This is a genomic window from Streptacidiphilus sp. ASG 303, assembly GCF_020991365.1.
Taxonomy (GTDB): domain Bacteria; phylum Actinomycetota; class Actinomycetes; order Streptomycetales; family Streptomycetaceae; genus Peterkaempfera.
The window spans coordinates 170,371-226,671 of the sequence record NZ_JAJLRA010000006.1 but is presented as its reverse complement, the minus strand read 5'-3'; the positions used below and the strand labels follow the sequence as shown (position 1 = coordinate 226,671).

Genomic DNA, 56,301 nt, shown 5'->3' with positions numbered 1-56,301 from the left:
GCGGCCGAGGAGGAGCTGGTCTCCCGCGGCCTGCAGCCGCTCAACCCGGGCCGCAAGCCGCGCACCCAGGGCGGCTCCATCGCCCGCGCCGCGTGCGAGCTGGGCGACTTCCTCTCCGCGGAGGCGCTGGTGGCGTTCACCAAGTCCGGCGACACCGCGCGCCGGCTCTCGCGCTACCGCTCGCCGATCCCGGTGATCGCCTTCACCCCGGACGCCCACACCCGCAACCAGCTGGCCCTCAGCTGGGGCGTGGAGACCTTCGTCTCCCCGCAGGTGGAGACCACCGACGCGATGGTCGACCAGGTCGACGACGCGCTGCTGGAGCTGGGCCGGCTCCAGCGCGGCGACACCGTGATCGTCACCGCCGGCTCCCCGCCCGGCGTCCCCGGCACCACCAACATGGTCCGGGTGCACCACCTGGGCGAGCACTCGCACGCCTGACGGCTGCTCAGCGACGCGGCGCGGGCCGCCTCCCGGTGGGGAGGCGGCCCGCGCCGTCGTACGGGGTGCCCGGGGCGGCCGGTTCAGCCGCCGTAGGGCTCGTCGTCCGTGTAGAGGTGCATGCCCGGGATCTTCAGGGTGCCGCCGAACTGCCCGGCCTGGACGGCCTTGACGTCCGTCAGCTCCAGGTCCAGCGGGATCGGCACCGCGCCGATGAGGTCGTAGAGGAACTTCGGCAGGGTGTCGGGGGTCAGGGTGACGGCGCCGAGGTCGGGCAGCGGGATGCCGACGACCTTGGAGAGGTGGCCGGTCAGCTTCTCGGTGTACATCACGATCGGGCCCTCGCGCAGCGTGGAGGTGGAGCCGGTGCGCCCCTTCACGTGCGTGGTCTTCCCGTTGTCCTCGATCGTCGACATGTCGAGGTCCCCGATGTCGATGCTGCTGACGGTGAACTTCAGCACCCGCTTGGTGGCGCCCGACCGCGTCTTCACCTCGACCACGCCGCCGAAGACCGCGCCGTGCAGGGCCAGCCTGCTGGACCTCAGCGTCCAGGACTGGTCCGGGATGACGCCGGCCGCGGTGGACTCGGCCCTCGCCCGGAGGCCCGAGGCGTCGGTGGCGCACAGCGCGTCGGCGCCGGTGCTTGCGGAGGGTGAGGGCGAGGGGGTCGCGGTGGCGTCGGCGGCAGCCCTGGCGGCGGCCCTGGCGGCGGCGGCCGACGCCGTCCCGGCGGCCCTGCGGACCGGGGCGGTGGCGAGAGGAGCGGGCCGGGTGGTCCGGACCGTGCCGCCCGCCGAGGGCGCCGCCGGGACGTGCGCCGGGACGTGCGACGGGCTCGGGGCGGGCGCCGAGGACGAGGGTGCGGGCTTCGGCGCGTCGGAGGACGGCGTCGCCGACGGCGAGGGGGAGGTGGTGCCTCCCCCGGTCGTGGTGCCGGTCAGCACGTCGTGGACCCCGCCCAGGAGGCCGCCGAGCACGCCCTGGTGCTGGGAGGCGGTGGGTGCGGGCGCCGTGGTGGACGGGGCCGGGGCCACCGTCCGCCCGGCGGCGCTGCGGGCCGCCGTCGGCGCGGCGGCCGGGGCGGCGGCGTCCGACGCGGTCGGCGCCGGGGTGGCGGTGGCCGTGGCGGGATCGCTCTGCGCCGGGGCGGGCGACGACTGCTCCGGGGCGGGCCGGCCCGTGGGACCGGACGTCGGGGAAGTGTCGGGAGCGGGGGTGCCGCTGCCCGCGGCGGACGGGGTGGCGTCCGGGACCGGGGTGTCCGCGGCGGTGGCGCAGGGCTTGGCCGTGTCCTTGGCCGCGGCGTCGTCGGCCATCGCCAGGGTCGGCGTGTAGCCCGCGCCCATCAGCAGGGCCGTGGGCACGGCGGCCATGGCCAGCACCTTGCCGGCGGGCACCTGGATGCGCGAGCGCAGCTGGCGGCGCGGCGCGGCGTGGCGCGGGCCGCTCGGCACGGCGGTCCGGCTCTCGGTCCCGTCGCCGCCCGTCACCGGGCCTCCCCGGCGGCTCCCGGTCCGCCGGGCTCCGCGTCGGCGTCCGTGTCGGCCGCCTCGGCGCGCTGGGCGGGCAGCTGCGCGGTCGCGGGCTCCCCCGCGGGTTCCGCGACGGGGGCGGGTGCGACCGGTTCGGCCACGGGCGCCGCGGGCGCCTTGGGCGCCACGGCGGTCTGCTCCCTGAGGGGCGCCCAGGCGACCATCAGGCCGCCGCCGATGAGGCCGGGCAGCAGGCCGAACCCGAAGCCGCCGAGGTTCGAGACCGGGATGGAGACCAGGGAGAGCAGGATGGTCGCCACGCCGGCGAAGACCCGGGACATCGGCTGCAGCCACGCGCTGATCCCGAGCACGATCATCAGGATGCCGATGATCAGGGCCCCGGCGCCGCCGGTGGTCGCCATGGCGAAGGTGAGGCCGCCGAGGCTCAGGTGGGCGTACGGGAAGTACAGGATGGGCAGTCCAGCGATGATCGCCAGCAGTCCGCCCCAGAAGGGTCGGCGGTGGCGCCAGTCCCGGAACCTGCGGCGGTTCCGGTCGAAGGCGCTGGTGTCGTCGGGCCGCGCGGGGGCGGTCGCGCTGGTCACGTTGCAGCTCCCTGTGGAGTAGCAGCTGGTGGTGCAGGGCGGGGAGGAGCCGGGAGGGGCCCCTCCCCGCCAGGAGCCGTCAGGCCCGGAAGGTTTCGGACCCGGGGCCTTCGGGGGGTGGTGCGTGGTGCCGGTCCGCGCGGAGGCGGATCAGAAGCACTCGGAGACGCCCTTCTTCACGGCCAGGTGCAGGCCGCTCAGCTTGAAGGTGCCGGCCGAGGTCGCCCACGCGGTCTGCTGGACACCGTCGAGGACGGCCTTGTCGGCCTCCTGCGCGAAGGAGTTCTCGAACTTGTCGCCGAAGCCCAGCTTCTGCGCGGCGGCCCGGTCGGCCGCGTTGACGTCGCCCTTGGTGATGGAGCCGGTGGCGACGCCGATGTTGATGTTGCTGAACGTCGCGTCGGCGTTCAGGTCGTCGAGGTCGATGAAGAGGTTCTTCGCCTCGACGGGGTTCTTCGGGTCGCCGCCCGCGTTGATGTTGAGCGACACCTTGCCGATGAGCGGCGCGTCCAGCACGACCGACTGGCAGAGGTTGTTGATGGTCGCGCTGCGGAACGACGAGACCGCGACGGGGTGCGGGACGCCCGCCTTCTCGACGTCCAGCGAGCCGTACTGGGCGAAGCCGTTGCCCTCGAGGTGGCCCGCACCGACCTTGAACTGCTGGCCGGAGACGTTGAACGACGCGGCGAGCGCGCCCTGGGCCAGGCTCACGCCGATCGCGGCGGTGGCCGCGATGCTCGGCACCATCACGACGGCGAACCGCTTCCAGCGGGTCTTGCCGTAAGTCTGGGACATGCATGTCCTCCTTCTCGGACGTACATCTCCGGCCGGGCCCCGCGGGGTCACGGCCTCAGATGGGGAGAAGAGCTACGTCCTCGGGAAGGAGAGCGCCGTCGACTCCGTCGGCACGGCGTCCGACCGACGTCATCGGCGATCACCCCCGAGCGACAACCAGCGGCCGCGCAGGGTACGCGGCCGGTGAGGACAGGCTCCGCCGGGTAGGACGGAGACCCCCCTGTCCTCGAGGTGCCGGCCGGGGCCGGAACCTGCCCGGTGGGGACCCCCTGCGCCTCCCGTCCGGCAGGCGGCCGGGCTGGGGAGCAAGGGACCGAGCGTGGCCGATCGTGGTCCAAACCACGGCTGAACACAAGGCCTCCATTACTGACGAGTAATCCAACAGCCGCGTGACATGATCACAGCACGCAACCACCGGACACCCTGCGTAGCGATCCGTGGACGCACAGGAGGCGGAAGAGCCGCGAAACAAGGACGAAACACCCCGGGACGGTCACGTGCCGCAACCGTCCCGGGGTGTTATCAAGATTTGGTAAAGGTGGCCGAATGTCGCCAAATCACCGTGGCACCGGCGGCTGCACTGCGTGCCTCAGAAGAGCACCCTGGCCAGCGCCGTCCGGGCCCTGCCGACCCGCGGGTCGTCGGACCCGATCACCTCGAAGAGCCCCAGCAGGTGCACCCGGACCCGGTCCCGGTCCTCGCCCGCCGTGCGGCCCACGGTGTCCACGAGCCGGCCGAAGGCGTCCTCCACATGGCCGCCCACCAGGTCCAGGTCGGCCGCGTCGAGCTGCGCCCCGACGTCCTTCGGGTCCTCGGCGGCGGCCTTGCGCACCGCCTGCGGGTCCAGGTCCTGGACCCGCTGCAGCAGCTCCGCCTGGGCCAGGCCCAGCTTCGCCTCCTCGTTGCCCGGGCGGTCGGAGAGGACGTTGCGGTACGCCTGGATCGCCCCGCCCAGGTCGCCGCGGTCGAGCGCGTCGTGCGCCGCCGCGAGCGTCGGGTCCTCCGGCACGGCCGGTGCGGCCGCCCCGCCGGGCTCGCCGGCGCCGGACGCCCCGGCCAGGCCGGTGATGCCGAACCGCTGCTCGGCGACCAGGACGAGCTGGTCGAGGTACTGGCGGGCCTGGGCCTCGTTCACCGCGCCCTGGAAGAGCGGCACGAGCTGCCCCGCCACCACCGCCATCACCGAGGGGATGGACTGGATGCCGAACTGGGCGGCCAGCATCTGGTTGGCGTCGACGTCGATCTTGGCGAGGACGAACCGGCCCGCGTACTCCTCGGCCAGCCGCTCCAGGATGGGGCTCAGCTGCTTGCAGGGCCCGCACCACTCGGCCCAGAAGTCGACCACGACCGGGGCCTCGGCCGAGCGCTGGACGACCTCCGCCTCGAAGGTCTCCTCGGTGACGTCGACGACGAGCGACCCCTGGACGGCCGGCGGGGCCTCCCCGGCGTCGGCGCGGCGGGCGCGCTCGGCCCGGGCCTGCTCCGCCTTCTGGGCGGCTTCTCCGGCCGCCTTCACCGCGGCGAGGTCGACCACGCCGCGCATGGACATGTTCCGTGGCTGCATGGCTCTATCCTCCCCCGTCCGCAGGGGTGCCGACGCCATCTCCTCCGACGTCCGCCGCACCCGTGTGTCGCGGCCGCCCGGAAGCCGGGCCGCCGCCCCCTGATGCACCGCATGCGGCGCGGGTCCCCACCCGCGCCCTGGTTGCCGCTCTTTACGCTACGAGCCGTAGCGTATATGCCCGGCGCCCCCGGTGGACACAGCGCGGGGGCAACCGGCGGCGTGAGACGGCTCACTCCCCGCGCCCTCCCGGTACCGCGGCACCGCCTGCCTGCGGATACGCTCACCCGGCGGCTCCGACCCGGCCGCGCCCGCCGGATCCCCGCCCCGGGGCACCGCCCCGGGGCACCGCCCCGCACGCCGCTCCCCGCACGTCCCCCTCCCCACACGTCCCCCTCCCCACCCAGGAGACCGCACGTGGCCGCCGCACCCACCGGACCCCCCTCCCCGGCCAAGGGCCGGCCGCGCAGCGCCGCGGCCGACCGCGCCATCCTCGACGCCACCCGCGCGGCCCTCGCCGAACTCGGCTGGGGCGGCCTGACCATGGGCCACGTCGCGGAGCGCGCGGGCGTGGCCAAGACCACCCTCTACCGGCGCTGGCCCTCCCGGAACGAGCTGGTGGTCGACGCCGTCGCCGACCTCTTCGAGGACCTGGAGATCGTCGACCTCGGCAGCCTGCAGGCCGACATCGAGGCCGTGGTGCAGCGGTTCGCCGCGCTGCTCTCGCGCCCCGAGACCCAGGCCGCGCTGCTGGCGCTGTTCGCCGAGGGCACCCGCGACCCGCTGCTGCGGCGCCGCATCCGGGAGGCCATCGTGGACCCGCAGAAGGAGCTGGTGCGCTGCGGGCGGGCCCGCGCCCAGGAGCGCGGCGAGCTGCCGCCGGACGCGGACGAGGCCGCCGCGCGCGAGGAGGTGGACCTCATCTTCGACACGATCGCGGGCACCGTGGAGCACCGCATCCTGGTCAGCGGCGAGTCCGTCGGCGAGGCGTGGATCCACCGCTTCACCACGCTGCTGCTCGCCCCGCTCTCCGGCCTCTCCGCGGGGCGCCCGGCGCAGCGGCCCTGACGGGGCCGGGCCCCGGACGGGGGCCGGGGACGCGGGGCGCGGGAGGCGCCGGGCATCGGGGGCGCGGGGGCGCGGCACGCCGCAGGGGCGCCGCGGGACAGGCTCCGCGGCGCCCCTGCGGGCTCGTGGGGGTCGCACCCGGACCCCGGGGGCCCGGGGTCAGGGGGCCGGAGGGCCCGGGACCGGCGGCTCAGAAGCCGGGCGGCTCGGTGTAGACGCCCCACTCCTCGCGCAGCGCGTCGCAGATCTCGCCCAGCGTGGCCTCCGCCCGCACCGCCTCCAGCATGGGCGGCACCATGTTGGCCCCGGACCGGGCGGCGTCCAGCATCGCGGCGATCCCCGCGCGCACGGCCGCCTCGTCGCGCCCCGCCCGCCGCTCGGCGAGCAGCTTCACCTGCTCCGTCTCGACCTCGTGGCTGACCCGGAGGATCTCCAGGTCGGAGGTGACGGTGGAGGTGTGGCAGTTGACGCCGACGACCCGCTTCTCGCCCTTCTCAACGGCCTGCTGGTACCGGAAGGCCGACTCGGCGGTCTCGCCGGTGAACCAGCCGTCCTCGATGCCACGCAGGATGCCCGCCGTCATCGGCCCGACCGGGTGCTCGGCGCCGCCGTCGCGCTCGCCCATGCGGCGGATCCGCTCGAAGATCTTCTCCGCCTCGGCCTCGATGCGGTCGGTCAGCGCCTCCACGTACCAGGAGCCGCCCAGCGGGTCGGCGACGTTGGCGACGCCGGTCTCCTCCATCAGCACCTGCTGGGTGCGCAGGGCGATCTCGGCGGCCTGGGCGGAGGGCAGGGCGAGGGTCTCGTCCAGGGCGTTGGTGTGCAGGGAGTTGGTGCCGCCGAGGATCGCGGAGAGCGCCTCGACGGCGGTGCGGACCACGTTGTTGTACGGCTGCTGGGCGGTGAGGGAGACGCCGGCCGTCTGGGTGTGGAACCGCAGCCACTGCGCCTTGTCGGTCCTCGCCCCGTACACGTCGCGCATCCAGCGGGCCCAGATGCGGCGGGCGGCGCGGAACTTGGCGATCTCCTCGAAGAAGTCGAGGTGCGCGTCGAAGAAGAAGGAGAGGCCGGGGGCGAAGGCGTCGACGTCCAGGCCCCGGGAGAGGCCGAGCTCGACGTAGCCGAAGCCGTCGGCGAGCGTGAAGGCCAGCTCCTGCGCGGCCGTGGCCCCGGCCTCGCGGATGTGGTAGCCGGAGACCGAGAGCGGCTTGTAGGCGGGGATGCCGGCCGCGCAGTACTCCATGAGGTCGCCGATCAGGCGCAGGTGCGGCTCGGGCGCGAAGAGCCACTCCTTCTGGGCGATGTACTCCTTGAAGATGTCGGTCTGCAGGGTCCCGTTGAGGGTGCCCGGGTCGACGCCCTGGCGCTCGGCGGCCACCAGGTACATGCAGAAGACCGGGACGGCCGGGCCGGAGATGGTCATCGAGGTGGTGACCTCGCCGAGCGGGATGCCCTCGAAGAGGACGTCCATGTCGGCGGCGGAGTCGATGGCGACGCCGCAGTGGCCGACCTCGCCGAGCGAGCGCGGGTCGTCGGAGTCGCGGCCCATCAGGGTCGGCATGTCGAAGGCGACGGAGAGGCCGCCGCCGCCCGCGTCGAGGATCATCCGGTAGCGCTCGTTGGTCTGCCGGGCGTTGCCGAAGCCGGCGAACTGCCGGATGGTCCAGGAGCGGCCCCGGTACCCGGTGGGGTGCAGCCCGCGGGTGAAGGGGTACTCGCCGGGCCAGCCGATCCGCTCGAAGCCCTCGACGGGCTGCCCGGGCGGCGGCCCGTACACGGGCTCGACCGGGTCCCCGGACAGCGTGGTGAAGTCGGCGTCGCGCTTGCGCGCCGCGTCGTACCGCTGCTGCCAGCGGCTCCGGCCGGCCTCGATCTCCTCGGCATCCATGCCGTGAACCCCGCTCCCGTGCGACTGCCAGTACGTCCCCACAATTTACTCGGACGTCCTAGTAATTGTCGACGGGCGCATTCCGGCCCAAACGCGCCGCGGGCGGTCCCTCCCCCGGAGGGAGGAACCGCCCGCGGCAGGCGGAGGGGTCAGGCGCGGACCGGCTGCGGCTCCCGCTCCTGCGGCGCGGCGTCCCGCACGACCCGGCGCTCGGCGAAGAACGAGGCCAGCGGGACGGTGCCGGCGACCAGGACCAGCACCAGCTTGCCGAGCGGCCACTTGAGCTTCATGCCCAGCAGGAAGGCCACCACGAAGTAGGCCATGTACAGGTAGCCGTGCAGCTGCGCCACGTAGAGGGTGGCGTCCCTGCCCGCGCCGAAGCCGTACTTGGCGACCATGAAGCCGCACAGCAGCAGCAGCGCGCAGCCGGTGGCGTAGGCCAGCACCCGGTACCAGGTCAGCAGGGGGTTCGACTTCACCGCGTTCGCCTCACATGCCAGGGGTTCGGGGCGGTGTGTCCGGACTCGGCACCGCCTCCCCGAGGGTAACCCCGGCCCCTGCGGACCCTGCGCACGCCCCCGGGGCGGGACCCTTCGCAGAGCGGCTTCGCCGACAGCCGGACACGGGAGCCGGCCCTCTCCCCGCACCGGTCCCGCGGAGCCGGCCGGGCGGCCTCCCCCGGACCGGGCGGACAGCAGTCGATCGCACCGTCCGCACTCCTCTGCGGTCCTCGGCCCGGAGCGCGCATGCCGAGAGCGCCCGGCAGGCGGCCGCCGGGGAGGGGCGCGCCCTGCCGGTACGGCCGGGCCGGCCGGGCCGGCCGCCGGCCCCTGCACCCGTGCGTGCGGCGGGCGTCCGCGGGGGGCGGTCAGCCGCTGCTCGCCGCCGCGGCGGCCTTCCCGGACGCGGGCTCGGGCTCGGGTTCCGGTTCCGGTTCCGGCTCCGGCTCCGGCTCGGTGAAGTCGCCGGCGGCGACGCGGAGCGGCCGCAGCAGGTCGAAGATCTCGCGGCACCGGTCGGCGTCGTACTCGTCCAGGCCGAAGTCCATGGCCATGAGGTCGCGGGTGGCGTCCTCCACCACCGCGCGCCCGCGGTCGGTGATGGCGGCGAGGACGCCGCGGCCGTCGAGGGGGTTGGGGCGGCGGGAGACCAGGCCGGCGCGCTCCAGGCGGTCGACGGTGTTGGTGACGCTCGTGGGGTGCACCATGAGCCGCTCGCCGATCTTGGAGAGGGAGAGCTCGCCGGTGCGGCTGAAGGTGAGCAGCACCAGGGCCTCGTAGCGGGCGAAGGTCAGCCCGTACGGCTTGACGACCGCGTCGACCCGGCCGAGCAGGATCTGGTGGGCGCGCATGACCGACGTGATCGCGGCCATGGAGGGCACGGCCCCCCAGCGCCGGGTCCACAGGTCGTCGGCGCGGGCGATCGGGTCGAAGTCGAGGCTGAGCTGCTTGGGCACGTCCCCACCGTACCGGCGGTCCGGCGGACGGCCGAGGCCCTGTCCACAGGGCGGGCGGTGGCGGGGCGCCGCCGCGGGCGGGACTGGTCCGGACCAGCATGATCGACGATCACGCGGGGCCGCCGCGTGTCAACGGCAGGCCGCACTCCGCGGGGGATTGGCCGGTTGCAGCCCCTCGATCGCAGGCGGAACCGGCCGTCCGCACCCGCTTCGTCCGGTTCGGAGCCCCGGCGGGCGACCGGAGGACGAACGGCGGGCGACGGGGTTGTGGCGAAAGTCCGCCAACCACTGAGCGGACCCTGTCATTTCACTTATTCAATTGTCATGCTTCCGGTCAGCCCCGTACGGCGCCCGCGTCCACCCACCGCGAGCGCCGTGAAACCGCACGGAGCTGCACGTCCGCGCCCGCTCCGCCCTCGAAGGCGCACACCCGACGCCCCCGGAGCGACGCGCGACCGCGCACACGCGGTGGTACCGAAAGGGAACACAGTGAAGCGAAAGCTGACCGCCGGAGCCCTCCTCTCCGCCTCCACCATGCTCGTCGTGGGCATCCAGGCGGGCACCGGAACGGCCAACGCCGCCGTCGGCGCGTCCGCCGCGCCGGCCGCCTCCGCCCAGCGCGCCGCGGCGGTGGAGCTGGCCCGCACCCAGGCTCCCGCCCTGGCCCGGACGCTGGCCCTCGGCAGCCAGGAGAAGCTGGTCGTCAAGGACGTCGTGGTGGACGCCGACGGCACCCGCCACGTGCGCTACGACCGCACCTACGGCGGCCTGCCGGTGCTCGGCGGCGACCTGGTCGTCCACCAGGTCGCCGGCGGCGCCGTGAAGTCGGTCGACCGCGCCGTCTCGAAGCGGATCGCACTAAAGAGCCTCACCCCGGCCCTCGCCCCGGCCAAGGCCGCGGGCGAGGCGTCGAGCGCGGTGAGGTCGCTGGTGGGCGACACCTCCGACAAGGACGCGTCCCCGCTGAGGTCGGTCGGCGCCGCGGCCGCCCCGAAGCTGGTCGTCTGGGCCGCCTCCGGCACCCCGCGCCTGGCCTACGAGACCGTCGTCACCGGCACCCGCGCCGACGGCACCCCCAGCGAGCAGCACGTCGTCACCGACGCCGCCTCGGGCGCCGTCCTCTCCCGGCACGAGGCGGTCCAGACCGTCGCCGGCACCGGCAAGGGCGTCTTCGTGGGCTCGGTGCCGCTGAACACGACCCTCTCGGGCTCCACGTACCAGCTCAAGGACGCCACCCGCGGCAACCAGTACACGACGAACCTGTCCAACAAGACCTCCGGCGCCGGCACCCTCTACACCGACGCGGACAACGCGTGGGGCGACGGCACCGTCTCCAACGGCCAGTCCGCCGCCGTGGACGCCCAGTTCGGCGCGGCCGCCACCTGGGACTACTACAAGAACACCTTCGGCCGGAACGGCATAGCCAACGACGGCAAGGGCGCCTACAGCCGCGTCCACTACGGCCGCAACTACGTCAACGCCTTCTGGAGCGACTCCTGCTTCTGCATGACGTACGGCGACGGGTCGAGCAACACCCACCCGCTGACCGAGCTGGACGTCTCGGGCCACGAGATGAGCCACGGCGTCACCAGCCGCACCGCCAACCTCGCCTACTCCGGTGAGTCGGGCGGCCTCAACGAGGCCACCTCCGACATCTTCGGCACCATGGTGGAGTTCTCCGCGAACCTCACCACCGACAAGCCGGACTACCTGATCGGCGAGCTGATCGACCTCAACGGCAACGGCACGCCGCTGCGCTACATGGACAAGCCCTCGAGGGACGGCGCGTCGGCGGACTACTGGTCCTCCGGCGTCGGCAGCCTGGACGTCCACTACTCCTCGGGCGTCGCCAACCACTTCTTCTACCTGCTGTCCGAGGGCAGCGGCGCCAAGACCGTCAACGGCGTCAGCTACAACAGCCCGACCTACAACGGCGCCACCCTGGCGGGCATCGGCCGCGACAAGGCCGCCGCGATCTGGTACCGGGCGCTGACGGTCTACATGACCTCGACCACCAACTACAAGGCGGCCCGCACCGCCACGCTGAGCGCCGCCGCGGACCTCTACGGCAGCGGCAGCGCGGAGTACAACGCGGTCGCCGCGACCTGGACGGCCGTGAACGTCAACTGACACGACGCCAGGAGGAACGTTTCTCCATGAGGGCCGGCCGGCTCCCGCGACCACGGGAGCCGGCCGGCCCTCCGGCGTGCGGGGGGGGCAGGCCCCTGCACGGCCGCGCCGTGGCAGCACGCCCTCGGGCCCCGCCCTCAGGACCCGCCATCGGGGCCTGCCGCCGGGACCCGTCCTCACGACTCCGCGAGATGCCGCTCGACGGTGTCGACCTTGGCGGTGAGGCCGTCGACGACCCCCGGGCGGACGTCCGCCTTGAGCACCACGCTGACCCGGGGCGCGCGGGCGGCGACGGCGTCCACGGCCTGCTTGACCACGGCCATCACCTCGTCCCACTCCCCCTCGACGGAGGTGAACATCGCGTCGGTGCGGTTGGGCAGGCCGGACTCGCGGACGACCCGGACCGCCTCGGCGACGTACGCGCCGACGTCCTCCCCCACACCCAGCGGGGTGACCGAGAAGGCGACGATCATCAGGCCGCCGCCCTCTCCGCGGCGCCCCCGGCCGCACCCGCCGGGGCGAGGCCCTCGCGCTCCTCGCGGGCCAGCATCCGCTCGGCGAAGAAGCCGCCGGTCGGCAGCACCGAGAGCACGAACATCACGGCGGCGCGGCGCAGGCCCCACCCCTGCTTCTTCCAGGCGTCGAGGAGGAAGAGCACGTAGAGGACGAAGAGCAGGCCGTGGACGCCGCCCATCACCGGGACCGCGTTGAACTCGGTGGTGCGCTTGAGCACCGAGCAGACCAGCAGGACGAGGAAGGAGACCGCCTCGGGGGCGGAGACGAGGCGCAGGCGGTGGACGGCGCTGCTCCCGGCGGGTGCGGGGGCGCCGTCCGCGGTGGCGGGGGCGTTCCGGTCGGGGGCGTTCTGGGCGGCAGCGGGGGTGGGCACGGCGGCTGACCTCACAGGGTGGACGGCACTGCTTGTGAACGGGCGCACAAACTCCCGCCCATTATCACCGCGTCCGGCCCGCCCGCCCCGCCCGGGGCGTCCGCTGCGAGCGACGTCACAGCCGCGTCACAGCCGCGCCGCAGAACCCCCCGCCCGGGGGAAGCGCCTGGTCCGGCGTCCGCGACGGCGCCTATCCTCGGCCGTGCGGCGCGGGCCGACCCCCCGGCCCGCAGCGGAACGGGGAGCGGACGACGATGGCACTGGACTGGGACCGGCGGACCTGCGCACGCCGCGGCCACATCACCTACGCGCCGGTCGAGCAGGAACTGCGCGAGCGGCTGCACGCGGTGACCGCCGTCGGCGACGCCTGGCGCTGCCTGCGCTGCGGCGACTTCGCGCTGGGCGAGCCGCACGGCTCGGGCCCGGCCGGGGAGGCGCCGCTGGTGCCGCGCGGCAAGGCGCTGCGGGACCTGTTCATCCTGCGGTTCCTGGCCGTGGAGCGGGCGGTGCGCGGCGTCTTCATCGTGCTGGCCGCCTGGGCGGTGTGGCGGTTCTCCAACAGCCGGGACGCGGTGCACCGGCTCTTCGACGAGGACCTCACCGTCCTGCGCCCGGTGGCGGACCACTTCCACTACGACATCGACCACTCCCCCGTCGTGGACACCATCCGGAAGACCTTCGAGTACAGGCACTCCACCCTGCTGGTCGTGGCGGGGGCGCTGCTCGTCTACGCCCTGGTCGAGATCGTCGAGGGCGTCGGCCTGTGGATGGCGAGGCGCTGGGCGGAGTACCTGACGGTGGTGGCCACCGCGGCCTTCCTGCCGCTGGAGGTCTACGAGCTCACCGAGCGGGTCAGCTGGCTGAAGATCGCCACCCTCGTCGTCAACGTGCTGGCGGTGCTGTGGATCGCGCTCTCCAAGCGGCTGTTCGGGCTGCGCGGCGGCCGGGCGGCGTTCGAGGCCGAGCGGCACTCGGCGTCGCTGCTGGAGGTCGAGGAGGCCGCCGGGACGCACCCCGCCGGCGTGTCGGGGGGCCCGGCGGCCGGCTGACCGCCGGCCGCGCGCCGTGCCCGGGCGGTCCGGGACATGTCCCGGATCGGTACCGGTGCGGCGCGCGCCCCTCGCCCGATCGGCCGGATGCGGGCTACCTTGTCGCCCGTGGCACAGTTTCGACTGCAGGGGTCCAAGGTGCTCGCCGTCGACATGACGGGCGACGCCGTGAAGGCCCGGAACGGGTCCATGGTCGCGTACACCGGCCAGATGAACTTCAAGAAGCTCTCCGGCGGCGGTGAGGGACTGCGCGGCATGGTCGCGCGCCGCCTGACCGGCGAGCAGATGGTGGTGATGGAGGTCAAGGGGCAGGGGACCTGCTACTTCGCGGAGCGCGCCACCGAGGTGAACCTGGTGCGGCTGAACGGGGAGGCGCTCTTCGTCGAGGCCGACAACCTGCTCTGCACCGAGGCGACGCTGCACACCGGCACGTCGTTCACCGGACTGCACGGCGCGGCCTCCGGCAACGGGCTGTTCACCACCAAGGTGGAGGGCCACGGCTGGGCGGCGGTGATGTCGGACGGTCCGGCGATCATCCTGCGGGTCTCGCAGGGGATGCCGCTGCGGGTCGACCCGGGGGCGTACATCGCGCACACCGGCAACCTCAACCGGAACTTCAGGTCGGGTGCGGGCTTCAGCACCTTCTTCGGCGAGGGGGGCGGCGAGGCGATGCAGATCGAGTTCGTCGGCGACGGACTGGTGTACGTGCAGCCGTCGGAGCGCGTGACGGTCGGCGGTGACGTCTGATGCCGTTCACGAAGATCAACGGCAAGATGGTCGAGGCGCAGGTCCTCCCCGGCCAGAAGGTGTTCAGCCAGCGCGGCGCGATGCTCGCCTACAGCGGCCAGGTCACCTTCACGCCCAACATGGCGGGCGGCCAGGGCGGCCTGATGTCGATGATCGGCCGCCGGGTGGCCAACGAGGACACCCCGCTCATGACGGTCGAGGGGCAGGGCCGGGTGATGTTCGGGCACGGGGGCCACAACGTCCACGTGATCGACCTGGCCGGCGACACCCTCTACGTGGAGGCCGACCGGCTGCTCGCCTTCGACGGCACGCTGCAGCAGTCGACGATGTTCATGGGCTCGCAGGGCGGCGTGATGGGCATGGTGCGCGGCCAGGTGACCGGGCAGGGCCTGTTCACCACCCAGCTGAGCGGCCAGGGCTCGGTGGCGGTGATGGCCCACGGCGGCGTCATCGAGCTGCCGATCACGCCCCAGCAGCCGGTCCACGTCGACCCGCAGGCGTACGTGGCGCACCGGGGCCAGGTGCAGAACAAGCTGTCCACGGCGCTGGGCTGGCGCGACATGGTGGGGCGCGGCTCGGGCGAGGCGTTCCAGCTGGAGCTGTCCGGCCACGGAGCGGTGTACGTGCAGGCCAGTGAGGAGAAGCTCTGATGTCCTACCCGCCGCAGCCGCCGCCGTACGGGCAGCCGGGCTACCCGCCGCAGCAGGGCTACCCCCCGCAGCAGGGCTATCCGCCCCAGCAGGGGTATCCGCCGCAGCAGGGGTATCCGCCGCCCCAGGGGGGCTACCCGCCCCCGCAGCCGCAGCAGTACGGCGGCCCGCAGGCGCCCCTGCCGCAGACGGCGGTCGGCGGCCCGGTGGTGCACGACGCGCACACCCTGCCGGCGAACGACAACGTCAACCCGTACGCCTTCTCCGTGGACCTCAACGGCCAGTACTTCCTGCAGAAGGGGAAGATGGTCGCGTACTACGGGAACATCCAGTTCCACGGCATCGGGCACGGCCCGCTGGACCAGCTGGTGGGGCGGAGCTTCCACTCGCCGCTGCACGCCGCGGACTGGGTGGTGGCCGAGGGCCAGGGGAGGATGATCCTGGCCGACCGGGCGTTCGACCTGAACTCCTACGACCTGGAGGACGGCAACCTCACCGTCCGCTCGGGCAACCTGCTGGCGTTCGACCCGAGCCTGTCGCTGAAGCAGTCGATCATCCCGGGGTTCCTCACCCTGATCGGCACGGGCAAGTTCGTGGCGGCGTCCAACGGGCCGGTGCACTTCGTGGAGCCGCCGGTCCGGGTGGACCCGCAGGCCCTGGTGGGCTGGGCGGACTGTCCGTCGCCGTGCCACCACTACGACCACAGCTACATGCGGGGCGTGCTGGGCGGCATCCGGCAGCTGACCGGGCTCGGCGGGGTCTCCGGCGAGGAGCACCAGTTCGAGTTCATCGGCGCGGGCCAGGTGCTGCTGCAGTCGTCGGAGAAGCTGATGGCGGAGATCAACACCGGGCACGTGCCGAACGAGGCGGGCATCCCGGGCGCGGGCGCGCCCTCCCACACCCCGCAGCAGTACGGCGGGCAGCAGCTGCCCAACGTGAACATCCCGGGACTGGGCAACCTGGGGGACCTGGGGCGCCGCTTCGGCCTGTGACACGGCCGGCCTGCGACACGGCCGGGAGTGGGGTCCGTCACAGGCGGGCCCCACTCTTCGTACAAAGTTAAACAACCTTGGGTATCATGTCCCCATGGACGCCGACACCGCCTCCCAGGACCCCGCCGCCCCCGACGCCGACGCCGAGGGCAGGGCCCCCTGGCTCTCCGTGCGGGAGCAGCAGCTGTGGCGCGCCCACCTCGACGTGAGCAGGCTGCTGGAGCACCAGCTGGGCCGGGAGCTCCAGCCGCACGGCCTGGCGATGAACGACTACGAGATCCTCGTGGTGCTCTCGGAGGAGCCCAAGCGGCGGATGCGGATGACCGACCTGGCCACCGCCACCCTGCAGTCCAAGAGCCGCCTCTCCCACCAGGTCACCCGGATGGAGAAGGCCGGCCTGGTCGTCCGGGAGGGGTGCCCGGGCGACCGCCGCGGCCTGTACGCGGTGCTGACCGACAAGGGCTGGGAGACGCTGCAGAAGGTGGCCCCGGACCACGTCCGCAGCGTCCGCCACCACTTCATCGACCGGTTCGACGAGGACCAGGTCGCCGCCCTCTACGAGGCGCTGGCCCCCGTCGCCGAGCACCTGAGGTCGCTGCGCGGCCGCGGCTGAGCCGCCCGCCGCACCGCACCACGCAGGCGCCCGCACCGCACCCCGCAGGCGCCCGCGCCGCACTCCGCCGGCCCGCAGGAGCCCGCGCCGCCGCCGGGCCGCGCCGCACGCGGGCGCCCGGGCGGGTCAGGCCCCGGTGAGGCCGTCGACCAGGCCGTCGGCGGCCGCGTACGGGTCCAGCGTGCCCGCCGCGACCCGCTCGGCCAGCGCGTCCAGCCGCCGGTCGCCGTGCAGGTCGCCCATCCGGCTGCGCAGCGCCGCCACCGCGATCGCCTCGACCTCGTCGGCCGCCCGGCGCCGGCGGCGGGCCGCCAGCTCGCCGTGCTCCTCCATCCAGGCGCGGTGCTTCTCCAGCGCCTCGACGACCTCGTCCACGCCCTCGCCGCGCGCCGCGACCGTCTTGACGATCGGCGGCCGCCAGTCGCCGGGCGCGCGGGACTCCCCCAGGCCCAGCATGTGGTTCAGCTCGCGGGCGGTCGCGTCGGCGCCGTCCCGGTCCGCCTTGTTGACCACGAAGACGTCGCCGATCTCCAGGATGCCCGCCTTCGCGGCCTGGATGCCGTCGCCCATGCCGGGCGCCAGCAGCACCACGGTGGTGTCGGCCTGGGCGGCGACCTCCACCTCGGACTGGCCGACGCCGACCGTCTCCACCAGGACCACGTCGCAGCCGGCCGCGTCCAGCACCCGCAGCGCCTGCGGGGCGGCCCAGGACAGGCCGCCGAGGTGGCCGCGGGTGGCCATGGAGCGGATGTAGACCTCGGGGTCGGTGGCGTGCTCCTGCATGCGCACCCGGTCGCCGAGCAGCGCCCCGCCGGAGAACGGCGAGGACGGGTCCACCGCCAGCACGCCGACCCGCTTGCCGCGCCGGCGGTAGGCGGCGACCAGCGCGGAGGTGGAGGTGGACTTGCCCACGCCCGGGGAGCCGGTCAGCCCCACCGTGTACGCGCGGCCGGTGTGCGGCGCGAGCGCCGCCATCGCCTCCCGCAGCTGCGGCGCGGCGTTCTCCACCAGGGAGATCAGCCGGGCCACCGCCCGCGGGCGGCCCTGCCGCGCCTGCTCCACCAGCGTCGGCACATCGATCATGAAGGTCATCTCTCTTGGCAGTCGGCGGCGAGGGGGCGCATGCGGGACCGTACCCGCGTGCACCCCCGACCGTACGTCGGACCGTGGACCGGCCCCTGGGGCGGGCGGCGCCCCGGGACCGGCGGTCCCGGGGCGCCGCCCGCGCGGTCAGGCCCTCGGCACCCGGATGACCAGGGCGTCGCCCTGGCCGCCGCCGCCGCACAGGGCGGCCGCGCCGACGCCGCCGCCGCGGCGCTGCAGCTCCAGCGCCAGGTGCAGCACGATGCGGGCGCCGGACATGCCGATCGGGTGGCCGAGCGCGATGGCGCCGCCGTTGACGTTGACCTTCTCGGGGGTGACGCCCAGGTCCTTCATGGACTGCACGGCGACCGCGGCGAAGGCCTCGTTGATCTCGATCAGGTCGAGGTCGGCGACGGTCAGGCCCTCCTTGGCGAGCGCGTGGGCGATCGCGTTGGACGGCTGCGACTGGAGGGAGTTGTCGGGGCCGGCGACGTTGCCGTGCGCGCCGATCTCGGCGATCCAGGACAGGCCCAGCTCCTCGGCCTTCGCCCTGCTCATCACGACCACCGCGGCGGCGCCGTCGGAGATCTGCGAGGAGGTGCCGGCGGTGATGGTGCCGTCCTTGCTGAAGGCGGGGCGCAGCCGGCCCAGCGACTCCGCGGTGGTCTCGGGGCGGATGCCCTCGTCCTGGGAGAAGAGCACCGGGTCGCCCTTGCGCTGCGGGATCTCCACGGGGGCGATCTCGGCGTCGAAGAGGCCGTTCTTCTGGGCGGCGGCGGCGCGCTGGTGGGAGAGGGCGGCGATCTCGTCCTGCTCGGCGCGGCCGATGCCCAGCCGGGTGTTGTGCTTCTCGGTGGACTCGCCCATGGCGATGTTCTCGAAGGCGTCGGTGAGGCCGTCGTGCGCCATCGCGTCGAGCATCTGCACGGCGCCGTACTTGTAGCCCTCGCGGGACTTCGGCAGCAGGTGCGGGGCGTTGGTCATCGACTCCTGGCCGCCGGCCACGACGACGTCGAACTCGCCGGCCCGGATCAGCTGGTCGGCCAGGGCGATGGCGTCCAGACCGGAGAGGCAGACCTTGTTGACGGTCAGGGCGGGCACGTTCATCGGGATGCCGGCCTTGACGGCGGCCTGGCGCGCGGGGATCTGGCCGGCGCCGGCCTGGAGCACCTGGCCCATGATCACGTACTGGACCTGCTCGCCGGTGATGCCGGCCCGCTCCAGGGCCGCCTTGATGGCGAAGCCGCCGAGGTCCGCACCGGAGAAGGACTTGAGGGAGCCGAGCAGACGGCCCATCGGGGTGCGCGCACCTGCGACGATGACAGAGGTGGTGCCTGCGGATCCGGTCATGGAACGAGCCCCTTCGCACGTCATGGCCACGGGCCCCGGCGCGGCGGGCACCGGCCGTCCCGGCGGGCCGGGCGGCCGCGGCGGCCGGGCGGGCGGGGCCCGGGTGAGGGTTTTCGCCCAATGTACTGAGCCGTATCCCCGCCGTCACCGCAGCCGGGGTGTGATCACGGGCACGTCGCGGGCCGGTTTCGCCCGCCCGGCCGACCGGGTCCCGGCGCGGCGGCGCGTCCGCTATGGGGGCACCCGGGGTGATCCGTCCCGCACGGGGTGTGAGCAGACTCGCAGGGCGCCCTACTGGCCGCCCCGCCGCCGGATGCGCTGGACTGGTGACCGTGCGGTCCCGGCCCGCCGGTCCGCACCCGCCCCGGCCGGCCCGCTTCCCGGGCCCCGGCCCCACCCTCAGGAGGCCGCCTTGCTCACCCGCATCGACCACATCGGCATCGCCTGCTTCGACCTCGACCGGACGGTGGAGTTCTACCGCTCCACCTACGGCTTCGAGGTCTTCCACAGCGAGGTCAACGAGGAGCAGGGGGTGCGCGAGGCGATGCTGCGCATCAACGGCACCGACGACGGCGGCGCCTCCTACCTCCAGCTGCTGGAGCCCACCCGCGAGGACTCCACCGTCGCCAAGTGGCTGGCGAAGAACGGCGAGGGGGTCCACCACATCGCCTTCGGCACCGCGGACGTGGACGCCGACGCCGCGGACGTCCGCGCCAAGGGCGTGCGGGTGCTGTACGACGAGCCGCGCACGGGCTCCATGGGGTCCCGCATCACCTTCCTGCACCCCAAGGACTGCGGCGGCGTCCTCACCGAGCTGGTGACCTCGGCGAAGGCCCAGGGGGAGACCGGCGGCCACTGAGCGCCGGACCCCACGAATCCTTCGCCGGACCTCCACGGGAGGCCCCCACCCGCCGGGCCGGACACCGCAGAAGGTGCGGAACCCGCCGGTAACCAGGGAAAAAGCCGGAGGTGGCCGGTGGGGGCCCCCGTGACACGACTACAATGCCCGGGTGCGCCCAAGCCCGTGGAGGACGGGCCGCTGGGACGCAGGCCGGCAGGCACGCGGACGAAGGGGACGAGCAGGGCAGCAGCGTGCGGGCGGCGGACGGTGCCCGGCGGCGGAGCCGCCGGGACGGCCGGACCGGAGGGGCGGCGGCAGCGGGCCGGTGAAGGTCGCGCCGGAATCTGTCACCATGCTCCGGTAAGGCAACAGTTTCGCCGAGGAGTTCACCCGGACGGCGGAGCGGCGCAGGACGGCCGCCCACCGGCCGGACGGCTCCGTCCGTGGCGGAGGGCCCTCGTCCCCGGGGTGCCGTCCACCGGCCGCGGGTGCAAGGGTCCGTCGGGACCGATCCCAGTCAGGGCAGGGGATCCGGTTGTCCCGCGCGGGTCGAGGACGCGACCAGGAGATGGATGGGACCGCGGAGTGCGGGGCTACGACCGCTACGAGGTTGACGATCACCTCTCCAAGTTCGAGGCCGAGATGGACCGGCTTCGGACGGAGCGGGACAAGGCCGTCGAGCATGCCGAGGACCTCGGCTACCAGGTGGAGGTCCTCAGGGCCAAGCTGCACGAGTCCCGTCGGCAGCTCGCCCAGCCGCGCGCCTTCGACTCCGTCACCGGGCAGGCCGAGCAGCTGCTGCGCACCGCGGAGATGCAGGCCCAGCAGCTGCGGGCGGACGCCGAGCGGCAGCTGCGCGAGTCCCAGGCGGCCACCCAGCGCCTGATGGCCGAGGCCGCCGAGCGCAGCGCCCGGCTGGACGCCGAGATGCAGGCCGAGGCCCGTGCCCGCCGGCAGCGCCTGGAGGAGGAGCTGGCGGAGCTGCGGCGCAACGCCGAACGGCACGTCAGCGAGAACGTCAACTGGGCCGAGCAGGCCCGCGCCGGCACGGAGCAGGAGTCCCAGCGGCTCCTCCAGGAGTCCCGGCTGGAGGCGGAGCGGCTGCTGGCCGCCGCCCGTGCCGAGGCGGCCGCCATCGCCGACCAGGCCCGCGCCCAGACCGCCGCCGACGTCGAGTCGACCCGCGCCGAGGCGGAGCGCGCCCTGCAGCGCGCCCAGGAGCAGGCCGAGCGGCTGCTGAAGGCCGCCGCCGAGCAGGCCCAGGAGGCCGCCTCGCAGGCCGAGCGGCTGCGCGGCAGCGCCGCCAGCGAGGCGGAGGGCCGCCTGGCCGCCGCCCAGGACGAGATCGCGCGGCTCAAGCGCGAGGCCGCCGAGGCGGAGGCCGCCGCCGAGCAGGCCCTGGCCCGGTCCCGGGCCGAGGTGGAGCGGCTGCGGGCGGAGGCCGCCGCCGAGGCGGAGCGGGCCCGCCGCGAGGCCGCCGAGCTGCGCGCCGAGGCCGAGCGGTCCGCCGAGCAGCTGCAGGCGGACGCCGAGGCCGCCGCCGAGCGCCGGGTGGCCGACACCGAGGCCGCCAGCGAGCAGCGGACCGCGACCGCGAAGGCGGAGATCGCCCGCATGGTGGCCAACGCCACCAGGGAGGCGGACCGCATCAAGGCCGAGGCCGCCGAGGCCAGGGCCGCCGCGGAGGCGGAGGCGGAGCGGCTCCGCGCCGAGGCCGAGGCCACCGCGGAGGCGCTGCGGGCCGAGGCCCTGGAGCAGGGCCGCAGCGAGGGCGCCAAGGACGCCACGGTGCACCTGGCCAAGGCCGCCCGCACCGCCGAGGACGTGGTGGCCCGTGCCACCGCCGCGGCCGAGGAGACCCGGGCGGAGGCCGCCGCCGAGGCGGAGCGGATCCGGGCCGAGGCCAAGGCGGAGGTGGAGCGGCTCCGCGCCGAGGCGGAGGCCGCCGCCGAGCAGGCGCAGAGCGCCGTCCTGGGCGAGACCGCGGACATCCGCGCCCGCATCCAGGACATGCAGGACGAGGCGGCCCGGTTCCGCGCCGAGGCCGAGCAGCTGCGGGCCGAGGCCGCCGCGGAGGCCGAGCGGGCCCGCAGCGAGGCCCGGCGCCAGGCCGTGGTGCAGATCGAGGAGTCCGCCCGCAGCGCCGAGGAGCTGCTGACCCGGGCCAAGGCCGACGCCGACGACCTGCGGGCCGGCGCCGCCGGCGAGGTGGAGCGGCTGCGCGAGCAGGCCAAGGAGCGGGCGGCGGAGGTCCAGGGCCGCGCCGAGCAGGTGCTGGCGCGGGCCCGCGACGAGGCCGAGAAGATCACCGCCGAGGCCGAGCGGCTGCGCGACCAGGAGCGGGAGGCCGCCGGGCAGGAGGCCGAGCGGCTGGCGCGGCAGGCCGCGGAGCACGCGGAGGCGGTGCGCCGGGAGGCCGAGGAGTTCTCCGCCCGGGTCCGCGCCGAGGCGGACGCGGAGGCGCGGGCGCTGCGGGCCGAGACGGACTCCGTGGTGCGGACGCAGCGCGAGGAGGCCGAGGCCTACGCCGCGGCCCTGCGCGAGGAGGCCGCCCGGGAGCGGGAGGCCGCCTCGGAGGGGCTGCAGCGCGAGCAGGCCGAGACCGCGGCGCTGCTGGCGGCCGCCGAGCAGGCCGCCCGCGAGGCGGAGCAGGCGGCGGCGGAGCTGGCGGAGCGGACGGCCCGGGAGGCCGAGGAGGTCCGGGCGGCGGCCGCCGCCGAGGCGGAGGAGCTGCGGGGCCGGGTCGCCGCCGAGGTGGCCGCCTCGCGGGCCGACGCCGAGGGCGAGGCGGTCCGGCTGCGGGCCGACGCGCAGGCCGAGGCCGAGGAGCTGCGGGCCGGTGCCCGGGAGGAGTCCGAGCGGCTGCGGGCGGACGCCGAGGTGGAGACCGCCCGGCTGCGCGAGGAGGCCCGCCAGGCGCAGGAGACCGCGGAGCAGCTGGGCGCCGAGCTGATGGCGGAGGCCGAGGCGCGCGCCGCCGCGCTGGCCGCCGAGGCGGAGCAGGAGCGCATCGCGGCCCGCGAGGAGGCGGCGCGGCTCTCCGCCGAGGCCGCCGAGCGGCTGGAGGGGGCCCGGAGCGAGGCCGCCCGCGCCCTCGGCGAGGCCGAGCGGCGCGCCGCCGAGCTGGTGGCCGCCGCCGAGGACGAGGCCGCCCAGGTGCGCCAGTCGGTGGCGGGCCTGTACGAGGCGGCGGAGCGGCAGACGGCCCAGCTGCGGGCGGACGCCGAGCGGGAGTCCGCCGAGGTGCGGACCGCGGCCGGGCGGGAGACCGCGGAGCTGCGGGAGACCGCCGCCCGGGAGGTCGCCGAGCTGCGGTCGCGGGCCGGCGCCGAGGCGGAGCGGGTCCGCGAGGAGGCCGCGGAGGCCGCCTCCCGGCTGCACGCCGAGGCCGACGGCTACGCCGCCCGGGTGCGGGCGGAGGCCGACGCGGACCGGCGGTCCGCCGAGGCGTACGGCCGCGACCAGCGGGCCGCGGCCGACGCGGACGCCACGCGGCTGCTGGCCGAGGCCGAGGAGCTGGCGGCCGCCGCGCGGTCCGAGGCCGACGAGTACGCCGTCGCCACCCGGGCCGCGGCGGCCCGGACCCTCGCCGAGGCGGAGGAGCGGGCGGCGTCCCTGGTCGCACAGGCGCGGGCGGAGGCCGAGGCGCTGACCGGGGAGGCCCAGACGGCCGCGCTGGCGACCACCGCCGCCGCCGAGGAGCAGGCGGACGCCATGGTGGCGGCCGCCCGCAAGGAGGCCGACCGGCTGGTCGCCGAGGGCGCCGCCGAGGGCCGCACCGCGGTGGAGCGCGCCAGGGCGGACGCCGACGCGCTGCTCGCGGAGGTCCGCCGGGACTCCACGGCGATCCGGGAGCGGGCCGAGGAGCTGCGCGACCGGACGCACGCGGAGGTCGAGGAGCTGCACGAGCGGGCCCGCAAGGAGGCCGCGGAGGCGCTGCGGTCGGCCGGCGAGCGGGTCGACAAGCTGGTGACGGCGGCTCAGGAGCAGCTCACCGAGGCCGAGGAGCAGGCGGTGGAGACCGTGGCGGAGGCCGAGGAGCGGGCCGCCGCGCTGGTCGCCGCCGCGGAGGAGCGGGCGTCGGAGCTGAACTCCGAGGCGTCCGCGGAGGCCAGCAAGGTCCGCATCGCCGCCGTGCGCAAGGCGGAGGCCCTGCTGAAGGAGGCCGAGCAGAAGCTCGCCGACTCCGAGGCGGAGGCCGAGCGGCGCCGCACCGAGGCCGACGAGCGGCTCTCCGCCGCCCAGGAGGAGGCGGAGGAGCGGCTGGAGAAGGCGGCGGCCGAGGTCGAGGAGCGGCTGCGGGAGGCCGGGGAGAAGGCCGAGGAGGAGCTGCGCCTCGCGCGCGAGGAGGCGGAGCGGATCGTGGCGGAGGCCCGCGGGGAGGCCGACCGCACCACGCAGGCGGGGAAGCGCGAGCTGGACGAGCTGGTGCGGCGCCGCAAGGACATCAACACCGAGATCGCGCGCGTCCAGGACGTGCTGTCGGCGCTGGAGGCCTTCGAGGCCCCGCCAGCTGCCGGTCAGCGCAGCGGGGGGACCAACGGGGGAAGCGGTACGGGCAGGACGGGCGGCGGTCCCGGAGGCCGCGACGGGGGCGCCAGGGCAGGGGCCGGGGTCGGCTCCGCACGGTCGGGTGGAAAGCGGGCCGACGGCCCACCACCCGATTGAGCGGACATTGTGCACCAACCCCCGGCTTCCGCTCGATGACACTCCGGATTCGTGCCAGGATTCCCCCTATCACCTCACCGGTCTTACGACAGGAACCCCATCCCCATGAGCGACACTCACTCTCCGCACGGCTTCGACGTCGTGCGCCGCGGGTACGAGCGCGCCCAGGTCGACGAGCGCATCACCAAGCTGGTCAGCGACCGGGACAGTGCCCTCTCGCGCATCACGGCCCTGGAGAAGCGCATCGAGGAGCTGCACCTCGAGACGCAGAACGCGCAGGCGGCCGTCACCGACGCCGAGCCCTCGTACGCCGGCCTCGGCGCGCGCGTGGAGAAGATCCTGCGGCTGGCCGAGGAGGAGGCCAAGGACCTGCGGGACGAGGCGCACCGGGCCGCCGAGCAGCACCGCGAGCTGGCCGAGGCCGCGGCGCAGCAGGTCCGCTCGGAGGCCGAGGCCTACGCGAAGGACCGCAAGGCGAAGGCCGAGGAGGAGGGCCGGCGCATCGTCGACAAGGCCGACTCCGACGCCGCCCAGCTGCGGGCCGAGGCCACCAAGGACGCGCAGAACAAGCGCGAGGAGGCGGACGCCCTCTTCGAGGAGACCCGCGCCAAGGCCGCCCAGGCCGCGGCCGACTTCGAGACCAACCTGGCGAAGCGGCGCGAGCAGTCCGAGCGCGACCTGGCGGCCCGCCAGGCCAAGGCGGAGAAGCGGCTGGCGGAGATCGAGCACCGCGCCGAGCAGCTCCGCCTGGAGGCGGAGAAGCTGCGGACCGACGCCGAGCGCCGGGCCCGCCAGACGGTGGAGACCGCGCAGCGGCAGTCCGAGGACATCGTGGCGGACGCCAACGCCAAGGCCGACCGCATCCGCAGCGAGTCCGAGCGTGAGCTGGCGGCGCTGACCAACCGCCGCGACTCCATCAACGCCCAGCTCACCAACGTCCGCGAGATGCTGGCGACGCTGACCGGTGCGGCGGTGGCCGCGGCCGGCAGCAGCGACGACGACCTGGGCCGCAGCGTCCCGGCGCAGCAGAGCCGCTGACCCGGGGTCGGTTCCTGAGGTGATCCCCGGCCGCCACGCGGCCGGGGATCACCTGCGTCCGGGGAGGATGCGGGGCGGAGCGGGGGCGGGAGCGGTCCGGACGGGCGGCGCCTCCGCGGGCGGGGCCTGAAGGGGGCTGCCGGGGGCGCGGGGGGCCGCAGGCCGGGTCCGCGGGCGCGGTCCACGGGCGCGGTCCACGGGCGCGGTCCACGGGCCGCGGCCTGCGGAGGGCTACGGGGGTCTGCGGGGTCTACGGGCGGTCCGCCGCGGTGACGCGGGCCAGCAGCGCGCGCACGGCGTCGTCGAAGGCGTCGGGGGCCTCCAGCGGGGTGAGGTGCCCCGCCCCGGGGACGATCCGCAGCTCCGCGTCGGGCAGGGCCCCGGCCATCGCCCGGGCGTCGCCCACGGGCGTGATGGCGTCCTCCTCGCCGACCACCACCAGCGCCGGCACGGAGACCGCGGGCAGCACGTCGCGGCTGCCGGGTCGGGCGGCCATCGCCCGCTGCGCCCAGGCGACCGCCGCGGGCGCGGCCTCGGACATCAGCGCGCGGACCCGGTCCACGACCTCCGGCCGCTCCCGGACGGTGGTGGCGGAGAGCTGGGGCTGCGGGAGCTGCTCGTCCACCAGCAGCCGGACGCTGTCGCGGGCCAGGACGGCGCGGGCGATCCGCTCCCGGTTGGCCCGGGCCTCCCCGGTGTCGGGGTCGGCCTTGGTGTCGGCGAGCAGCAGCCCGGCGAGCCGGTCGCCGTGGCGGCGGGCGAAGGCCAGGGCGACGTACCCGCCCATGGACAGGCCGCCGACCACCGCCCGTCCGACGCCGGACCGGTCCAGCAGCCGGGCGACGTCGTCGGCGAGCACGTCCAGCGAGGGCTCCTCGCCGCCCTGCGGGGCGGCGCCGAAGCCGCGCAGGTCGGGGGCGAGGACCCGAGCCGCCGTGCCGTCCGGGCCGGGCAGTACGGCGAGCTGGCGCTCCCACATCCGGGACGACAGGGGGAAGGCGTGCAGCAGCACGAGCGGGGTGCCGGTGCCGGACTCGCGGACGTGCTGCGGTTCGCTCATCCCCCCACCGTAGCGGCGTAGTCTGACAGCGCGTGGGGTGCCACGGCCGCCGACGCCCGTCAGGGAGCGAGCACCGATGATCGAGCTGCACGAGCTGACCAAGCGCTACGGGGACAAGCTGGCGGTGGACCGGCTGAGCTTCGCCATCCCGCCCGGCGTGGTGACGGGCTTCCTCGGCCCCAACGGCGCGGGCAAGTCCACGACGATGCGCATGATCCTCGACCTGGACCGGCCGACCTCAGGCCGGGTCCTCATCGACGGCAGGCACTACGCGCAGCTGCGCGAGCCGGTGAAGTACATCGGGGCGCTGCTGGAGGCGAAGGCGCTCCACCCCGGGCGCAGCGCCCGCAACCACCTGCTGTGGCTGGCGCAGAGCAACCGCGTCCCCGTCCGCCGGGTCGACGAGGTGCTGGCGCTGGTGGGCCTGTCGGAGGTGGCGGACAAGCGGTCGGGCGGGTTCTCGCTGGGCATGGGGCAGCGTCTCGGCATCGCCGCCGCCCTGCTGGGCGACCCGCGGATCCTCATGTTCGACGAGCCGGTCAACGGGCTGGACCCGGAGGGGATCCTCTGGGTCCGCAACCTGATGAAGCGGCTGGCCGCCGAGGGCCGCACCGTCTTCGTCTCCTCCCACCTGATGAGCGAGATGGCGCTCACCGCCGACCACCTGGTCGTCATCGGGCGGGGCCGGCTGCTGGCCGACCTGCCGATGACGGAGTTCATCGACCGCAACTCGCGCTCCGCCGTGCGGATCCGCACGCCGCAGCCCGAGGCGCTGCTGGACGCCCTCGCCGGTGCGGCGGTCACGGCGGAGCCGGTGGGGGACGGCGCGTACGAGGTGGCGGGCGGCGACGCGGCGAAGATCGGCGAGCTGGCGGCGGCGGCGGGCGTCGTGCTGCACGAGCTGAGCCCGCAGCGGGCGTCGCTGGAGGAGGCGTTCATGCGGATGACCGCCGAGTCGGTGGAGTACCAGGCGGGCGGCGGGTCCGGGACCGCGGCGGCCGGGCCGCCGGCGCCCGGCGGGTCCACGGCCGAGGGGTCCGCGGCCGGCGGGTCCGCGGGCTGGGGCGCGGACTGGGGGCAGCGGTCCGGCGGCGGGCGGCGCGGCCGGCGGAAGACGGAGGAGTCCTGACATGGCGGCACCCGGACCGGTCCTGCTCTCCGAGTGGACCAAGATCCGCACCGTGCGGTCCACCACCGTGACGCTGGCCGCCGCCTTCGTGGTGACGGTCGGCCTCTCCGCGGTCGTCTGCGCCCTGACCAACGCCAACTTCACCGAGGCCACCCGCAACGGCCGGAACGCCGTCTTCGACCCGACGTCGACCAGCTTCGCGGGGGTGTTCCTGGGCCAGCTGGCGGTGATCGTCTTCGGCGTGCTGGCGGTCGGCAACGAGTACAGCAGCGGCATGATCCGGGTGTCGCTGGCGGCCGTGCCGCGGCGGGGGGCGCTGCTGGCGGGGAAGACCGCCGTCGTGCTGGCCCTGGTGCTGGCGGTGGCGGCGCTGACGAGCTTCAGCTCGTTCCTGCTCGGCCAGGCGCTGCTGGGCCCGCACCGCACCTCGCTGGACGCGCCGCACGTGCTGCGGGCGGTGGTCGGCGCGGCGCTCTACATGGCGCTGATCTGCCTCTTCTCGGTGGGCGTGACGGCGATGCTGCGCAACCAGACGCTGGCGCTGGGCGTGCTGATGCCGTTCTTCTTCCTGGTGTCGCCGATCCTGTCGAACGTGCCCAAGGTGAAGACGGTGGCGCGGTACTTCCCCGACACGGCGGGCTCCCGCGTCACCTCGGTGCTCCAGCAGCCGGACGCCCCCTACGGGCCGTGGACGGGGCTGGGGATCTGCGCGCTGTGGACGGCGGCGGCCCTGCTCGGCGGCTGGCTGGTGCTGCGGCGCAGGGACGCCTGAGCGGCGGAGCGGCCGGGTCCGCCGCGGGCGGGGCCGGCAGGCCCGGGGGCACGGCGGGCCGGGGCAGGTCATGACCGTGCAACGGCGGGACACGGAACCGGCCGGCGGGCTGCGCGGGACCCGGCCGGTGTGATGGGCTGTGCCCGTCCGGCACCCGCCGGGGCCGCCGCGCCGGACGGGGCCGCCCGCCCACCGAGACGACCGAGGACGCACCGGATGATCGAGGCACACGGCCTCACCAAGCGCTACGGTCCCAGGACCGCCGTCGACGGGCTCACCTTCCGGGTGCGCCCCGGCGTCGTCACCGGCTTCCTGGGCCCCAACGGCTCGGGCAAGTCGACCACCATGCGGATGGCCGTCGGCCTGGAGGCGCCCACGTCGGGGACGGTCACCGTCGGCGGCGTCCCCTACCGGGAGCTGCCGAACGCGGCCCGCACGGTGGGCGCCCTGCTGGACGCCAGGGCCGTCCACGGCGGCCGGAGCGCCCGCAATCACCTGCTGTGCCTGGCGCAGCTGGCGGGCATCGGCGCACGGCGGGTGGACGAGGTGCTGGCGCTGGTGGGCCTGTCGGAGGTCGCGGGCCGGCGCTGCGGCGGCTTCTCGCTCGGCATGGGCCAGCGCCTCGGCATCGCCGCCGCCCTGCTGGGCGACCCGGAGGTGCTGCTCCTCGACGAACCGGTCAACGGGCTGGACCCGGAGGGCATCCACTGGGTGCGCACCCTGATGAGGGGCCTGGCCGCCGAGGGCCGCACCGTCCTCGTCTCCTCCCACCTGATGAGCGAGATGGCCCTCACCGCCGACCACCTGGTCGTCATCGGCCGGGGGCGGCTGCTCGCCGACACGAGCGTGCGCGAGTTCGTCGAGCGCCACTCCGCGGGCTTCGTGCGGGTCCGCACGCCCGACGGGGCCGGGGAGCAGCGCGCCAGGCTGGCCGGCGTCCTCGTCCGGGCGGGTGCGCACGCCGAGCCGGAGCCCGACGGCGCGCTGCGGGTGACCGGGCTGACGGCGGCGCGCATCAGCGACCTGGCGCACGGGCACGGGGTGCGGCTGCACGAACTGGCGCCGCACCACGCGTCGCTGGAGGAGGCGTACATGCGCCTGACCCAGGGGGCCGTCGAGTACCGCTCGGCCGCGCCGGCGGCCGGCGGGCCCGCGGCGCCGGGCCCCTGGCCGCCCGCGGCCCCCGGGCACGCCCCGGGCGCCGTCCCCCACCCGTACGACACCGCCGCGGCCGCCGCGGGCGGGCGCGAGAGCGAGGCCTGAGCCGTGGCGCACCCCACCCCCTCCCCCGCCGGCGGTCCCCGGGCGGACGCCGCGTACGGGGACGGCCCGTCCGGGGACGCCGCGCACGGGGACGGCCCGTACGGGCGCCCCCTGCCGGAGTCCCCCGTGCAGGAGCCCGGCCTGCGCCACGCGCTGGCCTCGGAGTGGACGAAGATCCGCAGCGTCCCGTCGACGGTGTGGACGCTGGCCGTCGCGGTCGGCGCCGTCGTCGGCATCGGCGGGGCGGCGGTCGCCTGGTCGAGGGGGAGCACCCGGCCGGGCGACAACATCCTGGGCCTGGGCCTGGGCGGCTTCCTCGTCGGGCAGATCGCCGTGATCGTCCTCGGGGTGCTCACCGTCACCTCCGAGTACGGCAGCGGCATGATCCGCACGACGCTGGTCGTCTGCCCCCGGCGGACCCGGGTGCTCACCGCCAAGGCCGCGGTCCTCGCCGGCCTGGTCCTCGTGGCCGGCACCGCCTCGGTCGGGCTCTTCGCCGCGCTGGCGGTCCTCGTGCTCGGCCCCGGGGCCGGGCCCCAGCCGGCGGGGCGGCTGCTGGACGCGGTGGCGGGCGGCGGCCTGTACCTGACGGTGGTCGCCCTGATGTCGCTGGCGGTGGGCACCCTGCTGCGGCACGGCGCGGGAGCGATCGCGGCGATGATCGGCTTCGTGCTGCTGCCGGTCGTGCTGGGGCTCTTCGCGGGCGAGCGGCTGGGCCCCTACCTGCTCAGGCACTCGGCGGTCGCGACCTCGGCGTCGCTCTTCGGCAGCGGTCTCGACCCGGACACCGGCTGCTGGCGGCTGCTGGCGACGCTGGCGGGCCTCACCGCGGTGCTGCTGGCGGGCGCGTACGCGGCGGCCGTCCGGCGGGACGTCTGACCGGAGGGCGCGGCGGGGCGCCGGGCAGGTGTCCGGCGGAGTGCCCGGCGGGTGTCCGGCCGTGCCCGGCAGGTGTCCACGGCCCGGCGGGACCCCGGTCAGTACCGGGGCGCCCCGCGGCCGCGCAGGACGGCGGTGGTGCGCCGCTCGCGGGCGTTCCAGCACGCGCGGTGCCAGTGCCGCCGGTCCTCGACGCCGGCGCCGTGCAGGGGCCAGGCGACGACGTGCCCGACGCGGGGCGGGATCTCCTGGTCGCAGCCGGGGCAGCGGTAGCGGCGGTCCGCGGCCCCGGCGACGGTCCGCACCACCCAGTCCTCGCCGCGGTAGGGCTCGGTGCGCTGGAGCAGCGAGCTCCCGGCGGGCGCCGCCGGCTCCCGGGACCCGTCGTCGGTGGATCGGGGGCGGTTGCGGCGCGGCGACACGGCGGTTCCCTTCCGTGGTTCCCTGGGGCGGTCCCTCCCGGACCTGTTGTCCGCGGGGGGGCTGGGGCGGAGGCACGGACGGCGGCGCGCCCTCGCCCTCAAGGGTAGGGGGTCGCGGCAGCCCTATAGCAGGCAAGCTGCCCGGATGTCAGCGAATCCGGCGATATGCATCCCTTCTTCCGGCAGTTCCGCCAATCGGCGTGCCATTGGCACATGACATGGGTTACTCACGAGGGGACAAGGCGGGGCCGCGGACCCTGCACGACCGAGGGAGACCCGATGACCGACACCACGACCGCGACCGCCGTCAGCGCCGGGGCCGCGGCCCAAGCGCCCGGGGACGCCGGACGTGCCGACGCCGCGCACCCGGGCGCCGCCGACACCGCCCGCGCCGGCGGCCCGCACACCGACACCCTCCGCGTCGGCGCGTTCCTGCTCTCCGCACAGTTCCCCGGCCAGCGGCACGCGGAGGCGCTGGAGCGCACGGTGGGCGCCGCCGTGGCCGCCGAGCACGCCGGACTGGACAGCGTGTGGCTGGCCGAGCACCACTTCGTGCCGTACGGGGTGTGCCCGGACGCCGCGACGCTGGCCGCGCTGCTGCTCGGCAGGACCCGCCGGATCGGGGTGGGCACCGCGGTCAGCGTCCTGTCCACGGCGCACCCGGTGGCCCTCGGCGAGCAGGCGGCCCTGCTGCACCTGACCTCCGGGGGCCGCTTCACCCTCGGGGTGGGCCGCGGCGGGCCCTGGGTGGACCTGGCCGTCTTCGGCTCCGGGGCCGACGCCTTCGAGTCGCAGTTCCCCGAGCGGCTCGACCTCCTGCTGCGGTGGCTGCGCGGCTCCCGGGTGGGTGCGGACGGGCCGGCGTTCTCCTTCCCCGAGGTGGCCGTGGTGCCGCGCGCCTCGGAGACCCCCCTCGTCGGGGGCGGCCTGCCGTCCGGCGTCCGGTACCGGCCGGGCCCCGCCGTCCGGGCGGCCCTTCCCCGGCAGCGGTCGGGCTCCGGCCGCCGGACCGGCTCCCCCGCCCCGGGGCCGGCGGGCCGCCCGCACCCGCTGCAGACCGTGCCCGTGCAGGCGGCGCACGCCGCCGGCGGGCCCCCGGTGGTGGTCGCCTGCACCTCGCGGGGCTCGGTCCGGCTGGCGGCCGAACGCGGGCTGCCGATGCTGCTCGGCATGCACTCCGGCGACGACGACAAGGCGGAGATGGTGGCCGCCTACCGGGCCGCCGCGGCGGACGCGGGGCGCACGCCGGAGCAGATCGCCCGGGTCGAGCGGGAGCACGTGGCCGCCGGGGTGGCGCAGGTCGGCGACAGCGCCTCCGAGGCCCGCGGCACCCTGCTGGCGGCCATGCCGGAGTGGTTCCGGTACGGGCTGGGCGCGCACCGCACCGTGGACGGCCGGGAGCGGAGGATGCGCGACCCGCACGAGTACACGCGGCTGCTGTGCGACCTCCATGCGGTCGGCACCCCCCGGCTGTGCGCCGACCGCATGCTGGCCACCGCGGAGCGCACCGGCATCCGGCGGTTCGCCCTGCTCGTCGAGGGCTCCGGGGACCGGGCGGCGACGCTGCACAACGTCGCCCGGCTCGGCTCGGAGGTGCTGCCGCTGCTGCGGTGACGGGCCGCCCGGGGCGGCCGGGGGCGTTCCGGGCGGCCCCGGCCGTGTTCCGGCCGGGGTGCGGCCGCCCGGGACGGGCCGGGGCCGCCCCGCCGCAGGGGGCGGCCCGGGATCAGCAGTCGCGCAGGACCGGCGACTGGTTGAGCAGCTGCCCGCGCACCGAGGTGAACCGCTCGTAGCGCTCCTCGGACTCCTTCCCGGGGGCGAACACCGCGACCCGGTGGCAGTTCTGGAAGGCCAGGCGGACGCCGAAGTGCCGCTCCAGGGCCCCCCGGATGGCGTTGCTGGCCAGGGCGCGGAGGAGCTGGCCGCGGGCCTGCTCGTCCGGCGGGGGCACCTGGTTGTCGGCGAAGCCGGTGCCGTCCGCCCGGAGCCGGGCGGCCAGCGAGCTGATCATGTCCCAGGCGTAGGGCAGGGAGGTACGGACGCAGTCGACGAACTCCCTCTCGTCGACCTCGCCTCGCTCGGCCTTCTCGAGCAGGGCCGGTGAGACGTCGAGCGACATGGGTTCTCCTCTCGCCGCTCCGGGCCGACCCGGAGACGGTGCGGTGTGGGGGATGGTGCCGTGCCGTGCTCAGCCGCTGCCGGCGAGCGGTCGGCCGGTACGGACGCCGGCGCCGACACGCCCCGGCAGGCTCTCAGTCGGTTGTCGGCGGGGCCACCGTAATCCGGCGACTCTCGCCGAAACCTGACGCCATACGGAGAAGATGGCGCAAAAGCATATGAAATTCCGTCAGAAGCAGTCCCCCTCACCCGGCTCCGTGACACACGGTAAGCCACCGGGCACGCAGGCCACCAGGGATCGGCCCCGAGATCCGGTCGGACGCCGGGCCGCGGCCGGTGGTCACCCGCCTCCAGGGTCGCGGTCCGCGGGCCGCCGGGAGCCGCCCTTCCCGCGAATCGCACCGAATGGCCCCGGTGGGCTAGCGTTGTCGACCGTGCGTCTCGTCATTGCCCGCTGCTCCGTCGACTACGCCGGACGGCTCTCCGCCCACCTTCCCTCCGCGACCCGGCTGCTGCTGCTGAAGGCCGACGGCTCGGTCTCCGTGCACGCGGACGACCGGGCCTACAAGCCGCTCAACTGGATGTCGCCGCCGTGCGTCCTCAAGGAGGCCGAGGGCGTCTGGACGGTCGAGAACAAGGCCGGCGAAAAGCTGATCATCACCCTGGAGGAGGTGCTCCACGACTCCTCCCACGAACTGGGGGTGGACCCCGGCCTGATCAAGGACGGCGTGGAGGCCCACCTCCAGGAGCTGCTGGCCGACCGGATGGAGGTCCTCGGCGAGGGCTGGTCCCTCGTCCGCCGCGAGTACCCCACCGCCATCGGTCCGGTGGACATCCTCTGCCGGGACGCCTCCGGGGCGACCGTCGCCGTGGAGATCAAGCGGCGCGGCGAGATCGACGGCGTGGAGCAGCTCACCCGGTACCTGGAGCTCCTCAACCGCGACCCGCTGCTCGCCCCCGTCAGGGGCGTCTTCGCCGCCCAGGAGATCAAGCCGCAGGCCCGGGTGCTCGCCGCCGACCGCGGCATCGGCTGCGTCGTCCTGGACTACGACGGGCTGCGCGGGATCGACGACGACAAGCTGAGGCTGTTCTGACCCGCCGGGCCGCCGCGACCCCGCGGCGGCCCGGCACCGCGGCGCCGCCGCCTCCCCGGACCGCCGGACCCCCGGCGGGACCGCCCGGGAGGCGGCGGCGCCGCTCTACGGCAGGCCGGTCCCGCTCTGCGACGTGCCCGGGGGCGGCGGCGGGGGGTCGACCGGGGTCGCGGTCGGCGAGGCGGAGCCCGACGGGGAGGCGGTCGGCGACGCCGACGTCCCGCTCGGCGAGGGCTTCGGCGACGTGCCGGACGGGGACGGCTTCGGCGGCCGGGACGGCGTGCCCCCGCCCGTCGGCCGGGCGGAGGGCTTCGGTGCGCCGGCCGTCGGGGCCGCGGGACCCGCGGAGCCCGAGGGGGCGCCGGACCCGCCCGGCACCGGCAGCGGGGCGGAGGCCGCCGTCGCGGAGGAGGAGGCCGAGGGCGGGCGCGAGGTGCCGCGGACGGTGCCGGAGGCCGGCGCGGACGGGGCGTCCGCCGAGGGGGAGGCGCCGAGGTCCGCCGGGTCCTCCGGGACCCCCGCGTCGGCCGGCACGCCCGGCACGGTCCGCTGCGGCGTCGGCGTCCCCGCGCTGCTGCCGGCCGCGACCAGGCCGGCGGTCGCGCCCAGCGCCGCGAGCAGCACGACGCCGGCGCCCGCGGCGGCGCCGCGCCGCCGGGCGCGCCCGCCCGCCGCACTGCCACCGCCGCGCCGCCAGGGGAGGTGGCCCATGGAGCGCCCCTGGACGGGCCGGCCGACCGCCCCGGCCGCACCGGCGGCGCCGCCCGCACCGGCGAGCAGGGCGAGCATCCGGCGGGCCGCACCCGCCGAGGTGTCGCCGAGCGCGCCGCGCAGCGCGACGGACGCCTCCAGTTCGGTCCGGGCCCGGTCCTCCGCGCCCGTCACCAGCGCCAGCACCCCGAGTTCGTGGTGGAACCACGCCTCGTCGGAGACCGCGCCGGAGGTCCGCGCCGCCTCCAGTCCCAGCCGGAGGACCTGCTCCCAGGCACCCCAGCGCAGGCTCAGCGCGAGCGCGGGCGCGGCTGCGCGCGCCAGCAGCACCACCGAGCCGTGCCGGCCCGCCTCCCGGTCCGCGTAGAGGGCGGCGACCAGCACCTCCGCCTCGGCCGCGACCTGCTCGGGCACGACCGAGGAGTGGCCGACCCACCAGGCGAAGTGCTGCGCCGCCCCGCGGGCGACGTCACCGGTCCGCCACTCCATGGCCAGGAGGGAGCGGACGCCCGCGGTCAGCCGGTGGTGCTCCCCCGCGGAGACGGCGAGCCCGCAGTCGACGAGTTCGCGCAGGGCGCTCTCGCCCTGGCCGACGTCGATCAGCGCGGGCAGGTGCGGCGCGGTGGGGCACTGGCCGCCGAGGCCCACGGCGAGCCGGAGCACCTCCCGCGCCTGGTCGGAGAGCCCGCGGGCGATCCGCACGGCGGGGGCCGCGCTCTCCGCGACCGAGGGCAGCGGCACGGCCTGCCGCAGCTCCTCGTCCAGCAGGGCGGGGTCGCCGTCCGGACGGGGGTCGGCGCCGCCGCCGAAGAGGGACGCCCGCTCCTCGCGGGTGACGGCCAGGGCGTCGGCGGCGACGTCGCGGTGCCGCAGCAGCGCACCCGCCTGGACGAAGCGCAGCGGCAGGCCCTCGGACTCGAACCACAGGTCCACCGCCCAGGCCCGCTCGACCGCGTCCAGGGGGCGCCCGGCGAGCGAGGCGAGGAGCGCCAGGCAGGCGTCGCGGGAGAGCCCGCCGAGGACGCTCTCCTCCAGGCGTGCGCCGGAGTCGGGGGCGGCCGTGTCGGGGGCGGTGGCGACCAGGAACGCGCACTCGGGGGCGGCGTCCAGGAACTCGTCGAGCGCGGCGCCGCCGAACTCCACGTCGTCGACGACCACCAGGGCCCCCACCCCGGCCAGCAGGTCCGGCAGTTCGCGGCGGTCGGGGCGGTGGCCGGGCGCACGGTGGGTGGCGGCGTAGAGGTCCTGCAGCAGGTCGGCCGGGGTGCGGCGGTACCCGCTCAGCCGGACGACGCCGTCGGGGGCGATGCCCGCGCAGGAGTCGGCGACCGCGCGCAGCAGGGCGCTGCGGCCGGAGCCGGACGGCCCGGTCACCCGTATGGAGCGGCCGCGGGAGAGGAGGTCGCGGAGCCGCGCGACCTCGGCCTCGCGCTCCAGGAGCGCGGCGCCGCCGGGCCCGGAGCCGAGCACCACCGGGCCGACGGGGCCCACGGGCCCGGCGGGGCGGCGCTCGCCGGCCGTGCGCGCCACGGGGCGGGGCTCGGGGAGGCGGTCCGCGGGGCAGGGCCGGGCCTCGGAGCCCTCCGGCGCGCGGACGGCGACCAGGAAGCGGCCGGCGACGACCTCGCCGGTGCGCACCCGCGCCTCCTCCTCCTCGGCGGCGGCCGCGAGGACGGGAAGGGGGGCGGTGTCGGTCACGGACCGGGGCGCCGCGGGGGCCTCACGGGGTGACTGCGGGTCGGGGGCGGGCGCCGCCGGGCGGCCGGACGGCGCGGGGCGCGTCGGGAGGGCCGGGCGGTCCGCGGACGGCCCGGGCTTGCCGAACCCGACGGGACGCGCCGGTGCCCCGGGGCGCTCGGACAGCGGCGGGGGCCCGTCGAACCCGGCGGGGCGGCCCGCCCCCACGGGGCGCCTGGGCAGCGCGGGGCGGTCGTCCGCGGGCGGTGCGGGCCTCCCGGTCCCCGAGGGGCCGTCGAAGCCCGCGGGGCGGCCGGCGCCCACGGGGCGCGTCGGCAGCGCGGGCCGTCCGGGGGACGGCGCGGCCCCGTCCTGCGCTGCGGCCCCGTCCTGCGCGGCGGCGGGGGTGCGGCGCCTCGGAAGGGCGGGCAGGTCGCGGTGGCGTTCCTCGGAGCCTCCGGGCTCGCCGGGCCCGGGGCCCCCGGGGGATGGGTTCATCGTCGTCGCTCCGCCGCTGTAGACCGTGGCCGAAGGACCGGTCGGCCGCCCGGGCGTGTCCGGGCCTCTCGATGGCGAACCCTAGACCCTCGCCCACCTGCGACCAACCCCGGACCCCGGCGCGGACGGGGCGGAAGCCCGGTGACCTGGGCGGGACTTGGGGCGGCCGGGAAGCGGTCCGCGCCCGGGAGCAGGGCGGGGCCGGTCGCAGGGCGGGGCCGGTCGCAGGGCGGGGCCGCGCGGGGAGTACGGCCGGCAGGGGCCGGTCAGGCGCGGGCGGGGGCGGGCCACGGGGCGGACCCGCCGCCGGGGAGCGCGGCGCCCGCCGCCGGGAGGGCCTCGGCGTCGGCGCCGGACCCGGGGAGGGTGGCCCCGCCGGGCTCGCGGACGGCGCCCTCGATGGCGAGGATGCGGTGCAGCCGGGTGGCGACCAGCAGCCGCTGGAGCTGGAGCGGCACGGCCCGCAGGACCAGCCGCCGGCCGAGCCTCCCGGCCCGCCGGTGGGTGCCCATGATGACGCCGAGTCCGGTGGCGTCCCAGGAGTCGAGGCGGCCGAGGTCGAGGACGAGGTCGCCCCGCCCGCCGTCCACCGCCTCGTGCAGCACGGCTCGGGCGTCCGCGGCGGTACGCACGTCGAGACGCCCCTCGACGGCCAGCTCGGCGTGGTCGCCCGTGATGCGCATGCCCCTTCTCCTCCGTCTTCCTCCCGTACGTCCCCGCGCGGCCGTGGCGCCACGCCGCGGGTGCCGGTCCCGGCACTTCTCTTCTCTGACGCGGGACCAGGTGTGCAGGTTGCTGGTGGGGGCGATATCTGAAACGAATTCACCCGTCCGGGGGAATACCGGCGGTTCCTTCGCAGGCCCTCATCCGATTACAGCCCATCCGGTGCCGCCGTCACCCCGCGGCGGCGCAGAGGTGAGCAAGTTCACCCCGGGCGCGACGGGCGGCCGGGCCCGGCCGTCCCGGGCCCCGGCCGCCGCGGGTCACTTCTCGTCGTACCCGTAGAAACCGCGTCCGCTCTTGCGGCCGAGGTCGCCCGCGGTGACCATTCGGGCCATGATCTCCGGCGGCGCGAATTTCTCGTCCTGGGTCTCGGTGTAGATGTTCCGCGTCGCGTTCAGCAGGATGTCGACACCGGTGAGGTCGGCGGTGGCGAGCGGGCCCATGGCGTGCCCGAAGCCGAGCCGGCAGGCGGTGTCGATGTCCTCGGCGGAGGCCACGCCGGACTCGTACAGCTTCGTCGCCTCCACCACGAGGGCGGTGATCAGCCGGGTGGTGACGAAGCCCGCCACGTCGCGGTTGACCACGACGACGGTCTTGCCGACGCCCTCGGCGAAGGCGCGGGCCGCCGCCAGGGCCTCGTCGCCGGTCTTGTAGCCGCGCACCAGCTCGCACAGCTGCATCATCGGGACCGGCGAGAAGAAGTGGGTGCCGACCACGCTCTCCGGCCGGTCGGTGACGGCGGCGATGCGGGTGATCGGGATGGCGGAGGTGTTGGTGGCGAGCACCGCGCCGTCGCGGGCGATGCGGTCCAGCTCGCGGAAGACCTCCTGCTTGACCTCCAGCTTCTCGAAGACGGCCTCGACGACCAGGTCGGCGTCGGCGACGGCCTCCAGGTCGGTGGTGGTGGTGATGCGGCCCAGGGCCGCCTCGGCGTCCTCGGCGGAGAGCTTCCCCTTGGCGACGAAGCGCTCGTAGGAGGCCCGGATGCCGCCCACGCCGCGCCGCAGCGCCTCCTCGGTGACGTCCCTCAGCACCACCTCGTACCCGGCCTGCGCGGACACCTGGGCGATGCCGGATCCCATCAGGCCGGCGCCGACGACGGCGATCCTCTTGCTCACGCTGCTCCTCCACGTCCCGTGCGGCGTCCGGCCCACGGGCAGGGGTCACCGCCCGAGCCGCGCCGCTCCGGTCGGGACTCTAACGCCGGGCGCGGCGCTGTGGTGACAATGGAGGGTGTGATCTCCGTCCGGTTCCGACGCCGGACGGGGCGGCCGGTGCGGACGGGAGGTGGGTTCAGGTGGAAGGGCTCGACCCCCTGCCGGCGCTGCTGCTGGCCCTGGGCGTGCTGGGCGTGATGGTGCTGCTGCTGCGCTGGACCTTCAGCGGCGGCAGGTCGCTGGTGGCGCGGCCGCCGCGGACGGGGCGGCCCGGCGAGTACGGGCTGCTGGTGAGCGTCGCCGCGCCCCGCGACGCGGCGGAGGCGCTGCGGCTGACCCGGCGGCTGGACGGCGCGGGCATCCGCAGCACGGTGGTGCACACCACCCAGGGCGCCCGGGTGATGGTGTGGCCGCAGGAGGCCGACCGGGCGCGGGGCGTGCTGGCGGAGCCGGACGGCTGAGGCCTCGGCCGGGCTCCCGGCACGGCCGGGGAGCCCGCCGCCGGGACCCGCCCGGGGCACCGGGCGGCTCCCCGGGCGGAGTGTCCCTCAGCGGTTCTCGCCGGGGATCCACAGGACGTCGCCGCGCTCCTTGTTGGCGATCCTGGCGAGGATGAAGAGCAGGTCGGAGAGGCGGTTGAGGTACTTGGCCGTCAGCGGGTTGACGCTGTCGCCGTGGACCTCGATCGCGGCCCACGTGGAGCGCTCGGCGCGGCGCACGACGGTGCAGGCGAGGTGGAGGTGGGCGGCGCCGGGGGTGCCGCCGGGGAGGATGAAGCTGCGCAGCTTCTCCAGCTGCTCCAGGTAGGTGTCGCAGTCGGCCTCCAGCCGGTCGATGTAGGTCTGGAGGACGCGCAGCGGCGGGTACTCCGGGTTCTCGACCACGGGGGTGGCGAGGTCGGCGCCGACGTCGAAGAGGTCGTTCTGCACCCGGACCAGGACGGCGGCGACGTCCTCGGGGAGGCTGCCGGCGGCCAGGGCGACGCCGATGGCGGCGTTGGCCTCGTTGGCGTCCGCGTAGGCGGCCAGCCGGGGGTCGGTCTTGGTGGTGCGGCTCATGTCGCCGAGCGCCGTGGTGCCGTCGTCGCCGGTGCGGGTGTAGATCCGGGTGAGGTTGACCATGGGGCGCAGCCTACTCAGCGGTACGGCGGGCTGTCAGGCCCGTGTCCGGCCGGCCGGGCCCGGGGGCGGGCCGGGGAGGGCAGGCAAGGGGGGCCGGTCGCGGCGGGGGCCCACCGGGCCGGTACGGGCCTCAGGCGACGTTGACGCGCTGTCCGGGCGGGGCGGCCTCGAGCCAGGCCAGGAAACCGGTCAGGGCGTCCTCGCTCATGGCCAGCTCCAGGGGGGCGCCGCGGTGCAGGCAGCGCAGCACGACGGAGCCGGAGAGGAGGGCGAGCTCCTCCTGGCCGGCCGGGTAGCGGCGGCCCAGGACCTCGATCTCGGAGCGGGGCAGCACGCGGCGCGGCCGCGGGGCGTAGGAGAAGACGCGGAACCACTCGATGGAGTCGCCGCTGTAGCGGGCGATGCCGAAGACCCACCCCTTGCCGTCGGCGGGGGTGGGCGGGGCGGGGGCGGGCTCGCCGTCGGGCGCGGGGTCCGGCACGGGGGCCGGGGACGCGGGGGCGGGCATGCGCAGGCGCAGGCTGCAGTCGAAGGTGCCGCCCACCCGCTGGATGAGCCGGCGGCGCAGCGCGAAGGCCGCCAGGCCGGCGACGCCCACCGCGACGACCGCCGCACACACCACAAGGGCGAGGACCATGCCCACCGACCTCCTCGCGCTCGCACTTCCGCTGGGCGGGGCGGGTGCCCCGCGGACCCGCCACCCCTATCAACCGGTGCGGCGGTCCCGGGGTCACTGTCGAAGCGCCCCGGGACCGCCGGTGAAGCTCTGCCTCTCGGCGTGCGCCGTCGCGGCCTCAGGCGGCCTTGCGGGACGCGGCGACCAGTCGGACCTCGGCCCGGCGCTCGGCGTGGGCGTCGGTGTCCGACTTGGCCCGCTCCAGGGCGCGCTCGGCGCGGGCGACGTCGATCTCGTCCGCCAGCTCGGCGATCTCGGCGAGCAGCGACAGCTTGTTGTCCGCGAACGAGATGAAGCCGCCGTGCACGGCGGCGACGACGGTGCCGCCGTCCGCCTGGCGGATGGTGACCGGGCCGGACTCCAGCACGCTCAGCACCGGGGTGTGGCCCGGCTGGATGCCGATGTCACCGGACGCGGTCCGGGCGACGACGATGGTGGCCGCACCGGACCACACCTTGCGGTCGGCCGCGACCAGCTCGACGTGCAGCTCAGCCAACGTTGGCTCCTCGGATCGTGGGACCGCCGGATGGACGGGCGGTCCCGGTAAGGATAACGGCCCCGTCCCGCCCGGCCGAAACCGGGAGGGGCGGGGATGGCCGGAACCCGGCCTGGCGGCGGGCCGGTGCGCGGAGAGGGGCGGGCCCGGTGCCCCGGGGCCCGCCCCTCTCCGTCACGACGACCTGCCTGCCTGCTGCCTTACTTCTTCAGCAGCTCGGCGGCGTTCTTCTCGAGGTCCTCGATGCCGCCGCACATGAAGAAGGCCTGCTCGGGGACGTGGTCGTACTTGCCGTCCGCGATCGCGTTGAAGGCCTCGATGGTCTCCGACAGCGGCACGGTCGAGCCCTCGACACCGGTGAACTGCTTCGCCACGTAGGTGTTCTGCGAGAGGAAGCGCTCGATCCGGCGGGCGCGGTGGACGGTGAGCTTGTCCTCCTCGCCGAGCTCGTCGATGCCGAGGATCGCGATGATGTCCTGGAGGTCCTTGTACTTCTGGAGGATCCCCTTGATGCGGACCGCGGTGTCGTAGTGGTCCTGCGCGATGTAGCGCGGGTCCAGGATGCGGGACGTGGAGTCCAGCGGGTCGACCGCGGGGTAGATGCCCTTCTCCGAGATCGGACGGGAGAGCACCGTCGTCGCGTCGAGGTGGGCGAAGGTGGTGGCCGGGGCCGGGTCGGTCAGGTCGTCCGCGGGGACGTAGATCGCCTGCATGGAGGTGATCGAGTGACCGCGGGTCGAGGTGATGCGCTCCTGGAGGAGGCCCATCTCGTCGGCCAGGTTCGGCTGGTAGCCCACCGCGGAGGGCATGCGGCCGAGCAGGGTCGACACCTCGGAGCCGGCCTGGGTGAACCGGAAGATGTTGTCGATGAAGAGCAGCACGTCCTGCTGCTGCACGTCGCGGAAGTACTCGGCCATGGTGAGGGCCGAGAGCGCGACGCGCAGACGGGTGCCCGGCGGCTCGTCCATCTGGCCGAAGACCAGGGCGGTCTTGTCGAGGACGCCCGAGTCCACCATCTCGTGGATGAGGTCGTTGCCCTCACGGGTGCGCTCGCCCACACCGGCGAAGACCGACACACCGCCGAAGTTCTCGGCGACGCGGTAGATCATCTCCTGGATGAGGACGGTCTTGCCGACGCCGGCGCCGCCGAACAGGCCGATCTTGCCGCCCGTGACGTACGGGGTCAGCAGGTCGATGACCTTGATGCCGGTCTCGAACATCTCGGTCTTGGACTCGAGCTGGTCGAAGTTGGGCGCCTTGCGGTGGATCGGCCAGCGCGTGGTGACCTGGGCGTTGAACTCCGCCGGGTCGGCGTTGAGCACGTCGCCCAGGGCGTTGAACACCTTGCCCTTGGTGATGTCGCCGACCGGGACGGAGATCGCCGAACCGGTGTCGGTGACACCGGCGCCGCGGACCAGGCCGTCGGTGGGCTGCATCGAGATGGTGCGGACCATGCCGTCGCCCAGGTGCTGGGCGACCTCGAGGGTCAGCGTCTTCCTGCCGGTGCCGTCGGGCGCGTCGACCTCGACGTGCAGGGCGTTGAACATGTCCGGCATCGCGTCGACGGGGAACTCCACGTCGACGACCGGGCCGATGACCCGCGCGACGCGGCCCGTCGCCGTGGCCGTCTCAACAGTGGCGGTCATAGTTGTCAGTCACTCCCCGCGCTAGCGTCGGCCAGGGCGTTCGCGCCACCGACGATCTCGCTGATTTCCTGGGTGATCTCGGCCTGGCGGGCCGAGTTGGCAAGCCGCGTGAGCGACTTGATGAGCTCCTCGGCGTTGTCCGTCGCCGACTTCATCGCGCGCCGGCGGGCGGCGTGCTCCGAAGCTGCCGACTGGAGCAGCGCGTTGTAGATCCGGCTCTCGACGTACCGCGGCAGCAGGGCGTCGAGGACGCCCTCCGCCGACGGCTCGAAGTCGTACAGCGGGAAGATCTCCGCCTTCGCGGACTCCTCGCGCTCCTCCGCCACCTCGTCGAGGTGCAGCGGCAGCAGCCGGGCGTCCACCGCGTTCTGCGTCAGCATGGACACGAACTCGGTCGACACGATGTGGAGCTCGTCCACGCCGCCGTCCGCCGTGTCGGTGACGAACGCCTCGATGAGGGTGCTCGCGACCGTCTTGGCGTCCGCGTACGTCGGCTTGTCGGAGAAGCCGGTCCACGACTCCGCGACCGGGCGGTTGCGGAAGTTGTAGAAGGCGACGCCCTTGCGGCCGACGATGTACGTCACGACCTCCTTGCCCTCGGCCGTGAGGCGCTCGCCGAGGAGCGTCGCGGCCTTGATGGCGTTGGAGGAGTAGCCGCCGGCCAGGCCGCGGTCCGCGGTGACCAGGAGGACCGCGGCGCGGGTGGCGTCGGGGTTCTCCGTGGTCAGCGGGTGCTTGGCGTTGGACCGGGTGGCGACCGCGGTCACCGCGCGGGTGAGCTCACTCGCGTACGGGGTGGAGGCGGCCACCGCGCGCTGCGCCTTGACGATGCGCGACGCGGAGATCATCTCCATCGCCTTGGTGATCTTCTTGGTCGCGGAGACGGAGCGGATCCGGCGCTTGTAGACCCGAAGCTGGGCTCCCATGGGTCGTTACGTCCTTTCCGTCCGGCTTCAGGCCGACTCGCCGAGCAGCTTGCCCTCGGAGGTCTCGAAGCCCTGCTTGAAGGAAGCGATCGCGGCGGTCAGCGCGTCGATGGTGCCGTCCTCGAGCTTGCCGGTCTCGACGATGCCGGAGAGGAGCTGCTTGTGCTCCACCCGCAGGTTGTCGAGGAACTCGCGCTCGAAGCGGCGGATGTCGGCGACCGGGACGTCGTCCAGCTTGCCGGTGGTGCCGGCCCAGATGGAGACGACCTGCTCCTCGACCGGGAACGGCGCGTACTGGCCCTGCTTCAGCAGCTCGACCATGCGGGCGCCGCGCTCCAGCTGGGCCTTGGAGGCCGGGTCCAGGTCGGAGCCGAAGGCGGCGAACGCCTCGAGCTCGCGGTACTGGGCCAGGTCCAGGCGCAGACGGCCGGCGACCGACTTCATGGCCTTGATCTGGGCGGAGCCGCCGACGCGCGAGACCGAGATGCCGACGTTCACGGCCGGGCGGATGCCGGCGTTGAACAGGTCGGACTCCAGGAAGCACTGGCCGTCGGTGATGGAGATGACGTTGGTCGGGATGTACGCCGACACGTCGTTGGCCTTGGTCTCGATGATCGGCAGGCCGGTCATCGAACCCGCGCCCAGCTCGTCGGAGAGCTTGGCGCAGCGCTCCAGCAGGCGGGAGTGCAGGTAGAAGACGTCACCCGGGTAGGCCTCGCGGCCCGGCGGGCGGCGGAGCAGCAGGGAGACGGAGCGGTAGGCCTCGGCCTGCTTCGACAGGTCGTCGAAGACGATCAGGACGTGCTTGCCGTCGTACATCCACTCCTGGCCGATGGCGGAGCCGGTGTAGGGGGCCAGGTACTTGAAGCCCGCCGGGTCCGACGCCGGGGCGGCGACGATGGTGGTGTACTCCAGGGCGCCGGCCTCCTCCAGCGCGCCGCGCACGGACGCGATGGTGGAGCCCTTCTGGCCGATGGCGACGTAGATGCAGCGGACCTGCTTCTTCGGGTCGCCCGAGCGCCAGTTGTCGCGCTGGTTGATGATGGTGTCGATCGCCACCGCGGTCTTGCCGGTCTGGCGGTCGCCGATGATCAGCTGGCGCTGGCCGCGGCCGATCGGGGTCATCGCGTCGATGGCCTTGATGCCGGTCTGCATCGGCTCGTGGACCGACTTGCGGACCATGACGCCGGGGGCCTGCAGCTCCAGGGCGCGGCGGCCCGTGGACTCGATCGCGCCGAGGCCGTCGATCGGGTTGCCCAGCGGGTCGACCACGCGGCCGAGGTAGCCCTCGCCCACGGGAACCGACAGCACCTCGCCGGTACGGCGGACCGTCTGGCCCTCCTCGATGCCGCTGAAGTCGCCGAGGACGACGACGCCGATCTCGCGGTCCTCGAGGTTCAGCGCGAGGCCGAGGGTGCCGTCCTCGAACTTCAGCAGCTCGTTGGCCATGGCCGAGGGAAGGCCCTGGACCTTGGCGATGCCGTCCATCGCCTCGCTGACCGTGCCGACCTCTTCGCGCGAGGCGGCGTCCGGCTGGTACGACTGGACGAAGTTCGCCAGCGCGTCCCGGATCTCCTCCGGCCGGATCGTGAGCTCCGCCATCTGGGTTCCCTGCTCTCCTAGGTTGCGATCCTCGGCCCGCCCTTGGAGGGCCGCAAGTATTCGATCCTCGGCCGGTGTGGTTCGTGGAACCGGCCGTACGTTGTCCCGACCGAGGGTCGGATGCTGCTTCCGGGCCCGGGGCGTCAGCCCTCGAGGCCCTGCCGGGCGCCTTCCAGGCGGCTGGCCACGGTGCCGTCGATGATCTCGTCGCCGATCTGCACCTTCACACCGCCGAGGACCTCGGGGTCGATGTCGATGTTCAGGTGCACCTGGCGGCCGTAGAGCCGGCCCAGGGCGCCGGCGAGGCGCTGACGCTGCCCGTCCGACAGCGGCACCGCGGTGGTGACCAGGGCCACCACACGGCCGCGACGGGAGGCGGCGAGCCTGGAGTAGGACTCCAGCCCCTGGTCCAGGCTACGTCCACGCGGGTGCGAGACGAGCGAGACGACCAGGCGCACGGTGGCCGGGTTGGCGCGGCCGCCGAGCAGCGAGCGCACCAGCTCCGCCTTGGCGGCGGTGCCGGCCTTGGGCTCGCTCAGCGCGGACCGCAGCTCCGGGGAGCCCGCGACGACGCGGCCGAACCGGAACAGCTCGTCCTCGACGTCGTCCAGCGCCCCGGCCCGGTCGGCCGCGATGACCTCGGCGTACGCCGCCAGCTGCTCGGTGGCGTCGACCAGGTCGCGCGAACCGGACCAGCGGGAGCGGACCAGGCCGGAGACCAGGTCGACGGTCTCGCCGGAGACCTGCCCGGCCAGCAGCGAGGCGACCAGGCCGGCCTTGTCCTGCCCGGACCGCGCCGGGTCGGTGAGGACCCGGCGCAGCGACACCTCGCGGTCGAGCAGCGCGGTGACGGCGGAGAGCTCCTCACCGAGCCTGACGGCGTCCACCGCGGTGGAGTCGGTCAGGCTCTCGAGGTTCTCCCGCCCCGCGGCGAGGGCCCCACGGCTGGCGCCGATCACTTGGCCGCACCTTCCGAGACGGAGGCCTTGGCCTCGAGCTCGTCGAGGAAGCGGTCGATGATCCCGCTCTGCCGGGCGGAGTCCTGGAGGGACTCGCCGACGATGCGGGAGGCCAGCTCGGTCGCGAGCGCGCCCACGTCGTGCCGGAGCACGGCGGTGGCCTGCTTGCGGTCGGCCTCGATCTGGGCGTGGCCGGCGGTGACGATGGCGTCCCGCTGGCGCTGGCCCTCCTCACGCATCTCCGTGATCAGCGCGGCGCCCTGCTCACGGGCGTGCTCGGTGATCCGAGCCGCCTCGTGGCGCGCCTCGGCGAGCTCGGCGCGGTACTGCTCCAGGGTGCGCTGGGCCTCGGCCTGCGCCTCCTCGGCCCGCTCGAGGCCGCCCTCGATCGCGTCCCGGCGCTCCGACAGCACCTTCTCGATGCTGGGGAGGAGCTTCTTGCCGAGGAACCCGAAGACGATGAAGAAGCAGATCAGGCCGATGATGAGCTCCGGCCACGCGGGGAGGAGAGGGTTCTCCGCCTCCGCGGCTTCAGCCAGGAAGTTCATATCTGGACCTTTCGTCGGAAGGGGCTACCGGACGCCGAATTACTTGGGGCCGGCGCCGAAGACGAACGGCATCACGATGCCGATGAGGGCGAGCGCCTCGGTGAGGGCGAAGCCGATGAACATGTTGGAGCGGATCAGGCCGGCAGCCTCGGGCTGACGGGCCATCGCCTGCACACCGTTGCCGAAGATCAGGCCGACGCCGATGCCGGGGCCGATGGCGGCCAGGCCGTAACCGATGGAGGCGACGGAGCCGTAAACGCCTGCGGCGAGGATGCTCATTTCAGCTGTCCTTTGCGGATAGTGAGCCGGTGGTGGTTGGCCACCGGACGACTGCGGGGTGGGAAGGAAGGTCTGCGGTCTCAGTGCGCTTCTTCGAGCGCGCCGGAGACGTAGGTGCTGGCCAGGATCACGAAGATGTAGGCCTGCAGGAACTGGATCAGCAGCTCGAACGCGGTGAGGGCGATGGTCACCACGAAGGAGGTGCCGGCGTAGAGCGCGCCCAGGCTCGGGGTGAGCAGGTACCAGGAGGCCAGCGAGAACATCACGATCAGCAGGTGGCCGGCGAACATGTTCGCGAAGAGCCGGACCGCGAGCGTGAAGGGCCGCACGAAGATGTTCGAGAAGAACTCGATCGGCACCAGCAGGAACATGACCCAGCCGGGGACGCCCGACGGCCAGCACAGGTTCTTCAGACCGCCGACGAAGCCGTGCTTCTTGAAGGTCAGGCCCATGTAGGTGAGCCAGACGACCAGGGTGAGGGCCGCGGGGAAGGCGATCTTCGACGTCACCGGGAACTGGGCGAACGGGATGATCGACATCACGTTCATGATCCAGACGAAGAAGAACAGCGACACCATCATCGGGACGTACTTCTGTCCCTTCTTGCCGATGGTGTCCAGCACGATGGCGCGCTTGACGAAGTCGTAGCCGATCTCGCCCACGAGCTGCATCTTGCCGGGGATCAGCTTCGGCTTCGCGAAGGCCGCGGCGAAGAAGCCGATCACCGCGAGCATGGCGATCACCGACAGCAGCATCGGCTTGTTGACCTCGACGCTGCCGACCGTGAAGAGCGGCTCGAACGTGAAGGTGTGCAGACCCGGCGCCGGGAAGCCGCAGCCAGAGTTCAGGTGGCAGTCGGCCTCAGAGGCGAGCTGCGTGAGTGCACTACTCACCACGGACTCCTTCGTCGTGACGCATGGGAACGGCAACCTCGGTGTGTCGGCGTGACCTGCGGCCACGGGGCGGCACTGGGACTAGATGGGGAAATCGCGGGTCGAGCAAGGGCCCGGAGTCGGGCTCGGGGGGCGATCCGTCCGCTGAGCGGAGGGACCTGGCCGCATCCCGTGCCCGGTGTCGTTCCGGACGATAGCAGCCCGGCCGGTGGGCCCGGGCGCCGCCCCCCTCCCTCGGGAGGGGGAAGGCGGAGGTCATGACCGGCGTTCGGGCTCGGCCTCCCGGGCGCGTTCGGAGGGCGCCTCGGGGACCACGTAGAGCATCTTGGCCTTCATGGCGGCCCGCACCTGGCCGGCGGTCCAGATGAGCGCGCAGCCGAGCAGCGTGAAGGCGAACACCTTGGTGTCGAAGAGGGTCGTCCCCTTGAAGACGGCGAGCACGATGCCGACCAGCAGGATCTGGGTCGTGTAGACCATGAGGCCCGCCGCCATGAAGATCTGCGGGTTGTTCCGCGTCAGGCGGTCCAGGGCGACCTGGCCGAAGCTGAAGAAGCCGACCACGAGAAGCACCCCGAAGAGCGCGCCGAGCAGCCCCTTGGTCCCCACGACGGCGGTCGCGATCGCAACGGCGATGACTCCGGCGACCGCAGTGGGGATTGCGGCGCCACGGAGGATCCGGGCGTCGGTGGACGGCATGTCGGCAGCTCCGGCGGCATGTCGGACGTACGGGGGGACGGGCTGTGGTGAAGGCATCGATCCGGACCGGGGGGAAGGGACGAGCGGGCCTGTCGACCCTCTCCTAGGTCTTTCGGCCGGCTCCCGGTACTCGTGAACGGTATCACAAACTATTTGATGCGAGCTTTACCATGTTGGTGTGCTACCTGTCACACCGTCGGCCCATCGGTGCCGCCGATCGGGTGAGGCCGCACGGAGCAGCGGCGGTCACCCCTGTGTACCGCCGGTGCGGCCCGCACCGCCGCCGGGGCCGGCCGAGCCGGCGGCGGTGGAGCCGAGGCGGTGCAGCAGCTCCTCGTCCTCCGCGGAGAAGCGGCCGGCGGCCCCGGCGGGAGCGGCGCCGGGAGCGGGGGCGGCCTCCTCCTCCGCGTCGCGGAAGCGCGGCGGCACCATCGGCTGGAGCGCCTTCGGCGCCCGCGGCCGGAAGCGCGGCATGAGCAGCACGACGATGCCCAGCAGGCAGAGCCCGGCGCCGATCAGCACCACCACGCGCCCGGTGTCGGTCACCGAGAAGGCGACCGTCGAGAAGGCGAAGAGTGCCGCCCAGAAGTACATGATGAGCACCGCGCGGCTGTGCGAGTGCCCGATCTCCAGCAGCCGGTGGTGCAGGTGCTGCTTGTCCGCGGCGAACGGCGACTTGCCCGCCCAGGTGCGCCGGACCACGGCCAGCAGCAGGTCGGCCAGCGGCAGCGCGATCACGGTGAGCGGCAGCAGCAGCGGGATGTAGATCGGCACCAGGGCGTGGATCGCCTCGCGCTGCGAGCCGGCCTCCTCGATCACCACGTCGGGGTTGACCCGGCCGGTGATGGAGATGGACGCCACCGCCAGCATCAGGCCCAGCAGCATGGACCCGGAGTCGCCCATGAAGATCCGGGCCGGGTGCAGGTTGTGCGGCAGGAAGCCCAGGCACATGCCGATCAGCACGGCGCTGAACAGCGCGGCGGGCGCGGCGTCCTCGACGCCGTAGCCGTACCAGAGGCGGTAGGAGTACAGGAAGAACGCCATCGCGGCGATGCAGACCATGCCGGCAGCCAGGCCGTCCAGGCCGTCGATGAAGTTCACCGCGTTGACCATGACGACGACCAGGAGCACCGAGATCAGGGTGCCCTGCATGGGCGTGACCGCCACCGAGCCCACACCGGGGACCGGGATGGAGATCACGGTGAGGCCCTGCCAGACCATGACGCCCGCGGCCACCATCTGGCCGCCCATCTTCACCAGGGCGTCCACGCCCCACTTGTCGTCCAGCACGCCCAGCACCCACATGATCCCGGCGCCGGAGAGCAGCGCCTTCACGTCGCTGCCGTTGTCGAAGACGAACGTCAGGTGGGTGAGGTGGGAGGCGGTCAGCAGGCCCGCGCAGAGACCGCCGAACATGGCGATGCCGCCCAGGCGGGGCGTCGGCTCGCGGTGCACGTCGCGGGCGCGCACCGCCGGCATCGCGCCCGCGAGGATGGCGAACTTCCGCACCGGCGCGGTCAGCAGGTAGGTGACCGCGGCGGTGGTGAACAGCGTCAGCAGGTACTCACGCACCGGGGGCCCTCCCACCTCGCATCGACGGCGGTGCCGCCGCCACGGCACCACACCTTATTCAGACGGACGCCCCGCGTGTGCACCGCGGCTCCCGGAGGTGTCCGGTATCACCGCTTCGGTACCGGTCCGCGTGCCAGTTCGCGCACCCGTGCGGCCAGTTCGCCGCCCCCGTCGGCGGTGCGCAGCGCCCGTCCGGCCAGGACGGCCGCCTCCGCCATCTCCGCCGCCCCCAGGCCGGCGGTGGTCACGCACCCGGTGCCCAGGCGCAGTCCGGAGGTCTCGGCGGGCGGGGCCGTGTCGTACGGCAGGGCGCACTTGCCGAGCAGGATGCCGGCGGCGGCGCAGCGGCGCTCGGCCTCCCGGCCGGTGATGCCGAGCGCGGAGACGTCGGCGGTGACGAGGTGGGTGTCAGTGCCGCCGGTGAGGGGGCGCACGCCCTGCCCGGCGAGGCCGGCGGCCAGCGCGCGGGCGTTGTCGACCGCGGCGTGGACGTAGTCGCGGTAGCGGGGCGTGGCGGCCTCGGCGAAGGCGACCGCCTTCGCGGCGACCTCGTGCATGGAGGGCCCGCCCTGGATGAACGGGGAGACGGCGCGGTCGACGCGCTCGGCCAGCTCGGCGGTGCAGAGCAGCAGACCGCCGCGCGGGCCGCGCAGCATCTTGTGGGTGACCGCGGCGACGACGTCCGCGTACGGCACCGGTGAGGGCGCCGCTCCCCCGGCGGCCAGGCCGAGGGTCTGGGCGGCGGTGGCGACCAGGTAGGCGCCCACCTCGTCGGCGATCTCCCGGAAGGCCGCCCAGTCGATGTGCCGGGGGTAGGTGATGGAGCCCGCGACGATCGCCTTGGGCCGGTGCCGCCGGGCGAGGTCCCGGACCTGGTCCAGGTCGATCAGGCCGTCGTCCCGGCGCACGCCGTAGCCGGTGAACTGGAACCAGCGGCCCGAGAAGTTGGCCTGCGAGCCGACGGTGAGGTGGCCGCCGTGCTGGAGCGACATGGCCAGCACCCGGTCGCCGGGGCGCAGCAGCGCCGCGTAGGCCGCGAGCATGGCGGTGGTGCCGGTGTAGGGCTGCACGTTGGCGTGGTCGGCGCCGAAGAGGTTCCGGGCGCGCTCGACCGCGAGGAGCTCGGCGGCGTCGGCGGCGGCGCAGCCGGTGTGGTGGCGGCGGCCGGGGTAGCCCTCGGCGTACTTGTGGGCCAGCGGGCCGGCGAGGGCGGCCAGCACGGCCTCGGAGGCGGTGTTCTCCCCCGCGAGGAGCTGGAGGCAGTCGCGCCGCCGCTCGGCCTCGGCCGCGAGCACGTCGGCGATCTGCGGGTCGGTCCGGCGCAGGGCCTCCGGGGCCTCCCAGAGCGGCGTGCGGGCGGGGGCGTGCGGGGGCTCGGTGACCGTCATGGCAGGACTCCGGTAGGTGCGGAGGTGGTTCACCCCCAGGGTAGGACGGCCGGGGGCGCACGGCGCGCCGTCGCGGGCCGCGGGGGCCGGCCGGGCCCTCCCCCGGGGCCGGACCGGCGCGGGGCGGGAGGGGCGCCGCGGAGGGCCCCGGAGGCCCGCGGGGCCGGGGGGCCCGGGGTGCACGCGGGGCTGCGCAGGGGGCCGGCGGGGCCGCGCAGGGGGCCGGCGGGGGCCCGGAGGCGGCGGCTCAGGGCAGCGCGACGCCGGTCAGGGCGGTGACCACGGGGTCGATGGCGTGGTAGATCTCCTCGCCGCAGTTGCGGAACATGCTGATCGGCGCGCCGTACGGGTCGTCGACCTCGTCGGCCTCCGGGGTGGAGGCGAGCAGCCAGCCGCGCAGCGCCGCGGCGGCGCGGACCAGGGCGCGGGCCCGCGCGGCCACCGCGGCCCCCTGGAGGGGGTCGGGGAGGGTGGCGGGGTCTATCGTCCGCACCAGCCGGGTGAACTCCTTGAGGGTGAAGGTGCGCAGCCCGGCCGCGTGGCCCATGGAGATCACCTGGGCGCGGTGGTCGAGGGTGGCCGTGAGCACCAGGTCGGCGTCGATGACGTGCTCGTCCAGCAGCTCGCGGCCGGCGAACCCGGCCGGGTCGGCGCCGTACTCGCCGAGCACGGTCGCGGCGTGGGCCTCCATCGGGGCGCCCTCGTGGCCCCAGGTGCCGGCGCTCTCCACCACGATCTGCCCGGCGCCGCGGCCGCCCAGGCGGGCGGCGATCCCGTGGCGGGTGAGGCGCTCGGCGATCGGGGAGCGGCAGATGTTGCCGGTGCAGACGAAGAGGATCCGGAAGCGGTCGTGCGGGGTGGGCACGGGTATGCCGTGCGGGCGCCCCTGCGCGGGCAGGGCGGCGCGGCCGGGCGTCCGGCCGTCGGGCGTCCGGGCCTCCGGTACGCGGCCGCCGGCGGCCCGGACGCCGGGCAGCCGGATGTCCGTCGCCCGGACGTCGGCCGTCCGGATGTCGGCCGTCCGGATGTCGGGGGCCGTCAACTGCCGGCCTCCAGGTCGGGTACGACCTCCCGCAGCTGCGCCTCGCTGACCGCGCCGGCGCGCAGCAGCACCGGGACCTTGCCGGTGACGTCGACGATGGAGGAGGGCACGGCGTGCTCCGCGCGGCCGCCGTCGAGGTAGACCGACACCGAGTCGCCGAGCTGGCCCTCGGCCTCGTCGCAGGTGGCGGGGGACGGCCCGCCGGTGAGGTTCGCGCTGCTCACGGCCATGGGACCGGTGGTGTTCAGCAGCTCGATGGCGACCGGGTGCAGCGGCATGCGCACGGCGACGGTGCCGCGGGTGTCGCCGAGGTCCCAGCGCAGCGAGGGCTGGTGGCGGGCGACGAGGGTGAGGCCGCCGGGCCAGAAGGCGTCCACCAGCTCCCAGGCGGACTCGGAGAAGTCGGTGACCAGCCCGTGGAGGGTGGTCGGGGAGCCGACCAGGACCGGCGAGGGCATGGCGCGGCCGCGGCCCTTGGCGGCCAGCAGGTCCTGGACGGCGTCCGGCGAGAACGCGTCGGCGCCCAGGCCGTACACCGTGTCGGTGGGGAGCACCACCAGCTCACCGCGGCGGACGGCGGAGGCCGCCTCACGCAGGCCGGTCGCCCGGTCGCTCGGATCTGCGCAGTCGTAGCGGCGGCTCATCGGTGCGGTTCCCTTCCGTACGGGGCTGGTCGCGTTCATGGGCTGGTCGCGTTCATGGGCTGGGGGGCGCAGGCGGCGGGTCACGGGCCTGCCGGGGTCACGGGGGTCACGGGGCCGGTGGCCGGCGGGGGCCGGGCTCAGGCCCGGGCGGCCCCGCGCGGCCCGCCGGTCACGGCACGGCTCTGCGGGCGGTGGTGAAGCGGGGGCGGTTGTTGAGGTCGCGGTGGTCGGCGGCGTCGGTCCAGCCGCGGTCCTCGCTGAAGATCCACGGGACCTGGCCGCCCTGGGTGTCGGCGTGCTCGACGACGACCACGCCGCCGGGCCGCAGCAGCCGGGCGGCGACCCGCTCGATGCCGCGGATGGCGGTGAGGCCGTCCTCGCCGGAGAAGAGCGCCAGCTGCGGGTCGTGGTCGCGGGCCTCGGGGGCGACGTACTCCCACTCGGTGAGCGGGATGTACGGCGGGTTGCTGATGACCAGGTCGAAGCGGCCGCTCCAGGAGGGGTCGTCCTCGAAGGCGCGGGTGGCGTCGCCCGCGTGCAGGGTGACCCGGGCCCGGTCGGGGCTGGCGTCGACGTTGCGGCGCGTCCACACCAGGGCGTCCTCGTCCAGCTCGAAGGCGTGGACGGTGCTGCGCGGCACCTCCTGGGCGATCGCCAGGGCGATGGCGCCGGAGCCGGTGCACAGGTCCACCACGAGCGGTTCGGCGACGTCCATGTCCCGGACGGCGTCTATCGCCCAGCCGACGACGGACTCGGTCTCCGGCCGGGGCACGAAGACGCCCGGCCCGACCTGGAGCTCCAGGTAGCGGAAGAAGGCGCGGCCGGTGATGTGCTGCAGCGGCTCGCGCGCCTCGCGCCGGGCCACCGCCTCCCAGTACCGGGCGTCGAAGTCGGCGTCGGGGACGGTGTGCAGCCGGCCGCGCTTGACGCCGTGGATGTGCGCGGCGAGCTCCTCGGCGTCGAACCGCGGCGACGGCACGCCGGCCGCGGCCAGCCGCTGGGTGGCCTGGGCCACCTCGGCGAGCAGCAGGTTCATCCGGCCCCCTTCAGGGTGTTGCGGCTTCACGGTGTGCGGGCGGCGTCCGGTGCCCCGGAGCTGCGGCGGTCAGCTCTCCTGGGCCACGGCGAGCTTGGCCGCGGCGTCGGCGTCCACGCAGGACTGGATCACGGCGTCCAGGTCCCCGTCGAGCACCTGGTCCAAGTTGTACGCCTTGTAGCCCACCCGGTGGTCCGAGATGCGGTTCTCCGGGAAGTTGTAGGTGCGGATGCGCTCGGAGCGGTCCACCGTGCGGACCTGGCTGCGGCGGGCGTCGGACGCCTCGCGCTCGGCCTCCTCCTGGGCGGCGGCCAGCAGCCGGGAGCGCAGGATCCGCATGGCCTGCTCCTTGTTCTGGAGCTGGCTCTTCTCGTTCTGGCAGGAGACCACGATGCCGCTGGGCAGGTGGGTGATGCGCACCGCGGAGTCGGTGGTGTTGACCGACTGGCCGCCGGGGCCGGACGAGCGGTAGACGTCGATCCGCAGGTCGTTGGGGCCGATCTCGACCTCGACCTCCTCCGCCTCCGGGGTGACCAGCACGCCGGCGGCGGAGGTGTGGATGCGGCCCTGCGACTCGGTCGCGGGCACCCGCTGCACCCGGTGGACGCCGCCCTCGTACTTCAGCCGGGCCCAGACGCCCTGGCCGGGCTCGGTGGCGCCCCGCGTCTTCACGGCGACCTGGACGTCCTTGTAGCCGCCGAGGTCGGAGGCGTTGGCGTCGATGATCTCGGTCTTCCAGCCGACCCGCTCGGCGTACCGCAGGTACATCCGCAGCAGGTCGCCGGCGAACAGGGCCGACTCCTCGCCGCCCTCGCCGGCCTTGACCTCCAGGATCACGTCCTTGTCGTCGCTGGGGTCGCGCGGGACCAGCAGCAGCCGCAGGCGCTCGGTGAGCTCCTCGCGCTGGTGCTCCAGCTCCTTGACCTCGGCGGCGAAGTCCGGGTCGTCGGCGGCGAGCTCGCGGGCGGTGGCGATGTCGTCGCCGGTCTGCCGCCAGGCGCGGTAGACCTGGGTGATCGGGGTGAGCTCGGCGTAGCGCTTGGACAGCTTCCGGGCGTTGGCCTGGTCGGCGTGGACCGACGGGTCGGCCAGCCTCTCCTCGAGGACGGCGTGCTCGGTGAGGAGCTCCTCGACTGCCTCGAACATGGGTGGGGCCTTCTTCCCGGGGGCCGGCGTCCTGCGGTGGGGGTGGTCCGCCGTGCGGTCTCCGCCGTGCGGTGTGCTGGGGTGCGGTGCGCTGGTGGTGCGGTGCGCGGTGCGGTGTGCTGCGGGGCGTGGGGGACGCGAACGGCGCCGGTCGGGCAGGCCCCGGCAGCGCGAGGCTGCGGGGGCGCCCGGCCGGCGCCGAGAGGTCGCTACTTCTTGACGGCGTGCTGCTTGCCGAAGCGGGCCTCGAAGCGGGCGACGCGGCCGCCGGTGTCGAGGATCTTCTGCTTGCCGGTGTAGAAGGGGTGGCACTGCGAGCAGACGTCGGCACGGATGACGCCGTCCTTGGCGGTGCTGCGCGTGGTGAACTCGGCACCGCAGGTGCAGGTCACCTGCGTGACGACGTACTCGGGGTGGATGTCGCGCTTCAAGGGTTCTCCTAGTGATCGGGAGGGCACCGGGTCGTACGGCTGGTGCCGTGCGTGAACCGGGACCGACGTACCAGTCTGCCAGGACCGGCTGCATCTTCCCAAACCGGGGCGGGGCCCCCGGTATTCCTGCCGCGGCCCCCGCCCCGGGGCGCCGCCACGGGACGCCGGCCCGGGGGGCCGCACCGGGGCGCGGCGGGGGTCAGCGGTCCGGGTACGCCCGCAGGGCGGCCGGATCGACGGGGTCCGGCAGGGCGGGGTCGTCCGGCGGGGGGTCGGACGGGAGCGAGGCGTCCGCGGGCCGGCCGAGGGAGGGCCGGTCGGGGGCGGACTGGCCGGACGGGGGCGGACCGGCCTCCGCCGG

General features: G+C 75.0%; 54 protein-coding genes (2 of these 54 cut by a window edge). 18 read left to right on the top strand and 36 right to left on the bottom strand.

From position 1 onward, the window contains the following. On the top strand, positions 1-441 hold the 3' portion of the coding sequence (gene pyk, locus LO771_RS11440) for a pyruvate kinase (RefSeq protein ID WP_230650778.1). Its footprint begins 990 nt before the window's first position; the window shows 441 of its 1,431 coding nt (coding positions 991-1,431); its start codon lies off the left edge, out of view; it ends in the stop codon at positions 439-441. Between the two features lie 83 nt (positions 442-524). Here pyk and LO771_RS31025 read toward each other — a convergent pair whose 3' ends face one another. From LO771_RS31025 to LO771_RS11420, 4 genes are all read right to left on the bottom strand, one after another. Continuing rightward, positions 525-1,931 (bottom strand): hypothetical protein, encoded by a 1,407-nt coding sequence (locus LO771_RS31025; RefSeq protein ID WP_304944792.1) that lies wholly within the window; start codon positions 1,929-1,931, stop codon positions 525-527. Then, complete coding sequence (locus LO771_RS11430) at positions 1,928-2,518, bottom strand: DUF6114 domain-containing protein (RefSeq protein WP_230650775.1); 591 nt, start codon at positions 2,516-2,518, stop codon at positions 1,928-1,930. Before LO771_RS11430 ends, LO771_RS31025 begins: the two co-directional genes overlap by 4 nt. A gap of 150 nt (positions 2,519-2,668) precedes the next feature. Continuing rightward, a complete protein-coding gene (locus LO771_RS11425; RefSeq protein ID WP_230650772.1) occupies positions 2,669-3,313 on the bottom strand; it encodes a DUF6230 family protein in 645 nt (214 codons plus the stop codon). A gap of 589 nt (positions 3,314-3,902) precedes the next feature. Next, a complete protein-coding gene (locus tag LO771_RS11420; protein WP_230650770.1) occupies positions 3,903-4,877 on the bottom strand; it encodes a tetratricopeptide repeat protein in 975 nt (324 codons plus the stop codon). 414 nt (positions 4,878-5,291) lie between these two features. Between LO771_RS11420 and LO771_RS11415 the strand changes: the two genes are divergently transcribed. Further along, positions 5,292-5,942, top strand: coding sequence for a TetR/AcrR family transcriptional regulator (locus tag LO771_RS11415; protein WP_230650767.1), 651 nt, complete (start codon positions 5,292-5,294; stop codon positions 5,940-5,942). A gap of 190 nt (positions 5,943-6,132) precedes the next feature. Here the strand turns inward: LO771_RS11415 and LO771_RS11410 are convergent, their stop codons facing one another. The 3 genes from LO771_RS11410 to LO771_RS11400 form a co-directional block, all read right to left on the bottom strand. After that, a complete protein-coding gene (locus LO771_RS11410) occupies positions 6,133-7,830 on the bottom strand; it encodes a methylmalonyl-CoA mutase (protein WP_230650764.1) in 1,698 nt (565 codons plus the stop codon). Between the two features lie 149 nt (positions 7,831-7,979). Further along, positions 7,980-8,309, bottom strand: a complete 330-nt coding sequence (locus LO771_RS11405) for a DUF3817 domain-containing protein (protein ID WP_230650761.1) — start codon at positions 8,307-8,309, stop codon at positions 7,980-7,982. A 389-nt stretch (positions 8,310-8,698) separates the two neighbouring features. After that, a complete protein-coding gene (locus LO771_RS11400) occupies positions 8,699-9,286 on the bottom strand; it encodes a MarR family winged helix-turn-helix transcriptional regulator (RefSeq protein WP_230650758.1) in 588 nt (195 codons plus the stop codon). Positions 9,287-9,820: 534 nt separating this feature from the next. On the opposite strand from LO771_RS11400, the gene LO771_RS11395 reads away from it, so the two are divergent. Continuing rightward, positions 9,821-11,416 carry a M4 family metallopeptidase gene (locus LO771_RS11395; RefSeq protein ID WP_255744165.1) on the top strand — a complete coding sequence of 532 codons (1,596 nt, stop codon included), beginning with the start codon at positions 9,821-9,823 and terminating at the stop codon, positions 11,414-11,416. A 176-nt stretch (positions 11,417-11,592) separates the two neighbouring features. Here LO771_RS11395 and LO771_RS11390 read toward each other — a convergent pair whose 3' ends face one another. Both LO771_RS11390 and LO771_RS11385 read right to left on the bottom strand, forming a co-directional pair. Further along, the gene (locus LO771_RS11390) at positions 11,593-11,889 is read right to left on the bottom strand and encodes an MTH1187 family thiamine-binding protein (RefSeq protein ID WP_230650753.1); all 297 of its coding nucleotides are present in this window, start codon (positions 11,887-11,889) and stop codon (positions 11,593-11,595) included. Next, complete coding sequence (locus tag LO771_RS11385; RefSeq protein WP_230651035.1) at positions 11,889-12,206, bottom strand: DUF3817 domain-containing protein; 318 nt, start codon at positions 12,204-12,206, stop codon at positions 11,889-11,891. Before LO771_RS11385 ends, LO771_RS11390 begins: the two co-directional genes overlap by 1 nt. 353 nt (positions 12,207-12,559) lie before the next feature. On the opposite strand from LO771_RS11385, the gene LO771_RS11380 reads away from it, so the two are divergent. The 5 genes from LO771_RS11380 to LO771_RS11360 all read left to right on the top strand — a co-directional run bounded on the left by LO771_RS11380 (position 12,560) and on the right by LO771_RS11360 (position 16,356). Further along, positions 12,560-13,354 (top strand): DUF2127 domain-containing protein, encoded by a 795-nt coding sequence (locus LO771_RS11380; RefSeq protein ID WP_230650749.1) that lies wholly within the window; start codon positions 12,560-12,562, stop codon positions 13,352-13,354. A 108-nt stretch (positions 13,355-13,462) separates the two neighbouring features. Beyond that, positions 13,463-14,101 carry an AIM24 family protein gene (locus tag LO771_RS11375; protein ID WP_230650746.1) on the top strand — a complete coding sequence of 213 codons (639 nt, stop codon included), beginning with the start codon at positions 13,463-13,465 and terminating at the stop codon, positions 14,099-14,101. Further along, positions 14,101-14,751 (top strand): AIM24 family protein, encoded by a 651-nt coding sequence (locus LO771_RS11370; RefSeq protein ID WP_230650743.1) that lies wholly within the window; start codon positions 14,101-14,103, stop codon positions 14,749-14,751. Before LO771_RS11375 ends, LO771_RS11370 begins: the two co-directional genes overlap by 1 nt. Next, a complete protein-coding gene (locus tag LO771_RS11365) occupies positions 14,751-15,743 on the top strand; it encodes an AIM24 family protein (RefSeq protein WP_230650740.1) in 993 nt (330 codons plus the stop codon). The genes LO771_RS11370 and LO771_RS11365 overlap by 1 nt, the downstream gene beginning before the upstream one ends. 94 nt (positions 15,744-15,837) lie before the next feature. Continuing rightward, positions 15,838-16,356: a MarR family winged helix-turn-helix transcriptional regulator gene (locus LO771_RS11360; RefSeq protein ID WP_230650738.1), complete on the top strand. Its 519-nt coding sequence runs from the start codon at positions 15,838-15,840 to the stop codon at positions 16,354-16,356. A 126-nt stretch (positions 16,357-16,482) separates the two neighbouring features. Here LO771_RS11360 and meaB read toward each other — a convergent pair whose 3' ends face one another. Together meaB and LO771_RS11350 are read right to left on the bottom strand one after the other, a co-directional pair. Beyond that, a complete protein-coding gene (gene meaB / locus LO771_RS11355) occupies positions 16,483-17,439 on the bottom strand; it encodes a methylmalonyl Co-A mutase-associated GTPase MeaB (protein WP_230650735.1) in 957 nt (318 codons plus the stop codon). Between the two features lie 147 nt (positions 17,440-17,586). After that, a complete protein-coding gene (locus LO771_RS11350) occupies positions 17,587-18,789 on the bottom strand; it encodes an acetyl-CoA C-acetyltransferase (protein ID WP_230650729.1) in 1,203 nt (400 codons plus the stop codon). 412 nt (positions 18,790-19,201) lie between these two features. Here LO771_RS11350 and mce point away from each other — a divergent pair, with 412 nt between their 5' ends. From mce to LO771_RS11335, 3 genes are all read left to right on the top strand, one after another. After that, complete coding sequence (gene mce / locus LO771_RS11345; RefSeq protein WP_230650726.1) at positions 19,202-19,648, top strand: methylmalonyl-CoA epimerase; 447 nt, start codon at positions 19,202-19,204, stop codon at positions 19,646-19,648. Positions 19,649-20,215: 567 nt separating this feature from the next. Further along, a complete protein-coding gene (locus tag LO771_RS11340; protein WP_308188874.1) occupies positions 20,216-24,298 on the top strand; it encodes a hypothetical protein in 4,083 nt (1,360 codons plus the stop codon). A 105-nt stretch (positions 24,299-24,403) separates the two neighbouring features. Next, positions 24,404-25,336, top strand: coding sequence for a cellulose-binding protein (locus LO771_RS11335; protein WP_230650723.1), 933 nt, complete (start codon positions 24,404-24,406; stop codon positions 25,334-25,336). A gap of 250 nt (positions 25,337-25,586) precedes the next feature. Here the strand turns inward: LO771_RS11335 and LO771_RS11330 are convergent, their stop codons facing one another. Continuing rightward, complete coding sequence (locus LO771_RS11330; RefSeq protein ID WP_230650721.1) at positions 25,587-26,396, bottom strand: alpha/beta fold hydrolase; 810 nt, start codon at positions 26,394-26,396, stop codon at positions 25,587-25,589. Positions 26,397-26,472: 76 nt separating this feature from the next. On the opposite strand from LO771_RS11330, the gene LO771_RS11325 reads away from it, so the two are divergent. The 4 genes from LO771_RS11325 to LO771_RS11310 all read left to right on the top strand — a co-directional run bounded on the left by LO771_RS11325 (position 26,473) and on the right by LO771_RS11310 (position 30,439). Then, positions 26,473-27,525, top strand: a complete 1,053-nt coding sequence (locus LO771_RS11325) for an ABC transporter ATP-binding protein (protein WP_230650719.1) — start codon at positions 26,473-26,475, stop codon at positions 27,523-27,525. A 1-nt stretch (position 27,526) separates the two neighbouring features. Beyond that, positions 27,527-28,297, top strand: coding sequence for an ABC transporter permease (locus LO771_RS11320; RefSeq protein WP_230650717.1), 771 nt, complete (start codon positions 27,527-27,529; stop codon positions 28,295-28,297). 216 nt (positions 28,298-28,513) lie between these two features. Continuing rightward, positions 28,514-29,560 carry an ABC transporter ATP-binding protein gene (locus LO771_RS11315; protein WP_230650715.1) on the top strand — a complete coding sequence of 349 codons (1,047 nt, stop codon included), beginning with the start codon at positions 28,514-28,516 and terminating at the stop codon, positions 29,558-29,560. A gap of 3 nt (positions 29,561-29,563) precedes the next feature. Then, positions 29,564-30,439 (top strand): ABC transporter permease, encoded by an 876-nt coding sequence (locus tag LO771_RS11310; RefSeq protein ID WP_230650712.1) that lies wholly within the window; start codon positions 29,564-29,566, stop codon positions 30,437-30,439. A 98-nt stretch (positions 30,440-30,537) separates the two neighbouring features. Here LO771_RS11310 and LO771_RS11305 read toward each other — a convergent pair whose 3' ends face one another. Further along, positions 30,538-30,861: an ATP/GTP-binding protein gene (locus LO771_RS11305; RefSeq protein ID WP_230650709.1), complete on the bottom strand. Its 324-nt coding sequence runs from the start codon at positions 30,859-30,861 to the stop codon at positions 30,538-30,540. 279 nt (positions 30,862-31,140) lie between these two features. On the opposite strand from LO771_RS11305, the gene LO771_RS11300 reads away from it, so the two are divergent. Then, positions 31,141-32,475, top strand: a complete 1,335-nt coding sequence (locus tag LO771_RS11300) for an LLM class flavin-dependent oxidoreductase (RefSeq protein WP_230650706.1) — start codon at positions 31,141-31,143, stop codon at positions 32,473-32,475. A gap of 112 nt (positions 32,476-32,587) precedes the next feature. Here LO771_RS11300 and LO771_RS11295 read toward each other — a convergent pair whose 3' ends face one another. Further along, the gene (locus LO771_RS11295; RefSeq protein ID WP_230650703.1) at positions 32,588-32,980 is read right to left on the bottom strand and encodes an SCO5389 family protein; all 393 of its coding nucleotides are present in this window, start codon (positions 32,978-32,980) and stop codon (positions 32,588-32,590) included. A gap of 433 nt (positions 32,981-33,413) precedes the next feature. Between LO771_RS11295 and nucS the strand changes: the two genes are divergently transcribed. Then, complete coding sequence (nucS, locus tag LO771_RS11290) at positions 33,414-34,073, top strand: endonuclease NucS (protein WP_230650700.1); 660 nt, start codon at positions 33,414-33,416, stop codon at positions 34,071-34,073. 105 nt (positions 34,074-34,178) lie between these two features. Here the strand turns inward: nucS and LO771_RS11285 are convergent, their stop codons facing one another. The 3 genes from LO771_RS11285 to LO771_RS11275 all read right to left on the bottom strand — a co-directional run bounded on the left by LO771_RS11285 (position 34,179) and on the right by LO771_RS11275 (position 38,800). Then, positions 34,179-36,482: an ATP-binding protein gene (locus LO771_RS11285; protein ID WP_230650697.1), complete on the bottom strand. Its 2,304-nt coding sequence runs from the start codon at positions 36,480-36,482 to the stop codon at positions 34,179-34,181. 743 nt (positions 36,483-37,225) lie between these two features. After that, the gene (locus tag LO771_RS11280) at positions 37,226-37,642 is read right to left on the bottom strand and encodes an STAS domain-containing protein (RefSeq protein ID WP_374228147.1); all 417 of its coding nucleotides are present in this window, start codon (positions 37,640-37,642) and stop codon (positions 37,226-37,228) included. 300 nt (positions 37,643-37,942) lie between these two features. After that, positions 37,943-38,800 carry a 3-hydroxyacyl-CoA dehydrogenase family protein gene (locus LO771_RS11275; RefSeq protein WP_230650694.1) on the bottom strand — a complete coding sequence of 286 codons (858 nt, stop codon included), beginning with the start codon at positions 38,798-38,800 and terminating at the stop codon, positions 37,943-37,945. 179 nt (positions 38,801-38,979) lie between these two features. On the opposite strand from LO771_RS11275, the gene LO771_RS11270 reads away from it, so the two are divergent. Then, entirely contained in the window at positions 38,980-39,300 is a 321-nt protein-coding gene (locus LO771_RS11270) for a hypothetical protein (RefSeq protein WP_230650691.1), read from the top strand. An 87-nt stretch (positions 39,301-39,387) separates the two neighbouring features. Here LO771_RS11270 and LO771_RS11265 read toward each other — a convergent pair whose 3' ends face one another. From LO771_RS11265 to LO771_RS11175, 19 genes are all read right to left on the bottom strand, one after another. Next, the gene (locus LO771_RS11265; RefSeq protein WP_230650687.1) at positions 39,388-39,960 is read right to left on the bottom strand and encodes a cob(I)yrinic acid a,c-diamide adenosyltransferase; all 573 of its coding nucleotides are present in this window, start codon (positions 39,958-39,960) and stop codon (positions 39,388-39,390) included. A 130-nt stretch (positions 39,961-40,090) separates the two neighbouring features. After that, on the bottom strand, positions 40,091-40,597 hold the full coding sequence (locus LO771_RS11260) for a DUF2550 domain-containing protein (protein WP_230650684.1): 507 nt from the start codon (positions 40,595-40,597) through the stop codon (positions 40,091-40,093). Positions 40,598-40,754: 157 nt separating this feature from the next. Next, positions 40,755-41,132, bottom strand: coding sequence for a F0F1 ATP synthase subunit epsilon (locus tag LO771_RS11255; RefSeq protein ID WP_230650681.1), 378 nt, complete (start codon positions 41,130-41,132; stop codon positions 40,755-40,757). 200 nt (positions 41,133-41,332) lie between these two features. Next, positions 41,333-42,778 (bottom strand): F0F1 ATP synthase subunit beta, encoded by a 1,446-nt coding sequence (gene atpD, locus LO771_RS11250; RefSeq protein WP_230650678.1) that lies wholly within the window; start codon positions 42,776-42,778, stop codon positions 41,333-41,335. Between the two features lie 5 nt (positions 42,779-42,783). Beyond that, positions 42,784-43,704 carry a F0F1 ATP synthase subunit gamma gene (locus LO771_RS11245; protein ID WP_230650676.1) on the bottom strand — a complete coding sequence of 307 codons (921 nt, stop codon included), beginning with the start codon at positions 43,702-43,704 and terminating at the stop codon, positions 42,784-42,786. Between the two features lie 27 nt (positions 43,705-43,731). Continuing rightward, on the bottom strand, positions 43,732-45,306 hold the full coding sequence (gene atpA / locus LO771_RS11240) for a F0F1 ATP synthase subunit alpha (RefSeq protein WP_230650673.1): 1,575 nt from the start codon (positions 45,304-45,306) through the stop codon (positions 43,732-43,734). A 143-nt stretch (positions 45,307-45,449) separates the two neighbouring features. Continuing rightward, complete coding sequence (locus LO771_RS11235) at positions 45,450-46,265, bottom strand: F0F1 ATP synthase subunit delta (protein ID WP_230650669.1); 816 nt, start codon at positions 46,263-46,265, stop codon at positions 45,450-45,452. Next, positions 46,262-46,813 carry a F0F1 ATP synthase subunit B gene (locus LO771_RS11230; protein ID WP_230650667.1) on the bottom strand — a complete coding sequence of 184 codons (552 nt, stop codon included), beginning with the start codon at positions 46,811-46,813 and terminating at the stop codon, positions 46,262-46,264. The genes LO771_RS11235 and LO771_RS11230 overlap by 4 nt, the downstream gene beginning before the upstream one ends. A gap of 39 nt (positions 46,814-46,852) precedes the next feature. Next, a complete protein-coding gene (gene atpE / locus LO771_RS11225; protein ID WP_230650665.1) occupies positions 46,853-47,092 on the bottom strand; it encodes an ATP synthase F0 subunit C in 240 nt (79 codons plus the stop codon). Between the two features lie 80 nt (positions 47,093-47,172). Then, on the bottom strand, positions 47,173-47,985 hold the full coding sequence (gene atpB, locus LO771_RS11220; RefSeq protein ID WP_230650662.1) for a F0F1 ATP synthase subunit A: 813 nt from the start codon (positions 47,983-47,985) through the stop codon (positions 47,173-47,175). A 255-nt stretch (positions 47,986-48,240) separates the two neighbouring features. Next, positions 48,241-48,681, bottom strand: a complete 441-nt coding sequence (locus tag LO771_RS11215) for a hypothetical protein (protein WP_230650659.1) — start codon at positions 48,679-48,681, stop codon at positions 48,241-48,243. Between the two features lie 246 nt (positions 48,682-48,927). Next, complete coding sequence (locus tag LO771_RS11210; RefSeq protein ID WP_230650656.1) at positions 48,928-50,253, bottom strand: MraY family glycosyltransferase; 1,326 nt, start codon at positions 50,251-50,253, stop codon at positions 48,928-48,930. A 107-nt stretch (positions 50,254-50,360) separates the two neighbouring features. After that, complete coding sequence (gene glyA / locus LO771_RS11205; protein WP_230650653.1) at positions 50,361-51,641, bottom strand: serine hydroxymethyltransferase; 1,281 nt, start codon at positions 51,639-51,641, stop codon at positions 50,361-50,363. Positions 51,642-51,888: 247 nt separating this feature from the next. Continuing rightward, a complete protein-coding gene (locus LO771_RS11200) occupies positions 51,889-52,539 on the bottom strand; it encodes a protein-tyrosine-phosphatase (protein ID WP_230651030.1) in 651 nt (216 codons plus the stop codon). A gap of 140 nt (positions 52,540-52,679) precedes the next feature. Next, positions 52,680-53,327, bottom strand: coding sequence for an L-threonylcarbamoyladenylate synthase (locus LO771_RS11195; RefSeq protein WP_230651027.1), 648 nt, complete (start codon positions 53,325-53,327; stop codon positions 52,680-52,682). A gap of 169 nt (positions 53,328-53,496) precedes the next feature. Next, positions 53,497-54,363 (bottom strand): peptide chain release factor N(5)-glutamine methyltransferase, encoded by an 867-nt coding sequence (gene prmC, locus LO771_RS11190; protein ID WP_230650649.1) that lies wholly within the window; start codon positions 54,361-54,363, stop codon positions 53,497-53,499. Positions 54,364-54,432: 69 nt separating this feature from the next. Further along, the gene (gene prfA, locus LO771_RS11185; RefSeq protein WP_230650646.1) at positions 54,433-55,509 is read right to left on the bottom strand and encodes a peptide chain release factor 1; all 1,077 of its coding nucleotides are present in this window, start codon (positions 55,507-55,509) and stop codon (positions 54,433-54,435) included. Positions 55,510-55,718: 209 nt separating this feature from the next. Then, complete coding sequence (gene rpmE / locus LO771_RS11180; RefSeq protein WP_230650644.1) at positions 55,719-55,940, bottom strand: 50S ribosomal protein L31; 222 nt, start codon at positions 55,938-55,940, stop codon at positions 55,719-55,721. A gap of 199 nt (positions 55,941-56,139) precedes the next feature. Continuing rightward, on the bottom strand, positions 56,140-56,301 hold the 3' end of the coding sequence (locus LO771_RS11175; protein WP_230650634.1) for an LCP family protein. It continues 1,299 nt past the right edge of the window; the window shows 162 of its 1,461 coding nt (coding positions 1,300-1,461); its start codon lies beyond the right edge, outside the window — the gene reads right to left on this strand; it ends in the stop codon at positions 56,140-56,142.

Excerpts from the sequence above, each read along its gene's own strand:
- LO771_RS11265 (WP_230650687.1), bottom strand. The coding sequence starts at position 39,960 with ATGGTCAACCTCACCCGGATCTACACCCGCACCGGCGACGACGGCACC.
- LO771_RS11260 (WP_230650684.1), bottom strand. The coding sequence starts at position 40,597 with ATGGTCCTCGCCCTTGTGGTGTGTGCGGCGGTCGTCGCGGTGGGCGTC.
- LO771_RS11280 (WP_374228147.1), bottom strand. The coding sequence starts at position 37,642 with ATGCGCATCACGGGCGACCACGCCGAGCTGGCCGTCGAGGGGCGTCTC.
- LO771_RS11315 (WP_230650715.1), top strand. The coding sequence starts at position 28,514 with ATGATCGAGGCACACGGCCTCACCAAGCGCTACGGTCCCAGGACCGCC.
- LO771_RS11390 (WP_230650753.1), bottom strand. The coding sequence starts at position 11,889 with ATGATCGTCGCCTTCTCGGTCACCCCGCTGGGTGTGGGGGAGGACGTC.
- glyA (WP_230650653.1), bottom strand. The coding sequence starts at position 51,641 with ATGACGGTCACCGAGCCCCCGCACGCCCCCGCCCGCACGCCGCTCTGG.
- LO771_RS11365 (WP_230650740.1), top strand. The coding sequence starts at position 14,751 with ATGTCCTACCCGCCGCAGCCGCCGCCGTACGGGCAGCCGGGCTACCCG.
- LO771_RS11350 (WP_230650729.1), bottom strand. The coding sequence starts at position 18,789 with ATGACCGGATCCGCAGGCACCACCTCTGTCATCGTCGCAGGTGCGCGC.
- prfA (WP_230650646.1), bottom strand. The coding sequence starts at position 55,509 with ATGTTCGAGGCAGTCGAGGAGCTCCTCACCGAGCACGCCGTCCTCGAG.
- LO771_RS11320 (WP_230650717.1), top strand. The coding sequence starts at position 27,527 with ATGGCGGCACCCGGACCGGTCCTGCTCTCCGAGTGGACCAAGATCCGC.
- atpD (WP_230650678.1), bottom strand. The coding sequence starts at position 42,778 with ATGACCGCCACTGTTGAGACGGCCACGGCGACGGGCCGCGTCGCGCGG.
- LO771_RS11195 (WP_230651027.1), bottom strand. The coding sequence starts at position 53,327 with ATGAGCCGCCGCTACGACTGCGCAGATCCGAGCGACCGGGCGACCGGC.
- LO771_RS11245 (WP_230650676.1), bottom strand. The coding sequence starts at position 43,704 with ATGGGAGCCCAGCTTCGGGTCTACAAGCGCCGGATCCGCTCCGTCTCC.
- LO771_RS11420 (WP_230650770.1), bottom strand. The coding sequence starts at position 4,877 with ATGCAGCCACGGAACATGTCCATGCGCGGCGTGGTCGACCTCGCCGCG.
- atpA (WP_230650673.1), bottom strand. The coding sequence starts at position 45,306 with ATGGCGGAGCTCACGATCCGGCCGGAGGAGATCCGGGACGCGCTGGCG.
- LO771_RS11410 (WP_230650764.1), bottom strand. The coding sequence starts at position 7,830 with ATGGATGCCGAGGAGATCGAGGCCGGCCGGAGCCGCTGGCAGCAGCGG.
- LO771_RS11330 (WP_230650721.1), bottom strand. The coding sequence starts at position 26,396 with ATGAGCGAACCGCAGCACGTCCGCGAGTCCGGCACCGGCACCCCGCTC.
- LO771_RS11215 (WP_230650659.1), bottom strand. The coding sequence starts at position 48,681 with ATGCCGTCCACCGACGCCCGGATCCTCCGTGGCGCCGCAATCCCCACT.
- LO771_RS11380 (WP_230650749.1), top strand. The coding sequence starts at position 12,560 with ATGGCACTGGACTGGGACCGGCGGACCTGCGCACGCCGCGGCCACATC.
- LO771_RS11335 (WP_230650723.1), top strand. The coding sequence starts at position 24,404 with ATGAGCGACACTCACTCTCCGCACGGCTTCGACGTCGTGCGCCGCGGG.
- LO771_RS11295 (WP_230650703.1), bottom strand. The coding sequence starts at position 32,980 with ATGTCGCTCGACGTCTCACCGGCCCTGCTCGAGAAGGCCGAGCGAGGC.
- LO771_RS11395 (WP_255744165.1), top strand. The coding sequence starts at position 9,821 with ATGCTCGTCGTGGGCATCCAGGCGGGCACCGGAACGGCCAACGCCGCC.
- LO771_RS11230 (WP_230650667.1), bottom strand. The coding sequence starts at position 46,813 with ATGAACTTCCTGGCTGAAGCCGCGGAGGCGGAGAACCCTCTCCTCCCC.
- prmC (WP_230650649.1), bottom strand. The coding sequence starts at position 54,363 with ATGAACCTGCTGCTCGCCGAGGTGGCCCAGGCCACCCAGCGGCTGGCC.
- LO771_RS11360 (WP_230650738.1), top strand. The coding sequence starts at position 15,838 with ATGGACGCCGACACCGCCTCCCAGGACCCCGCCGCCCCCGACGCCGAC.
- LO771_RS11370 (WP_230650743.1), top strand. The coding sequence starts at position 14,101 with ATGCCGTTCACGAAGATCAACGGCAAGATGGTCGAGGCGCAGGTCCTC.
- LO771_RS11325 (WP_230650719.1), top strand. The coding sequence starts at position 26,473 with ATGATCGAGCTGCACGAGCTGACCAAGCGCTACGGGGACAAGCTGGCG.
- LO771_RS11300 (WP_230650706.1), top strand. The coding sequence starts at position 31,141 with ATGACCGACACCACGACCGCGACCGCCGTCAGCGCCGGGGCCGCGGCC.
- meaB (WP_230650735.1), bottom strand. The coding sequence starts at position 17,439 with ATGATCGATGTGCCGACGCTGGTGGAGCAGGCGCGGCAGGGCCGCCCG.
- atpE (WP_230650665.1), bottom strand. The coding sequence starts at position 47,092 with ATGAGCATCCTCGCCGCAGGCGTTTACGGCTCCGTCGCCTCCATCGGT.
- LO771_RS11425 (WP_230650772.1), bottom strand. The coding sequence starts at position 3,313 with ATGTCCCAGACTTACGGCAAGACCCGCTGGAAGCGGTTCGCCGTCGTG.